The 54,712-nt window shown below is 65.8% G+C and carries 55 protein-coding genes, 1 other RNA gene and 1 pseudogene (1 of these 57 cut by a window edge); 34 read left to right on the top strand and 23 right to left on the bottom strand.

Features of this window, described 5'->3' with window-relative positions:
- From rsmD to AC27VL_RS16645, 6 genes are all read left to right on the top strand, one after another.
- Positions 1-514 carry the 3' portion of a 16S rRNA (guanine(966)-N(2))-methyltransferase RsmD gene (rsmD, locus tag AC27VL_RS16670; protein WP_488767450.1) on the top strand. It extends 65 nt beyond the left edge of the window, so the window shows 514 of its 579 coding nt (coding positions 66-579); its start codon lies off the left edge, out of view; it ends in the stop codon at positions 512-514.
- 26 nt (positions 515-540) lie between these two features.
- Complete coding sequence (gene coaD, locus AC27VL_RS16665) at positions 541-1,050, top strand: pantetheine-phosphate adenylyltransferase (protein ID WP_008267036.1); 510 nt, start codon at positions 541-543, stop codon at positions 1,048-1,050.
- A 78-nt stretch (positions 1,051-1,128) separates the two neighbouring features.
- Complete coding sequence (locus tag AC27VL_RS16660) at positions 1,129-1,620, top strand: hypothetical protein (protein ID WP_089240385.1); 492 nt, start codon at positions 1,129-1,131, stop codon at positions 1,618-1,620.
- 132 nt (positions 1,621-1,752) lie between these two features.
- Positions 1,753-2,034: a YfhL family 4Fe-4S dicluster ferredoxin gene (locus AC27VL_RS16655; protein ID WP_025878828.1), complete on the top strand. Its 282-nt coding sequence runs from the start codon at positions 1,753-1,755 to the stop codon at positions 2,032-2,034.
- Complete coding sequence (ggt, locus tag AC27VL_RS16650) at positions 2,031-3,758, top strand: gamma-glutamyltransferase (protein ID WP_488767447.1); 1,728 nt, start codon at positions 2,031-2,033, stop codon at positions 3,756-3,758. The genes AC27VL_RS16655 and ggt overlap by 4 nt, the downstream gene beginning before the upstream one ends.
- 119 nt (positions 3,759-3,877) lie before the next feature.
- Positions 3,878-4,765, top strand: coding sequence for an MBL fold metallo-hydrolase (locus AC27VL_RS16645; RefSeq protein ID WP_165376858.1), 888 nt, complete (start codon positions 3,878-3,880; stop codon positions 4,763-4,765).
- Positions 4,766-5,087: 322 nt separating this feature from the next.
- Here AC27VL_RS16645 and AC27VL_RS16640 read toward each other — a convergent pair whose 3' ends face one another.
- Both AC27VL_RS16640 and upp read right to left on the bottom strand, forming a co-directional pair.
- Positions 5,088-5,381, bottom strand: a complete 294-nt coding sequence (locus AC27VL_RS16640) for a PsiF family protein (protein WP_488767444.1) — start codon at positions 5,379-5,381, stop codon at positions 5,088-5,090.
- Between the two features lie 118 nt (positions 5,382-5,499).
- Complete coding sequence (gene upp, locus AC27VL_RS16635; RefSeq protein WP_089240393.1) at positions 5,500-6,132, bottom strand: uracil phosphoribosyltransferase; 633 nt, start codon at positions 6,130-6,132, stop codon at positions 5,500-5,502.
- 153 nt (positions 6,133-6,285) lie between these two features.
- On the opposite strand from upp, the gene AC27VL_RS16630 reads away from it, so the two are divergent.
- The 4 genes and pseudogenes from AC27VL_RS16630 to AC27VL_RS16615 all read left to right on the top strand — a co-directional run.
- Positions 6,286-8,838 (top strand): TonB-dependent receptor, encoded by a 2,553-nt coding sequence (locus tag AC27VL_RS16630; protein ID WP_488767442.1) that lies wholly within the window; start codon positions 6,286-6,288, stop codon positions 8,836-8,838.
- Entirely contained in the window at positions 8,838-9,956 is a 1,119-nt protein-coding gene (locus tag AC27VL_RS16625) for a phytase (protein ID WP_488767440.1), read from the top strand. The genes AC27VL_RS16630 and AC27VL_RS16625 overlap by 1 nt, the downstream gene beginning before the upstream one ends.
- A gap of 59 nt (positions 9,957-10,015) precedes the next feature.
- Positions 10,016-11,317 carry a purple acid phosphatase family protein gene (locus AC27VL_RS16620; RefSeq protein ID WP_488767452.1) on the top strand — a complete coding sequence of 434 codons (1,302 nt, stop codon included), beginning with the start codon at positions 10,016-10,018 and terminating at the stop codon, positions 11,315-11,317.
- A gap of 10 nt (positions 11,318-11,327) precedes the next feature.
- Positions 11,328-11,462 (top strand): annotated as a pseudogene (locus AC27VL_RS16615) (inorganic diphosphatase); the annotation flags it as partial.
- A 430-nt stretch (positions 11,463-11,892) separates the two neighbouring features.
- Here AC27VL_RS16615 and AC27VL_RS16610 read toward each other — a convergent pair.
- Positions 11,893-12,015 carry a hypothetical protein gene (locus AC27VL_RS16610; protein WP_279324071.1) on the bottom strand — a complete coding sequence of 41 codons (123 nt, stop codon included), beginning with the start codon at positions 12,013-12,015 and terminating at the stop codon, positions 11,893-11,895.
- A 213-nt stretch (positions 12,016-12,228) separates the two neighbouring features.
- Positions 12,229-12,810: a hypothetical protein gene (locus AC27VL_RS16605; RefSeq protein ID WP_191078096.1), complete on the bottom strand. Its 582-nt coding sequence runs from the start codon at positions 12,808-12,810 to the stop codon at positions 12,229-12,231.
- A 112-nt stretch (positions 12,811-12,922) separates the two neighbouring features.
- Here AC27VL_RS16605 and AC27VL_RS16600 point away from each other — a divergent pair, with 112 nt between their 5' ends.
- The gene (locus AC27VL_RS16600; RefSeq protein WP_488767437.1) at positions 12,923-14,338 is read left to right on the top strand and encodes a cryptochrome/photolyase family protein; all 1,416 of its coding nucleotides are present in this window, start codon (positions 12,923-12,925) and stop codon (positions 14,336-14,338) included.
- Between the two features lie 141 nt (positions 14,339-14,479).
- Positions 14,480-15,175 (top strand): YiaD family glycine zipper/OmpA-like lipoprotein, encoded by a 696-nt coding sequence (locus AC27VL_RS16595; RefSeq protein ID WP_089240401.1) that lies wholly within the window; start codon positions 14,480-14,482, stop codon positions 15,173-15,175.
- A gap of 174 nt (positions 15,176-15,349) precedes the next feature.
- Here the strand turns inward: AC27VL_RS16595 and AC27VL_RS16590 are convergent, their stop codons facing one another.
- Complete coding sequence (locus tag AC27VL_RS16590; protein ID WP_025878839.1) at positions 15,350-16,381, bottom strand: LysR family transcriptional regulator; 1,032 nt, start codon at positions 16,379-16,381, stop codon at positions 15,350-15,352.
- Between the two features lie 147 nt (positions 16,382-16,528).
- Between AC27VL_RS16590 and AC27VL_RS16585 the strand changes: the two genes are divergently transcribed.
- From AC27VL_RS16585 to AC27VL_RS16560, 6 genes are all read left to right on the top strand, one after another.
- Positions 16,529-16,756, top strand: a complete 228-nt coding sequence (locus AC27VL_RS16585) for a hypothetical protein (RefSeq protein WP_100552199.1) — start codon at positions 16,529-16,531, stop codon at positions 16,754-16,756.
- Entirely contained in the window at positions 16,753-17,523 is a 771-nt protein-coding gene (locus AC27VL_RS16580) for an SDR family NAD(P)-dependent oxidoreductase (protein ID WP_100552200.1), read from the top strand. The genes AC27VL_RS16585 and AC27VL_RS16580 overlap by 4 nt, the downstream gene beginning before the upstream one ends.
- Before the next feature lie 91 nt (positions 17,524-17,614).
- On the top strand, positions 17,615-18,838 hold the full coding sequence (locus tag AC27VL_RS16575; RefSeq protein ID WP_488767434.1) for an efflux RND transporter periplasmic adaptor subunit: 1,224 nt from the start codon (positions 17,615-17,617) through the stop codon (positions 18,836-18,838).
- A gap of 112 nt (positions 18,839-18,950) precedes the next feature.
- Positions 18,951-22,121 carry an efflux RND transporter permease subunit gene (locus AC27VL_RS16570; RefSeq protein ID WP_230111406.1) on the top strand — a complete coding sequence of 1,057 codons (3,171 nt, stop codon included), beginning with the start codon at positions 18,951-18,953 and terminating at the stop codon, positions 22,119-22,121.
- Between the two features lie 63 nt (positions 22,122-22,184).
- Entirely contained in the window at positions 22,185-22,922 is a 738-nt protein-coding gene (locus AC27VL_RS16565) for an SDR family oxidoreductase (protein ID WP_089240412.1), read from the top strand.
- The gene (locus tag AC27VL_RS16560) at positions 22,916-24,337 is read left to right on the top strand and encodes an efflux transporter outer membrane subunit (RefSeq protein WP_025878845.1); all 1,422 of its coding nucleotides are present in this window, start codon (positions 22,916-22,918) and stop codon (positions 24,335-24,337) included. The genes AC27VL_RS16565 and AC27VL_RS16560 overlap by 7 nt, the downstream gene beginning before the upstream one ends.
- Before the next feature lie 42 nt (positions 24,338-24,379).
- On the opposite strand, the gene AC27VL_RS16555 is transcribed toward AC27VL_RS16560, so the two are convergent.
- Positions 24,380-24,757, bottom strand: a complete 378-nt coding sequence (locus tag AC27VL_RS16555; RefSeq protein ID WP_100552202.1) for a VOC family protein — start codon at positions 24,755-24,757, stop codon at positions 24,380-24,382.
- A gap of 139 nt (positions 24,758-24,896) precedes the next feature.
- Here AC27VL_RS16555 and AC27VL_RS16550 point away from each other — a divergent pair, with 139 nt between their 5' ends.
- Positions 24,897-25,160: a hypothetical protein gene (locus AC27VL_RS16550; RefSeq protein ID WP_100552203.1), complete on the top strand. Its 264-nt coding sequence runs from the start codon at positions 24,897-24,899 to the stop codon at positions 25,158-25,160.
- Positions 25,161-25,178: 18 nt separating this feature from the next.
- Here AC27VL_RS16550 and AC27VL_RS16545 read toward each other — a convergent pair whose 3' ends face one another.
- The 6 genes from AC27VL_RS16545 to AC27VL_RS16520 form a co-directional block, all read right to left on the bottom strand.
- Positions 25,179-26,033 (bottom strand): endonuclease/exonuclease/phosphatase family protein, encoded by an 855-nt coding sequence (locus tag AC27VL_RS16545; protein WP_100552204.1) that lies wholly within the window; start codon positions 26,031-26,033, stop codon positions 25,179-25,181.
- 145 nt (positions 26,034-26,178) lie between these two features.
- A complete protein-coding gene (locus AC27VL_RS16540) occupies positions 26,179-26,418 on the bottom strand; it encodes a hypothetical protein (RefSeq protein ID WP_223880184.1) in 240 nt (79 codons plus the stop codon).
- 86 nt (positions 26,419-26,504) lie between these two features.
- A complete protein-coding gene (locus tag AC27VL_RS16535) occupies positions 26,505-27,209 on the bottom strand; it encodes a PA1136 family autoinducer-binding transcriptional regulator (RefSeq protein WP_100552206.1) in 705 nt (234 codons plus the stop codon).
- A gap of 5 nt (positions 27,210-27,214) precedes the next feature.
- Entirely contained in the window at positions 27,215-28,087 is an 873-nt protein-coding gene (gene hchA / locus AC27VL_RS16530) for a glyoxalase III HchA (protein WP_488767429.1), read from the bottom strand.
- A gap of 170 nt (positions 28,088-28,257) precedes the next feature.
- On the bottom strand, positions 28,258-28,464 hold the full coding sequence (locus AC27VL_RS16525; RefSeq protein ID WP_100552208.1) for a hypothetical protein: 207 nt from the start codon (positions 28,462-28,464) through the stop codon (positions 28,258-28,260).
- Positions 28,465-28,614: 150 nt separating this feature from the next.
- Positions 28,615-30,621, bottom strand: a complete 2,007-nt coding sequence (locus AC27VL_RS16520; protein ID WP_488767427.1) for an esterase/lipase family protein — start codon at positions 30,619-30,621, stop codon at positions 28,615-28,617.
- 140 nt (positions 30,622-30,761) lie between these two features.
- Here AC27VL_RS16520 and AC27VL_RS16515 point away from each other — a divergent pair, with 140 nt between their 5' ends.
- On the top strand, positions 30,762-31,217 hold the full coding sequence (locus AC27VL_RS16515; protein ID WP_100552210.1) for a methyltransferase family protein: 456 nt from the start codon (positions 30,762-30,764) through the stop codon (positions 31,215-31,217).
- Positions 31,218-31,251: 34 nt separating this feature from the next.
- Here the strand turns inward: AC27VL_RS16515 and AC27VL_RS16510 are convergent, their stop codons facing one another.
- Positions 31,252-31,719 carry a hypothetical protein gene (locus tag AC27VL_RS16510; RefSeq protein ID WP_100552211.1) on the bottom strand — a complete coding sequence of 156 codons (468 nt, stop codon included), beginning with the start codon at positions 31,717-31,719 and terminating at the stop codon, positions 31,252-31,254.
- A 187-nt stretch (positions 31,720-31,906) separates the two neighbouring features.
- Positions 31,907-32,299: a transfer-messenger RNA gene (gene ssrA / locus AC27VL_RS16505) on the bottom strand.
- 600 nt (positions 32,300-32,899) lie between these two features.
- Here ssrA and AC27VL_RS16500 point away from each other — a divergent pair.
- The 3 genes from AC27VL_RS16500 (at position 32,900) to AC27VL_RS16490 (ending at position 34,778) form a co-directional block, all read left to right on the top strand.
- Positions 32,900-33,745: a hypothetical protein gene (locus AC27VL_RS16500; RefSeq protein WP_488767424.1), complete on the top strand. Its 846-nt coding sequence runs from the start codon at positions 32,900-32,902 to the stop codon at positions 33,743-33,745.
- Positions 33,746-33,821: 76 nt separating this feature from the next.
- The gene (locus AC27VL_RS16495) at positions 33,822-34,064 is read left to right on the top strand and encodes a GNAT family N-acetyltransferase (protein ID WP_263407391.1); all 243 of its coding nucleotides are present in this window, start codon (positions 33,822-33,824) and stop codon (positions 34,062-34,064) included.
- Between the two features lie 141 nt (positions 34,065-34,205).
- Entirely contained in the window at positions 34,206-34,778 is a 573-nt protein-coding gene (locus AC27VL_RS16490) for a hypothetical protein (RefSeq protein ID WP_488767422.1), read from the top strand.
- Positions 34,779-34,869: 91 nt separating this feature from the next.
- On the opposite strand, the gene smpB is transcribed toward AC27VL_RS16490, so the two are convergent.
- Positions 34,870-35,373, bottom strand: coding sequence for an SsrA-binding protein SmpB (gene smpB / locus AC27VL_RS16485; protein ID WP_025878861.1), 504 nt, complete (start codon positions 35,371-35,373; stop codon positions 34,870-34,872).
- Positions 35,374-35,430: 57 nt separating this feature from the next.
- Between smpB and AC27VL_RS16480 the strand changes: the two genes are divergently transcribed.
- A complete protein-coding gene (locus tag AC27VL_RS16480) occupies positions 35,431-35,856 on the top strand; it encodes a type II toxin-antitoxin system RatA family toxin (RefSeq protein WP_080149115.1) in 426 nt (141 codons plus the stop codon).
- A gap of 3 nt (positions 35,857-35,859) precedes the next feature.
- On the top strand, positions 35,860-36,117 hold the full coding sequence (locus AC27VL_RS16475; RefSeq protein ID WP_488767420.1) for an RnfH family protein: 258 nt from the start codon (positions 35,860-35,862) through the stop codon (positions 36,115-36,117).
- Between the two features lie 36 nt (positions 36,118-36,153).
- On the opposite strand, the gene AC27VL_RS16470 is transcribed toward AC27VL_RS16475, so the two are convergent.
- Positions 36,154-36,549 (bottom strand): outer membrane protein assembly factor BamE, encoded by a 396-nt coding sequence (locus AC27VL_RS16470; RefSeq protein WP_025878864.1) that lies wholly within the window; start codon positions 36,547-36,549, stop codon positions 36,154-36,156.
- Between the two features lie 103 nt (positions 36,550-36,652).
- Here AC27VL_RS16470 and fur point away from each other — a divergent pair, with 103 nt between their 5' ends.
- Positions 36,653-37,060 (top strand): ferric iron uptake transcriptional regulator, encoded by a 408-nt coding sequence (fur, locus tag AC27VL_RS16465; protein ID WP_100552275.1) that lies wholly within the window; start codon positions 36,653-36,655, stop codon positions 37,058-37,060.
- A 62-nt stretch (positions 37,061-37,122) separates the two neighbouring features.
- Here the strand turns inward: fur and AC27VL_RS16460 are convergent, their stop codons facing one another.
- A complete protein-coding gene (locus AC27VL_RS16460; RefSeq protein WP_488767419.1) occupies positions 37,123-38,385 on the bottom strand; it encodes an SGNH/GDSL hydrolase family protein in 1,263 nt (420 codons plus the stop codon).
- Between the two features lie 97 nt (positions 38,386-38,482).
- Here AC27VL_RS16460 and AC27VL_RS16455 point away from each other — a divergent pair, with 97 nt between their 5' ends.
- Positions 38,483-39,400: a LysR family transcriptional regulator gene (locus tag AC27VL_RS16455; RefSeq protein WP_191078074.1), complete on the top strand. Its 918-nt coding sequence runs from the start codon at positions 38,483-38,485 to the stop codon at positions 39,398-39,400.
- Between the two features lie 104 nt (positions 39,401-39,504).
- On the opposite strand, the gene recN is transcribed toward AC27VL_RS16455, so the two are convergent.
- The gene (gene recN / locus AC27VL_RS16450; RefSeq protein ID WP_100552278.1) at positions 39,505-41,166 is read right to left on the bottom strand and encodes a DNA repair protein RecN; all 1,662 of its coding nucleotides are present in this window, start codon (positions 41,164-41,166) and stop codon (positions 39,505-39,507) included.
- A 115-nt stretch (positions 41,167-41,281) separates the two neighbouring features.
- Here recN and hrcA point away from each other — a divergent pair, with 115 nt between their 5' ends.
- The 4 genes from hrcA to dnaJ all read left to right on the top strand — a co-directional run bounded on the left by hrcA (position 41,282) and on the right by dnaJ (position 46,340).
- Positions 41,282-42,346 (top strand): heat-inducible transcriptional repressor HrcA, encoded by a 1,065-nt coding sequence (gene hrcA, locus AC27VL_RS16445; protein ID WP_089240450.1) that lies wholly within the window; start codon positions 41,282-41,284, stop codon positions 42,344-42,346.
- 63 nt (positions 42,347-42,409) lie between these two features.
- Complete coding sequence (gene grpE / locus AC27VL_RS16440; RefSeq protein WP_089240452.1) at positions 42,410-42,925, top strand: nucleotide exchange factor GrpE; 516 nt, start codon at positions 42,410-42,412, stop codon at positions 42,923-42,925.
- Between the two features lie 201 nt (positions 42,926-43,126).
- Positions 43,127-45,052 (top strand): molecular chaperone DnaK, encoded by a 1,926-nt coding sequence (dnaK, locus tag AC27VL_RS16435; RefSeq protein WP_100552280.1) that lies wholly within the window; start codon positions 43,127-43,129, stop codon positions 45,050-45,052.
- Between the two features lie 154 nt (positions 45,053-45,206).
- Complete coding sequence (gene dnaJ, locus AC27VL_RS16430) at positions 45,207-46,340, top strand: molecular chaperone DnaJ (protein ID WP_488767417.1); 1,134 nt, start codon at positions 45,207-45,209, stop codon at positions 46,338-46,340.
- A gap of 99 nt (positions 46,341-46,439) precedes the next feature.
- On the opposite strand, the gene AC27VL_RS16425 is transcribed toward dnaJ, so the two are convergent.
- Positions 46,440-47,237: an AraC family transcriptional regulator gene (locus tag AC27VL_RS16425; RefSeq protein WP_100552282.1), complete on the bottom strand. Its 798-nt coding sequence runs from the start codon at positions 47,235-47,237 to the stop codon at positions 46,440-46,442.
- 73 nt (positions 47,238-47,310) lie between these two features.
- Here AC27VL_RS16425 and AC27VL_RS16420 point away from each other — a divergent pair, with 73 nt between their 5' ends.
- The 3 genes from AC27VL_RS16420 (at position 47,311) to AC27VL_RS16410 (ending at position 51,117) form a co-directional block, all read left to right on the top strand.
- Positions 47,311-48,510 (top strand): MFS transporter, encoded by a 1,200-nt coding sequence (locus AC27VL_RS16420; protein WP_100552283.1) that lies wholly within the window; start codon positions 47,311-47,313, stop codon positions 48,508-48,510.
- Between the two features lie 577 nt (positions 48,511-49,087).
- Positions 49,088-49,996, top strand: a complete 909-nt coding sequence (pdxY, locus tag AC27VL_RS16415) for a pyridoxal kinase (RefSeq protein ID WP_099820190.1) — start codon at positions 49,088-49,090, stop codon at positions 49,994-49,996.
- Positions 49,993-51,117 carry a prephenate dehydrogenase gene (locus tag AC27VL_RS16410; RefSeq protein ID WP_100552284.1) on the top strand — a complete coding sequence of 375 codons (1,125 nt, stop codon included), beginning with the start codon at positions 49,993-49,995 and terminating at the stop codon, positions 51,115-51,117. Before pdxY ends, AC27VL_RS16410 begins: the two co-directional genes overlap by 4 nt.
- A gap of 166 nt (positions 51,118-51,283) precedes the next feature.
- On the opposite strand, the gene AC27VL_RS16405 is transcribed toward AC27VL_RS16410, so the two are convergent.
- From AC27VL_RS16405 to AC27VL_RS16390, 4 genes are all read right to left on the bottom strand, one after another.
- Positions 51,284-51,478 (bottom strand): hypothetical protein, encoded by a 195-nt coding sequence (locus AC27VL_RS16405; protein WP_088101408.1) that lies wholly within the window; start codon positions 51,476-51,478, stop codon positions 51,284-51,286.
- A gap of 68 nt (positions 51,479-51,546) precedes the next feature.
- Positions 51,547-53,325 (bottom strand): ABC transporter transmembrane domain-containing protein, encoded by a 1,779-nt coding sequence (locus AC27VL_RS16400; protein ID WP_346579471.1) that lies wholly within the window; start codon positions 53,323-53,325, stop codon positions 51,547-51,549.
- Complete coding sequence (locus AC27VL_RS16395) at positions 53,318-53,914, bottom strand: IMPACT family protein (RefSeq protein ID WP_346559364.1); 597 nt, start codon at positions 53,912-53,914, stop codon at positions 53,318-53,320. The genes AC27VL_RS16400 and AC27VL_RS16395 overlap by 8 nt, the downstream gene beginning before the upstream one ends.
- 34 nt (positions 53,915-53,948) lie before the next feature.
- The coding region (locus tag AC27VL_RS16390) for a hypothetical protein (RefSeq protein WP_488767413.1) at positions 53,949-54,712 on the bottom strand (764 nt) is incomplete at its 5' end.

Below are 54,712 nucleotides of genomic sequence, written 5' to 3'. Positions count from 1 at the left end.
GCTGCCGGTGCCGACCCTGCCGGGCCTGCGGCCCAGCAGCGACCGGGTCCGCGAAACCCTGTTCAACTGGCTGATGCCCAAGCTGGGTGGGGCACGCGTACTGGACCTGTTCGCCGGCAGCGGCGCGCTGGGCCTGGAAGCCGTGTCGCGCGGTGCCGCGCATGCCACCCTGGTCGAGCGCGACGCACAGCTGGCGCGCAATCTGACCGCGGCCGTAGCCAAGCTGCAGGCCACCGACCAGATCACGGTCGCCCAGGCCGACGCGCTGCGCTGGCTGCAGGCTGCGCCGGCGCAGCAGGCCGATCTGGTGTTCATCGACCCGCCGTTCGCCGATGGCCTGTGGCAGGACGTGCTGGCCCAGCTGCCGCGGCATCTGGCCACCGATGCCTGGCTGTACCTGGAGTCGCCGGCCAGCCACGCGCCGATGCTGCCCCCGGAATGGCTGCTGCACCGCGATGGCAGCACCCGCGAGGTGCGCTTTGCCCTGTACCGCCGTGCCACTGCTACACTTTGACCTCATCTGAACATCTGCAACCGCCCATGACCGTGGCCAACCGCCGCATCGCCGTCTATCCCGGCACGTTCGACCCCATCACCAATGGTCATATCGACCTGGTGAGCCGGGCCGCGCCGCTGTTTGAAAAGGTCGTGGTGGGCGTTGCGCAGAGCCCCTCGAAGGGACCGGCACTGCCGCTGGAACAGCGCGTGCAGCTGGCGCGTGGCGCCCTGGGCCACCACAGCAACGTCGAGGTCATCGGCTTCGATACGCTGCTGGCCCATTTTGTACGTTCGGTGCAGGGCGGCGTGCTGCTGCGCGGACTGCGCGCGGTGTCCGACTTCGAGTACGAATTCCAGATGGCGAGCATGAACCGCCACCTGATTCCGGAGGTCGAGACCCTGTTCCTGACCCCGGCCGAGCAGCACAGCTTCATCTCGTCCTCGCTGGTCCGCGAGATCGCACGTCTGGGTGGCGATGTGTCCGGCTTCGTGCCGGCCGCCGTGCTCGAGGCGCTGCGCAAGGTCCGCGAAGCGAAGTCGGCGCAGTCGTAAGCCCTGCCCAGCAGTAGATCCTGTAGTACCACGCACCCCATTACGCACACCAACACGCAACATTCCGGGAGGAAACCCATGAACAACACCATGCGCGCGATGCTGATCGCCTCGTTTGCCCTGGCTTTCACCGCCTGCAAGAAGGAAGAAGCCGCTCCGGTCGACGAAGCCAAGCAGGCGCTGGTCGCCCCGGCCAAGGAAGACGACGCAGGCTGGAAGAAGTACCTGCAGGAAGTGGCCATCCAGAACATGGGCAACATCACCAACAGCCCGTTCCTGTACTACCTCTCGCCGGAAACCGACCCGGACTTCCAGGCCAAGTACGAGCGCCAGACCGAAAGCGCGACCCAGGCCGTGGCCCGTGGCGTGCAGCCGGGCAACATGCTGGCCTTCGGTTCGTCGGCCTCGGGCAAGATGGCTGACATGATCCAGGTCGTGTTCAAGGACGTCTCGCCGGATTCCATGAAGGGCGTGCGCGTCGTCTTCATCGGCCAGTCCGCCGACAACGCCCGCGTCCAGGCCGTGGTCCAGCCGACCGGTGCCGAGTACATTTTCGTCGAAGCCAAGTAAGACCGAGCCGAGGCGGTCGTGCTGCGGCACGACCCGGGCGGCGCCCTGCGATGGGCGCCGCTGATGACCTGACCGGCCCGCGCGCCCGCGCAGGCCGGTCCTTGTCCCAAGGCGCGGGCGTGGAGTATCGCCATGTCGCTGAAAATCAATGAGCTCTGCGTCAACTGTGACGTATGCGAGCCGGCCTGCCCGAACCAGGCCATCACGATGGGTGAAACCATCTACGTGATCGACCCCGCCCGCTGTACCGAGTGCGTGGGTCATTTCGACGAACCGCAGTGCGTGGTCGTCTGCCCGGTCGAATGCATCGACCCCGATCCGGACATCGTCGAAACCGAAATCGAGCTGCTGGCCAAGTTGCGCCAACTGCAGCACGATCATCCCGAACTCTATGCGGAGCCCCCATCCGAATGAAGCCGTTCGCCCGCCCCTTGTTGTTGCTCGGCCTGCTGCTGAGTTCCGTCGCCTGGGCTGATGCCCCGGTCCGTGCCGAGCGCCCTGATGGCGCCGCGATCGCCAGCGGCCACGCTTTGGCCACCCAGGCCGGTGTCGACATCCTGGCCCAGGGCGGCAACGCCTTCGATGCGGCGGTGGCGGTTTCCTCCACCCTGGCCGTGGTCGAGCCGATCAGTTCTGGACTGGGCGGCGGCGGCTTCTTCCTGCTGCACGATGCGGCCACCGGCAAGGACGTGATGCTGGACGCGCGCGAGACCGCCCCGGCCGCAGCCACGCCGCAGGCCTTCCTCGACAAGAAGGGCGACCTGGACCGCGATCGTTCGGTCAACGGCCCGTGGTCGGCCGGCATTCCCGGCCTGCCGGCGGCGCTGGTCGAACTGTCGGCCAAGCACGGCAAGCTGCCGCTGGCGGCCTCGCTGCAGCCGGCGATCCGCATCGCGCGTGACGGCTTCCCGGTCTATGAGCGCATGGCCAAGGGCTATGCCTCGCGCCGCGAGGTGATGGAGCGCTACCCCGGTACGCGCGAGGTCTACCTGCGCAATGGCAAGCCGATCGCCACCGGTGACCTGTTCAAGCAGCCGGAGCTGGCGCAGACCCTGGAACGCCTGGCAGCCGGCGGCTTCGATGGCTTCTACAAGGGCCAGACCGGCAAGCTGCTGCTGGCCGGCGTGAAGCAGGCAGGTGGCAAGTGGACCGCCGAAGAACTGGCCGGCTATCGCGTGAAGCAGCGTGCGCCGATCGTCTTCAACTACAACGGCTGGAAGATCACCACCGCGCCGCCGCCGTCCTCCGGTGGCATCGCCCTGGCCAGCATGCTGCAGATCCTGGAAGGCTGGGACATCAAGCAGATGGATGCCGCGCACCGCACCCATCTGGTGGTCGAGTCGATGCGCCGTGCCTACCGTGACCGCACCTTCTTCCTCGGCGATCCGGATTTCGTGCAGATCCCGCAGAAGGTGCTGGCAAGCAAGGATTACGCGCAGGGCCTGCGTGCCACCATCCACCCGGAAAAGGCCACCCCCAGCGACCTGCTGTCGGGCAACCCGACGCCGCTGGAAGATGACGAGACCACCCATTTCTCGATCATCGACCGTGACGGCAACCGTGTCGGCGCCACCCAGACCGTCAACCTGCTGTACGGCTCGGGCCTGATTCCGAAGGGAACGGGTGTGCTGCTGAACAACGAGATGGACGACTTCGCGCTGAAGCCGGGCACGCCAAACGCCTTTGGCGTGATGGGCTACGCCGCCAATGCACCGAAAGCGGGCAAGCGCATGCTCAGCTCGATGACGCCGACGTTCATGGAGAACGACGACAAGGTGATCGTGCTGGGCACGCCTGGTGGCAGCCGCATCATCACCATGGTGCTGCTGGGCATCCTCGGCTACGACGCTGGCCTGGATGCGCAGCAGGTCGCCGCGCTGCCGCGCTACCACCACCAGTGGCTGCCGGACCTGATCGAGGCCGAGAGCAACGCATTCGACGCTGGCACCATCAAGCAGCTGCAGGCGATGGGCCACAAGATCGACCTGCCGGGCGAGGTCGCCGCCGGTGGTCGTGGTTCCAGCCATGTGTGGGGCAACCTGCAGACGGTGGAGTGGGACCGCAAGGCCAACAAGCTGTTTGGCGGCAGCGATCCGCGCAACCCGGTCGGCAGCGCCCAGGTCGTGCCGGCTCCCTGATCCGGCTGTAGCGCCGGGCCATGCCCGGCGGACGCAGACCTGAGAGCCCCGCCTTTACCGGCGGGGTTTTTGTTTTCCCGCTAGCGATTATTTAACGAGCGGCGACCGATAATTGCGCCATGAAACTATGGTCGATCCGCGGTAATACCCAGCGCCTGGATGGCGGTGCGATGTTCGGCAACGCACCGCGTGCATTGTGGGAAAAATGGGCAGCACCGGACGAGCTCAATCGCATCGAGCTGGCCTGTCGTGCGTTGTTGGCGAGCCCGCTTGAGGGGAAGACGGTGCTGTTCGAAACCGGCATCGGCGCGTTTTTCGATCCGCGCATGCGCGAGCGCTATGGCGTGCAGGAAAGCCAGCATGTGCTGATCGATTCACTGCGCGAAGCCGGTTTCGAGCACGAAGACATCGACGTGGTGGTGCTCAGCCATCTGCATTTCGACCATGCTGGCGGCCTGCTGGCCGCGTGGCGCGAAGGCCGTGAACCGGAACTGCTGTTCCCCAATGCGACGTACGTGGTCGGTGCGCAGCATTGGCAGCGCGCGTTGCAGCCGCACCCGCGCGACCGTGCCAGTTTCATTCCGGAACTGCCGGGCCTGCTGCAGGCCAGTGGGCGCCTGGAAGTGGTGGACGGTGAATATTCGAAAGTGCTCGGCCACAGCGTGCGTTTCAGCTACAGCGACGGGCACACGCCGGGGCTGATGCTGGCCGAGATCGTCGGGCAGGGACGCGCAGGCGCAGATGCGCACGGCGGCGTGGTGTTCTGCGCCGATCTGATTCCCGGTCGTTCCTGGGTGCACGTGCCGATCACGATGGGCTACGACCGCAATGCCGAGCTGCTGATCGACGAGAAGCGGCAGTTCCTGGAAGACAAGCTGGCGCGCAACGTGCATCTGTTCTTCACCCATGACCCGCAGGTGGCGCTGGCGCAGGTCGGGCGGGATGAGAAGGGGCGTTTCGTTACGCTGCATGAGCAGGGCGAGCTGAAGGCGCGGGCGTTGGGGTGAGGTTTGCCGGCAGGGCTGCGCCCTGCACCTGCCGAATCAACGGCAACGGCAACGGCAACAGCAACAGCGGGCTATCCGTGGGGTGGCGGGGCGGTGTCGGATTGCGGGGACGCCGCAAGTACGTCCTTGTAGGCTCAGCCGCGCCATCCATGGCGCGGATGCCCCGCAATCCGACACCGCCCCGCCGCTGACAGATTTTCGCGATCTGTCGGGGGTCGGATCCCGTTGCCGGGCAACGGGCTCTGACCCCATTCGACGGACAGATTCCAAATGACGGTCAGTAGATCCACGCCATGCGTGGATGGGCCTTTCTTCGCTGCTTTTACGATGCCTTGAGGCAGCTGCTCATGAAGGTCTTGCGGGCGTCGCCGGCGAGCTTTTTGGTGGCGGCGTCGGCATTGCACTTCTTCATGCGTTCCTGCGGCGTGGTGGGGGCTGCCGGGGCGGCTGCGTGCGAGCTCAGGCACGTGCTTTGCGCGGACTTGTAGGCGTCGCCCTTCAGTCCTTTGTTCTTGGCCGAACAGTCGGCCATGCGCTGCTGCTGCGGGGTGGCTGCGTTGGCGGCAAGCGGGAGGCTGAGCAGCAGGGCGGCGGCGAGCAGGAATGATGCTTTCATGGTGGCTCCAGGGCAGGGCGGGTGCGCGGAGCATTCGCCCGTCGCCGCAAAGCCGGCGTGAAGGTGCCTGGAGCAGGTGGAGCACTTCCTTTCGAAAGCGCTCCGACCCCGGTCGATCTCAGCCCACGCGGGTACCGAAGATGCGGTCGCCGGCATCACCCAGGCCCGGCAGGATGTAGCCCTTTTCGTTGAGCTGCGCGTCGATCGCGGCGGTGTAGATCTCCACGTCCGGGTGCACGGCCTTCACCGCTTCGATGCCCTCCGGTGCGGCAACCAGGAAGATGCCCTTGATCCGGCGGGCACCGGCGCGCTTGAGCATGTCGATGGTAGCGATCAGGGTGCCGCCGGTGGCCAGCATCGGGTCGAGGATCAGCGCATCGCGCTCTTCCAGGCGGCCGGTCAGGCGCTCGAAGTAGGGGACCGGCTGCAGGGTTTCTTCATCGCGCTGCAGGCCGACCACGCTGACGCGGGCGGCCGGGATCAGCGACAGCACGCCGCTGAGCATGCCCAGGCCGGCGCGCAGGATCGGCACCACGGTGATCTTGGCGCCGGCGATGCGCTGCACGGTGACCGGGCCGGACCAGCCCGGCAGGGTGTGCGGCTCGGTTTCCAGGTCGGCGGTGGCCTCGTAGGCCAGCAGCGTGCCAAGTTCGTTGGCCAGTTCGCGGAAATCCTTGGTGCTGAGCGCGGCGTTGCGCATCAGGCCGATCTTGTGCTGCACCAGCGGGTGGCGCACTTCGACGATCTTCATGGGAGGGTCTGGCAGAAGGGGAGAGCCCCATTTTAAGCGGAATGCGCGGTGCTGCCGAGCCGGGTCCGGCAGGCCAGGCTCCACCGGTGTCATGCCCATGAAACCTCGCGGACATACCGTGCTGACCCAATCTTTACACCGTTGGGGATAGCTGTGCAGAAGAAGAACACGTTGGGCCTGGCAATCAGCCTCTCGCTGCTGGTGACGGCCAGCCCGTCGGTACTGGCAGCCGAAACTGCTGCAGCGACCGGCGGCGGCGCTGCGGCGACCGATCTGGACCGCATCGAAGTACGTGCGCAGCTGGAATCGCAGGTGCGCGCGGTTGACCTCAAGCGCAGCAGCGACGCCATCGAAGACGCCGTGTCCTCCGACGCGCTGGGCCAGTACCCGGACAAGAACGTGGCCGAGTCGCTGCAGCGCCTGCCGGGCATCAGCGTGACCCGCGACCAGGGCGAAGGCCGTTTCGTGGTGGTGCGTGGCCTGGATGCCAACCTCAACAGCGTCAGCGTCGACGGCATCGCCATCGGCACCCCGGAAGATTCCAGCCGTGCCGCGCCTCTGGATGTGATTCCGTCCGATTCGACCGAGCGCCTGCGCGTGGTCAAGTCGCCGACCCCGGACATGCCGGGCGACGCCATCGGCGGCGCGATCCTGGTTGAATCGGCCTCGGCCTTCGATCGTGACGGCCGCAGCCTGCGCGGCAAGATCGAAGCCAGCCACCAGCAGCTGTCCGGCGAAACCAGCCCGAAGGCCGCTTTCAACTACAGCGAAGTGTTCAATGACACCTTCGGCGTGGCGCTGGGCGTGAACTACCAGAAGCGCAAGTTCGAATCGGACAACACCGAAGTGGAGTACGACGGCGAAGACGATGCCGCGCCGGGCGACGTCACCGCGATCAACCTGCAGCACCGCAAGTATGAGATCGAGCGCAAGCGCATCGGCGCCAACCTCAACCTGGACTGGCGCCCGAACGACGACAGCAAGTACTACCTGCGTGCGCTTTACAGCCAGTTCGATGATGCCGAAACCCGCCAGCGCGTGATCTTCAATTTCGACGACGCGAAGATGGTCAAGACCGGTACCGACCAGTACCGCCTGGACGGCATGCCGAAGGATTCCATCGACAAGCGCATGCGTTACCGCACCAAGGAAGAGAACACCTTCGCCGCCAGCGTGGGCGGCGAGAACAAGTTGACCAACGCCGTGGTCGATTACAAGCTCGGCTTCACCCGGACCGAAGAGCGGGTGAACGATGAGATGGAGGCGCGCTTCAAGCTCAACGGCAAGGCGTTCAACGGCACGCTGGACCAGAGCAGCCGCCTGCCCAGCTACAGCTTCGACAATCCGCAGTGGCTGGACAACGGCAACTACGCGTTCGATCGCTTCGTGATCTCGCCCAAGCAGGTGAACGACAAGGAGCACAGCGCGCAGGTCAACGTGCGCTTCGACGGCGACAACAGCAGCATCAAGTTCGGCCTGCTGGGGCGCTGGCGCGACCGCGACGTCAACGTCGACGAAAGCGAACTGCGTGTCGGCCCGAAGGTCGCGCTGTCGAGCTGGACCACCGGCTCGCCCGACTACCGTCATGGCACGCTGGGCGATGGCATGGATTCGGATGCCATGCGCGCGTACTGGGCGGCCAACGGCGGCCAGTTCAGTGCCCGTCCTCAGGACGTCGGTGCCAATGCGATGACCTCGCTGGAAGAGGACTACACCGCCAGCGAAGACATCTTCGCCAGCTACGCCATGGGCACCTGGGATGTCGGTGCGCTGCGCATCATCGGCGGCGTGCGCGTGGAGAACACCCGCTTCAAGGCCGAGGGCAACCAGGTCGATGTGGCTGCCAACGGCCGCAGCTACACCGTGACCCCGCGCGTTGCCAACAGCAGCTACACCAACGTGCTGCCGGGCCTGCACCTGCGCTACGACGCGGCCGATGACTGGGTGCTGCGTGCCTCGGCCAACAAGACTGTTTCGCGCCCGTCCTTCGGCGATATCTCGCCGCGCGTCGGCTACAGCCGCGGCGATGAGGAAGTGCGCCTGGGCAACCCGGAGCTGGACCCGTACGAGTCGAAGAACATCGATCTGTCGGTGGAGAAGTACCTCGGCAGCACCGGCATCGTCTCGCTCGGTCTGTTCCACAAATCCATCGACGGTTACATCGTCGAGACGGTACGCACCAACGATCCGGCGTACGGCGGTTTCGACGTGACCCAGCCGATCAACGGCCGCAAGGCGACGGTGCGTGGTGCGGAGCTGAACTGGCAGCAGCAGCTGGCCTTCCTGCCCGCCGGCCTGGACGGCCTGCTGGTGGGCGCCAGCGGCACCTGGCTGGACACCGAATTCGACGCGGGTATCGAGGATCGCGCCGGTGAGGACTTCACCTTGCCGCGCGCCTCCAAGCACGTGTACAGCGCGCACATCGGCTATGAAAAGTACGGTCTCAGCACGCGCCTTGCGGCGGTGTACCGCAGCGAGTACCTGGACACCATCGGCAAGGGCCGTGCATTCGATATCTACGTGGCACCCAACACCCAGCTCGATTTCTCGCTGGACTACAAGTTCAACGCGAACGTGAGCCTGTACTTCGAAGCGCAGAACCTGCTGGACAAGCCGTTGGAGCTGTACCAGGGCACGCGCTCGCGCACCCTGCAGCTGGAGGAGTACGGCCGGACCTACGCCGTAGGCCTGAAGGTGGCGCTGTGATGGTGCGCGGCATGACCCTGATGGCCGCCTCGCTGGCCGCCGTTCTTGCCGCCGGCTGCACGCCGGCAGCGGACAAGGCGCCGACCGTGGCTGCAGCGACTGGCGCTGTGGCACCCGTCGAGCGCAAGGTGGCGACCATCGCCGAGGCGTTCCTGACCCCGATGACCCCAGCCGACAACATCGATTCACCGGCTTCCTGGCAGGCACCGGATGGCAAGACCTGGCTGATCGCCACGGCCAAGGCCACCGACAAGCTGGTGGTCTACGACGGCAGCAATGGCCAGCACCTGCGTGATGTCGGCAGCACCGGCACCGGCCTGGGTCAGTTCGATCGTCCCAATGGCATCGCAGTGACCGATGACCTGCTGTGGATCGTCGAGCGCGACAACCATCGCGTGCAGGTGCTGTCACTGCCGGACTTCGCTCCGTTGGCCACCTTCGGTGCCGACGACCTGCGCAAGCCCTACGGCCTGTGGGTGGACCGCCGCGCCGATGGCTACAGCGTCTACGTCACCGACTCCTGGGACAACGGCGAGGACGCACAGGGCAAGGACATCCTGCCGCCGCTGGCCGAGCTGGACAAGCGCGTGCGCCAGTACCACGTGACCCGTGACGGTACCAAGGTCCAGGCAACGCTGTCGGCCAGCATCGGCGATACCAGCGAAGCCGGCGCGCTGCGCGTGGTCGAATCGATCTGGGGCGATCCGGCCAATGATCGCCTGTTGATCGCCGAAGAGGACGAAAGCTACGCCAGCGAATTCAAGGTCTACACCCTGGCGGGGCGCTTTACCGGCACCACCTTCGGTCGCGACGTGTTCAAGGCGCAGGCCGAGGGCGTGATGCTGCGCACCTGCGGCAAGGACGGCTGGTGGATCACCACCGAGCAGGGCAAGCAGCGCAGCGTGTTCCATCTGTTCGACCGCCATACGCTGAAGCCGGTGGGCGCGTTCCAGGGCAATACCGTGGCCAACACCGATGGCATCTGGATGATGCAGCAGCCGACGCCGCGGTTCCCGCACGGCGCCCTGTACGCGGTGCACGATGACCAGGGCGTGGTGGCCTTCGACTGGGAGAGCATTGCCAAGCAGCTGGCACTGCCGCTGGAGTGCGGTTCGTGAGCGCGCGTTTGACGCGCGTGCTTGCGGTCGGCCTGCTGTTCGCATTGCCATCGCTGGCGATGGCGGCAGCCGAGCCCAACACCCAGGTGCCGTCGGGCAGCCGCTACTACGCAGCCACACCGGTGCCGGACCGCATCGTCGCCTCTCCGTCGGTCGACCCCAGCCACGGTTTCGCGGTGGCCTGGCGCACCGATGGCAGCGTGCAGTCGCCGCTGCTGGAAATCGCACTGGCCGACGATTCGCCGGCCATCGAGGGCATCCGCCAGGTGCGCGCGAAGACCCAGGTGCTGCAGACCGAGAACGGCCTGTCGCTTCATCATCGCGCCGACATTGACGGCCTGCAGCCGGACACCCTGTATGTCTATCGCGTACAGGGCAATGGCAGCTGGAGCGCCTGGAACCAGCTGCGCACCCTGGCCGCCGCCGACCAGCCGCTGACCCTGCTGTATTTCGGTGATACCCAGAACAAGAACGTCAGCCATGTCAGCCGCGTGGTGCGGGCCGCACAGAAGGCTGCACCGGATGCGCGGATCAGCCTGTTCGCTGGTGACCTGGTCAGTGGTGGCGACAACATGGACGACAGCGAATGGGGCGAGTGGTTCGCCGCCACCAGCTGGCTGGCGCAGGAGACGTTGGTGGCGCCGGCGATCGGCAACCACGAGTATTTCGAGGAATTCGAGGACACGCCGAAGGAGCGCCGCGTGCTGGGCCGTCATTGGCCGGTGACCTTCGCCCTGCCGGGCAACGGTGCCAATGCAGCGGCGGGTACCAGCTACTGGTTCGATGCGCAGGGTGTGCGCGTGGCCGTGGTCGATGGCACTTCGGCGCTGGATCTCGGCACCGCCAAGGCGCAGGCGCAGTGGCTGGACAAGGTGCTGGCCGGCAACCGGCAGCCGTGGACGATCGTGCTGCTGCACCAGCCGTTCTATTCACCGCGCGAGGGCCGCGAGAACGCCGCCCTGCGCAAGGTGCTGCTGCCGGTGGTGCGACGCCACAAGGTGGATCTGGTGCTGCAGGGGCATGACCACACCTACGGCCGTCGCGGTGAAGGGCAGGCGGCAACGCCACAGTACGTGGTGACCGTGGCGGGGCCGAAGCAGTACCGGCTGTCGGACGAAGCACGCAGGACGATGGAACCTGTGGGCGAAGACACGCAGCTGTTCCAGGTGTTGCGTATCGACCCGCAGCATCTGCGCTACGAGGCGCGCACGGTCACCGGACGCCTGTACGACGCCTTCGAGCTGAAGCGCGATGACAATGGCGGCAAGCAGCGGGTGGAGCAGCAGGAAGGACGAATTGCACCGCGTGACTGCGCGCGCGCCCAGACCGCCAAGGGTCGCACCGATCGCTGCTGGGAGTGAGGACAGACCGATGAGCACGCGCCCGCGCATGGTTCCGATAGCCGCCATTGCCGTTGCCCTGTTGCTCATGGGCAGCGCGGTGGCTGCAGCAGACTCGGTGCTGCACCCGTTCCTGACCGCACTGCTGAAGCAGGCGCCGCAGGAAAGAGAGACGGGCGGGTGATCAGGGAAGGCATGAAGTAGATCCACGCCACGCGGGGATTGAATCTTCCCGCACACCATCCACGCACGGGGTGGATCTACCGCATCGCGTCCAGGAACAGTTCTGCCTTGTCCGTGCCGCTCAGCAGCGCTGAAGCAGGCGCCGCTGGAAAGAAAGACGGGTGGGTAATCAGGGAAGGCATGAAGTAGATCCACGCCACGCGTGGATTGAATCTTCCCGCACACCATCCACGCACGGGGCGGCTCTACTGCATCGCGTCCAGGAACAGTTCTGCTTCGTCCGTGCCGCCCAGCAGCGCTGAAGCAGGCGCCGCTGGAAAGAAAGACGGGTGGGTGATCAGGGAAGGCATGAAGTAGATCCACGCCACGCGTGGATTGAACCTTCCCGCACACCATCCACGCATGGCGTGGATCTACTGCATCGCGTCCAGGAACAGTTCTGCCTCGTCCGTGCCGCCCAGCAGCGCCGAAGCAGGCACCGCTGGAAAGAGAGACGGGCGGGTGATCAGGGAAGGCATGAAGTAGATCCACGCCATGCGTGGATTGAACCTTCCCGTGCACCATCCACGCATGGCGTGGATCTACTGCATCGCGTCCAAGAACAGTTCTGCCTCGTCCGTGCCGCTCAGCAGCGCTGAAGCAGGCGCCGCTGGAAAGAAAGACGGGTGGGTAATCAGGGAAGGCATGAAGTAGATCCACGCCATGCGTGGATTGAATCTTGCCGTACACCATCCACGCACGGGGCGGCTCTACTGCATCGCGTCCAGGAACAGTTCTGCTTCATCCGTGCCGCCCAGCACTGCAGCGACAGCGCGCAGTGCCGCTTCGCGATGTTCGGGACGGATCCTGCCATCATCGTCATCGCTGTACAGATCCTCATCGGCCTCGAGGTAAACGCTGCCGGCCGCCGCCAGTGCGGCCATCAAGGTCGGTACGTCGGCGACGAACTCGTCGGCGTCCCAGTGGCCCGCGCCATGACGGGCGAACAACACGCGGCCATCGTTGATGTCGAGGATGAGAGGATCGGCGCCACGGTCGGCGATCACCAGCCAGTGCGACGGCCAGTCGCTGATCGGCTCGCCATCGATGCCATTCCAGCGGTAGCCCGCCTGATACGCCCACAGGCGCTGCAACGGCGGCAGCCACACCTCTACGCCCGGTACGGTGATGCCGCTGGGGCCTTTGGCAGGATTGAACACCTCACCGAATGGGCCGACGTGTGCATAGAACCCGGCCAGCATGTCCGGCAACGGGAACGGCCCTTGCCACGCGTCGGCGGATTGCGGTTGCAGGGGGCCGAAGCGGGCAAACGTGGCGCGAAGATCATCCATGACGAGGGCAGGGTGGAAGCAGGAGAGCACGCAGCCTAGCAGAGCCGGTCGCACGCATCGCCTTCACCGCCACTGGCTATCATGGCTGCCCAGCAACAGAGAGGCAGTGCACGTGTCGGTAGCGTTGGTATGGTTCCGTCGGGACCTGCGGTTGCAGGACAATCCGGCGCTGCAGGCGGCGCTGGACGCGGGCCACGATGTGGTGCCGGTCTATATCCACGCCCCGCACGAAGAGGGCGACTGGGCGCCGGGCGCCGCGTCGAACGCGTGGCGCCACCGCTCGCTGGCGGCGCTGGATGCCGACCTGCGTGCACGCGGCTCCTCGCTGGTGCTGCGTGCCGGCGACAGCCTGCCGACCCTGCAGGCGCAGATTGATCAGACCGGCGCCGAGGCGGTGTACTGGAACCGCAAGTACGAACCGGCGACGCAACCGCGCGATGCCGCCGTCAAACGCACGCTGCGCGAGCAGGGCATCGATGCGCAGAGCTGCAACGGCAGCCTGTTGTTCGAGCCCTGGGACATCGCTACCCAGCAAGGGCAGCCCTACAAGGTATTCACTCCGTACTGGCGCAACGTACTCAGTCATTGGCGATTGCCGGCCCTGCAGGAGGCGCCGCGCACGTTGGCCGCACACACGGTTGAAGGCCTGGCGCTGGACGCGTTGCAGCTGGCGCCGCCATTGCAGTGGGATTCCGGTTTCTGGGAGCACTGGCCGCCGGGTGAGGCAGGCGCGCTCGAGGCGCTGTCCGTGTTCGAGGATGGTGCGCTGCGCGGCTATCGTGAGCAGCGCGATCTGCCGGACCGGGTCGGTACTTCGCGGCTGTCGCCGCACCTGCATTTCGGCGAAATCGCCCCGTGGCGCATCGCACACGCGCTGGAGGGCCTGCGCAGCGCTGGCACCGATGCGGACATCGACGGCTACCTGCGCCAGCTCGGCTGGCGTGATTTCGGCTACCACCTGCTGCACCACTTCCCGAAGACGCCCACGGACAATCTCAACCCGCGTTTCGACCGTTTCCCCTGGGCCAACCCCAGTGCCGCCCAGCTGCACGACTGGCAGCGCGGCAACACCGGTGTGCCCATCGTCGATGCTGGCCTGCGCGAGCTCTGGCAGACCGGCTACATGCACAACCGGGTGCGGATGATCGTCGCCAGCTACCTGTGCAAGCACCTGCGTGCGCATTGGCTGCACGGCGCGCACTGGTTCTGGGACACGCTGGTGGATGCGGACCTGGCCAACAACACGATGGGGTGGCAGTGGGTGGCCGGCACCGGCGCCGATGCGGCTCCCTATTTCCGGGTGTTCAATCCAGTCACCCAGGCCGAGAAGTTCGATCCACAGGCGCGCTACATCAGCCGCTGGGTGCCGGAGCTGGCGGAGCTGCCGGTAAAGGCGCGGTTCGCTCCCTGGCAGCACCCGCAGCTGTTGGCCGAACGCGCGCCCGGGTATCCGCGCACGCCGCTGGTGGACCTGGCGGCAGGTCGGGACGCGGCACTCGCTGCTTACCGCCAGTCGGCGGCGGGGTAAAGCGCTGGCTGAGCGGTCCAGACAGCTAGCTGAACACGTCCCTGTCGGCCGATGCGATCATCATGCCGACATCGCGTCCGGCTGTTTATCCTCGTTGCCGCCCGCAAGCCGCCGGCCCGACCGGAAACCAAGGAGAACACCATGATCCGCAACACCACCCGCAACGTCGCACTGGCCCTGATGAGTGCGGCCGTCCTGTCGGCCTGCGCCACCGGCGGCTCCTATGTGCAGAGTGATCCGTACGGCAACCCGACCGAGCAGCAGAACCGCACCGGCCGCAACGCCCTGATCGGTACCGCCATCGGTGTGGCCGCAGGCCTGCTGACCGGCGACAGCGCGACCGAGCGTCGCCAGCATGCGCTGATCGGCGCGGGTATTGGTGCACTCAGCGGCGCCGCCGTGGGTCAGTACCAGGATCGCCAGGAGCGCGCGCTGCGCGAGCGCACCGCCAACACCGGCATCGACGTTGAGCGCCAGGGCGACAACATCATGCTGAACCTGCCGGACGGCATCACCTTCGACTTCGGCAAGTCGGCACTGAAGCCGCAGTTCTACGGTTCGCTCAATGGCGTTGCTGGCACCCTGCGCGATTACAACCAGACCATGATCGAAGTGGTCGGTCACACCGACAGCATCGGCAGCGACGCGGTCAACAACCGCCTGTCCAAGGAGCGCGCTGATTCGGTGGCGCAGTACCTGATCGGCCAGGGCGTGCAGAGCGTGCGCATCGAGACCCTGGGCGCTGGCAAGTCCTATCCGATTGCCGACAACAGCACCGATGCCGGCCGTGCCAAGAACCGCCGCGTCGAGATTCGTGTGATTCCCCTCAAACAATAATGCCTGGCGTTGTTGCTTGAGCCGGTCAGGCCATCGGCCGGAACGAAAATGCCGCCCTCGCAGGCGGCATTTTTGTGGGTGCCGGGCTCGCCCGGCACGCCGATAGCGCGTGTGGAGAGCCGTGCCGACCAAGGTCGGCTACTACCAGGAGATTGCGGGCGGTATTGTTGGGGATTACGCCGCCGACGCAGCCACCTTCTCCAGAATCCGCTTGCCGCTGCTCGCCAGCGCTGCCTCTTCCTGTTCCTGCTGCTGCCGCGCCAGCTTCGCACCGGGGCACTGCGCCAGCATGTAGTTGGCGTCGAAGTTGAGCTTCTCCACCAGGAAATCGACGAACGCGCGCACCTTCGGCGAGACCAGGCGGCCACCGGCGAACACCGCATTGAAATCCACTTCCGGCCCGGTCCAGCCGGCCAGCACGCGGCGCACCATGCCCGACTCGACGAACGGCTTGGCCATCACGTCGCCGGTCAGCAGCAGGCCTTCGCCACACACCAGTGCGCCATTCAACGCAGACATGTCGTTGGCCGTCATCAGCGGCGTTACCGGGAAGTCGCGCAGTTCGCCACCGTTCTCGCCCAGCTGCCAGGTAAAGCGTGGCGAATTGCCCGTGTGGTACGGCTTGCGCATGGCCAGGATGCGGTGGAACTGCAGCTCTTCCGGATGCAGCGGCTCGCCGTAGCGCTCGATGTAGGCCGGGCTGGCGAACACCTGCGTGCGCAGGCTGCCAAGCTTGCGCGCCACCAGGTTGGAATCGGGCAGGGCACCCACGCGCAGGGCGAGATCGGCCTCGCCGGCGATCAGGTCCAGCTTCTCGTTGCCCATGTGCATGTCCAGGCGGATCTCCGGGTACTGCGCATGGAACTGGCCCAGCAGCGGCGCGATCCAGGTGATGCCGATCGAATAGGGCACGGTGAAGCGCAACCAGCCGCGTGGGCCGGACTGCAGCTGGCTGACCGCGCTTTCGGCTTCTTCAAGCTCGCGCGCGATGCGCTGGCAATGCTCGTGATAGATCGAGCCGGCCTCGGTGAGGCCGAGGCGGCGCGTGGTCCGGTGCAGCAGGCGCGCACCGAGGCGCGTTTCCAGTTCCTGCACCTTGCGGCTGACCGTGGTCTTGGGCAGGCCGAGCGATTTGGCAGCCGCGATGAAGCTGCCTTGCTCGACCACTTTGACGAAGATCAGCGTCTCGTTGAGATCGTGGGACATGGTCAGGAATCCTGGACGTCGGGGATGGGGCAATCGTGACAGAACGATTGGACCGGGGACGGGATGATTATTCCCCTTAATCAGGACTAATCAAGTAGGGGTTTGAGGTCTATCGTGGCGCCATTCGCTAATTGGAGCCCGTCCGCCATGAGCCTGCGCAACATTCTTGCCCGCTTCCGGATCGCCGGCCAGAACGCCCTGGACCTGGCGATGACCGTCGAATCCCGCCCTAGTTCCTTGGTACACAAGGACTTTCGTGAGTTTACCGCACCCATGCGTCAGCAGCGTGGCGGTGCCTTGCGCCTTGCTTCGCAGAAGGGTGACCGACTGCGTCGAATCGGGACTATCCCGGATTTGGGAGGAAATGTCCCGTGAATGGGATTCTGACCCCCGAAGTCCTGGTTCTCGGCGGCACCGGTGCCGTCGGCCAGGGTGTGGTCGGCGCCCTGCTGGAGGCCGGCAGCCCCGTGCTGGTGGTCGGTCGCGATCCGCGCCGCCTGGCTGCATTGCACGAGCAGTTCGCCGATGAGCCGGGCCTGCAGACGATGCTGGGTTCGCTGAGCGATGACAGCTCTGCGCGTGTGGTGGCCGAACGCGTGGCGCAGCGTCCGCGTCCGCTTGCGGCAGTGATCGCGGCAATGGGGGGGCCGTACAACCGCGGTCGTGTGGTCGAGCGCGGCGGTGACGCACTGGCGGCGGCATTGCAGGCTGACCTGATGCCGCATGTGCACGCGGTGCGGCATCTGTTGCCGCTGCTGCAGGACAACGTGCACGCCCGTCGCTACGTGATGATCGGCAGCCCGGCCGGGCTGAAGCCCTGGGCCGGTTATGGCGAGACCTCGATCACCACGGCCGCGCTGCGCATGTATGCGCAGGTGGTGCACCAGGAAGCGCAGGCCGTGGGCGTTCGCGCGCAGATGCTGGAAGTGTGCAGCCCGGTATGCACCCCGGCCAACGCCGCCAACGCCTGCATCGAATGGCCCAGTTCGCTGCTGGTCGGTCGCCGCGTGGTGTCCCTGCTCGATGGTTGCCGCGACAACCGCGCGATCGTCCGTTGCGACAGCAGTGATGCCGAACTGCCGCGCGGGCTGCTGCACCTGGAAATACCGCCGCTGTGGCGCGACACCGCAGGCGTTGCTTGACCTCAGCCTTGGTTGAGGTCGCAGGATACGCCGCCAAAAGTTGATAGCAATTCTCAAATAGCTGTACCACCCCTCCGTACGGATGCATGCCATGACTTCCCCCAACACCACTCCACATCGTTTCCGTCATCGCCTGGCGATGGCTGGCGTGTCGATCCTCGCTGCCGCCGTTCTGGCTGCCTGCAGCGGTGGCCATGCCGAAGAAGCTGGCGCACCGCCCCCGCCGCAGGTCTCAGCTGCCCCCGTACTGCTCAAGCAGGTCAGCCAGTGGGACGAATTCAGCGGTCGTGTCGAGGCCGTGCAGAGCGTCGAGCTGCGCCCGCGCGTGTCCGGCTACATCGACAAGGTCAACTACGTTGAAGGCGAAGAAGTGAAGAAGGGCGCCGTCCTGTTCACCATCGATGCCCGCAGCTACCAGGCCGAGTACGATCGCGCCAACGCCGAACTGGCCCGTGCGCGCACCCAGGCGGTGCTTGCCCGCAGTGAGTCCGAGCGTGCCAAGCGCCTGGCCGAGCAGCAGGCGATCTCCACCGAGACGGCTGAACAGCGTCGCGCAGCCGCCGACCAGTCCGGTGCGGCAGTGCAGGCTGCGCAGGCCGCGCTGGATGCAGCCCGCCTCAACCTTGAGTTCACCAAGGTGCGTGCGCCGATCGACGGCCGTGCCGGTCGCGCGATGGTCACCGCCGGCAACCTGGTCACCGCCGGCGACAGTGCCAGCGTGCTGACCACGCTGGTCTCGCTGGATACGGTGTTCGTCTATTTCGATGCCGATGAAAGCACCTTCCTGCGGTACGCGCAGATGGCACGCAAGGGCGAGCGCCCGAGCGAGCGCGACAGCGAGCTGCCGGTGAAGGTCGGTCTGTCCGGTGAAGATGGCTACCCGCACACGGGCAAGGTCGACTTCCTCGACAACCAGGTGACCCGCAGCACCGGCACCATCCGCGTGCGCGCGCTGCTGGACAACGCCGATCGCCAGTTCACCCCGGGCCTGTTCGCCCGCGTGCAGCTGCTCGGCAGCGGCCAGTTCCAGGCCATGCTGATCGACGACAAGGCCGTGCTGACCGACCAGGACCGCAAGTACGTCTACGTGGTCGACAAGGATGGCAAGGCCCAGCGCCGCGACATCCAGCTTGGCCGCACCGCCGAAGGCCTGCGCATTGTCGAGAAGGGTCTGGCCGCCGGTGACAAGGTGATCATCGATGGCGTGCAGAAGGTCTTCATGCCCGGTATGCCGGTGCAGGCGAAGGCGGTGGCGATGCAGCCCACCGCTGCGCCGGCGCCGGGTCGCGATGCAACTGCCGCACTGAACCACTGATCCGCGTCCCCGCTTAGCTGCCGGTGCCAGCGGCAGCCGTCACTGCCTTCGCCAGATTGGCGAGGGGCAGGGCGGCTGTTGCCCGCCGATGGCCTTTTCCAGGAATTCTTCCATGGACTTTTCCCGTTTCTTCATCGACAGGCCGATCTTCGCGGCGGTGCTGTCGATCGTGATCTTCGCCGCCGGCCTGATCTCGATTCCGATGCTGCCCATCGGTGAGTACCCCGAAGTGGTGCCGCCGTCGGTAGTGGTACGCACCGTCTATCCGGGCGCCAACCCCAAGGTGATCGCCGAAACCGTGGCCACCCCGCTGGAGGAGGCCATCAACGGCGTTGAGGGCATGATCTACCTCAAGTCGGTGGCCGGCTCTGACGGCGTGCTGCAGATGACCATCACCTTCCGCCCGGGCACCGACCCGGACGAAGCGGCGGTGAAGGTGCAGAACCGTGTCGCCCAGGCCCAGGCGCGACTGCCCGAGGACGTACGCCGGCAAGGCGTGACCACCCAGAAGCAGTCGCCCACCTTCCTGATGGTGGTGCACCTGACCTCGCCCAACGGCAAGTACGACACCCTGTACCTGCGCAACTACGCCCGCCTGCACGTCAAGGACGCGCTGGCACGTATCCAGGGTGTGGGCGACGCGCAGATATTCGGTGGTGGTGACTACGCCATGCGCGCCTGGCTGGACCCGGACAAGGTTGCCTCGCGCGGCCTGACCGCCAGCGATGTGGTGCGCGCCATGCGCGAGCAGAACGTGCAGGTTTCGGCCGGCCAGCTCGGCGCCGAGCCGATGCCCAACAGCCAGTTCCTGACCCTGATCAACGCCCAGGGCCGCCTGCGCAGCGAGCAGGAGTTCGGCGACATCGTGCTCAAGAGCGGCACCGACGGTGAAGTGGTGCGGTTGTCGGACGTGGCCCGGGTCGAACTGGGTGCCGGTGACTACACGCTGCGCTCGCAGCTGGACGGCAAGAACGCGGTGGGTATCGGTATCTTCCAGGCCCCCGGCGCCAACGCGCTGGAGATCCGCGACGCGGTGATGGCCAGCATGGACGAGATGCAGAAGACCATGCCGGCCGACGTGAAGTACGAGGCGGTGTATGACACCACCATCTTCGTGCGCGACTCGATCAAGGCGGTGGTCTCCACCCTGCTGGAAGCCATCGCGCTGGTGGTGCTGGTGGTGATCCTGTTCCTGCAGACCTGGCGTGCCTCGATCATCCCGCTCATTGCGGTGCCGGTGTCGATCGTCGGCACGTTCGGCGCGCTGTACCTGCTGGGCTTCTCGATCAACACGCTGAGCCTGTTCGGCCTGGTGCTGGCGATCGGCATCGTGGTCGATGACGCGATCGTGGTGGTGGAAAACGTTGAACGCAACATCGAAGAAGGCCTGACCCCGCTGGCCGCTGCGCATCAGGCGATGCGCGAAGTGTCCGGGCCGATCATCGCCATCGCGCTGGTGCTGTGTGCTGTGTTCGTGCCGATGGCGTTCCTGTCGGGCGTCACCGGTCAGTTCTACAAGCAGTTCGCGGTCACCATCGCCATTTCCACGGTGATCTCGGCGATCAACTCGCTGACCCTGTCGCCGGCCCTGGCCGCCCGCCTGCTGAAGCCGCATGGCGCGCCGAAGGATGCCCCGACCCGCATCATCGACCGTCTGTTCGGCTGGGTGTTCCGTCCGTTCAACCGCTTCTTCAAGTCCAGCTCGGAAAAGTACGAGCGCGGCGTGTCGAAGATCCTCGGCCGTCGTGGTGCGGTGTTCGTGGTGTACGCGGTGCTGCTGGTGGGTACCGGCTTCATCTTCAAGCTGGTGCCGCCGGGCTTCATTCCGACCCAGGACAAGCTGTACCTGATCGCGGGTGTGAAGCTGCCGGAAGGGTCGTCGATCGCGCGTACCGATGAAATGCTGCGCAAGGTCGCCAAGATCGCCCAGGAAACCGACGGTGTGGCGCACACCATCTCGTTCCCGGGCCTGAATGCCCTGCAGTTCACCAACACGCCCAACACCGGTGTCGCGTTCATTCCGCTCAAGCCGTTCAGCGAGCGCCATGGCCGCACCGCCGCGCAGATCAATGCGGAGATCAACCAGAAGATCGCCGGCCTGCAGGAAGGGTTTGCCTTCGCCATGATGCCGCCGCCGATCCTTGGCCTCGGTAACGGCAACGGCTACCAGATGTTCATCCAGGACCGTGGCAACCTCGGCTATGGCGCGTTGCAGAACGCGGTGCAGTCGATGCAGGGTGCGGTTGCACAGACCCCGGGCATGGCCTTCCCGATCACCAGCTACCAGGCCAACGTGCCGCAGCTGGATGCCGAGGTGGACCGTGTCAAGGCCAAGGCCCAGGGCGTACAGCTGACCGAGTTGTTCGACACGCTGCAGACCTACCTGGGTTCGGCCTACGTCAACGACTTCAACCAGTTCGGGCGTACCTGGCAGGTGATCGCACAGGCCGATGGCCAGTTCCGTGACAGCGTCGAGGACATCGGCAAGCTGCGCACCCGCAACGATCGTGGCGAGATGGTGCCGATCGGCTCGATGGTTACCGTCAAGGAAACCTACGGTCCGGACCCGGTGCTGCGCTTCAACGGCTACCCGGCCGCTGACCTGGCCGGTGAAGCCGACCCGCGTGTGCTGTCCTCGGCCGAAGCGATGAACAACCTCACCGCCATCGCCGCCAAGGTGCTGCCGGTCGGCATGGCGACCGAATGGACCGACCTGAGCTACCAGCAGGCGACCCAGGGCAAGGCTGCCTTCATCGTGTTCCCGGTGGCGATCATGCTGGCGTTCCTGGTGCTGGCCGCGCTGTACGAAAGCTGGTCGCTGCCGCTGGCGGTGATCCTGATCGTGCCGATGACCCTGCTGTCCGCGCTGTTCGGTGTGTGGATGACCGGCGGCGACAACAACGTGTTCGTGCAGGTCGGCCTGGTGGTGCTGATGGGCCTGGCGTGCAAGAACGCGATCCTGATCGTCGAGTTCGCCAGAGAGCTGGAGATGGGCGGCAAGGGCATCGTCGAAGCGGCACTGGAAGCCTGCCGCCTGCGTCTGCGCCCGATCGTGATGACCTCCATCGCCTTCATCGCCGGCACCGTGCCGCTGGTGCTGTCGCATGGTGCTGGCGCCGAAGTGCGCTCGGTGACCGGTATCACCGTGTTCGCCGGCATGCTGGGCGTGACCCTGTTCGGCCTGTTCCTGACCCCGGTGTTCTACGTGGCACTGCGCAAGTTCGTCACCCGCAATGGTGGTGGCCAGCTGGTGCAGCACGGCGAGCCGACCATCCACCACTGACATGGAAAACAGCGGCGCCGGCAACCACCGGCGCCCGCTTCCCCCTACCAAGGCAATGAATCCATGAACACCCATCAGAACAAGATCGCGCTGGTCACCGGCGCAACCCGCGGCATCGGCCTGGAAACCGTGCGTCAGCTGGCGCAGGCCGGCGTGCATACGCTGCTGGCCGGGCGCAAGCGCGAGACCGCCGTCGAACTGGCGCTGAAGCTGCAGGCCGAGGGCCTGCCGGTGGAGGCACTGCAGCTGGACGTCAACGATGGCGCCAGCATCGCCGAGGCGGTCGAGCAGGTGCGTCAGCGCCATGGCCGTCTGGACATCCTGGTCAACAACGCCGGCATCATGATCGAGAACCCGGCACAGCTGCCGTCGGAACAATCGCTGGACACCTGGCGTCGCACCTTCGACACCAACGTGTACGCGCTGGTGGCAGTGACCCAGGCCTTCCTGCCGCTGATCAAGCAGGCGAAGTCCGGCCGCATCGTCAACGTCTCCAGCATGCTCGGCTCGCAGACGCTGCATGCCGATCCGACCTCGGGCATCTACGACTTCAAGATCCCGGCGTACAACGCGTCCAAGGCCGCAGTGAACAGCTGGACCCTGGCCCTGGCCCATGAGCTTCGCAGCACGCCGATCAAGGTCAACACCGTGCACCCCGGCTACGTGAAAACCGATATGAACGGTGGCAACGGCGAGATCGAAATCGCCGAGGGCGCACGCTCCAGCGTGCAGATGTCGCTGATCGGCGAATCCGGCGCCAGCGGCAGCTTCACCTACCTGGGCGAGGTGCTGCCATGGTGATCCGCACCCTGGCGATGGCCGTCTCCAGCCTGGTGCTGGCGGGCTGTGTCAGCGTCGGCCCCAATTACAAAGCACCGGTGCAGGAGCCCGTCGTCCTGCAGGGCGCGCAGCAGCCGGTGTTCAGCACCACCTCGCCGGTGGCCAGCTGGTGGGCGCAGTTCGATGATCCGGTGCTTGAAGAGCTGGTGCACGGCGCGTTGTCGGACAACCTGGACCTGCGCGTGGCTGTCGCCCGTGTCAGCCAGGCCCGTGCAGTGTTCGTCGAGAGCCGCTTCGACCAGGCGCCACACGTTACCGCTGGCGGCAGCTACGATCGCCGCAAGCAACCCGATCCGCAGCTGGGTGGGCAGCGGGTGTTCAGTGAAAGCTACCAGCTCGGCTTCGATGCGGGCTGGGAGCTGGATCTGTTCGGCCGCAAGCGCCGTGCTGCAGAGGCCGCGCGTGCCGACCTGGACGCCGAGCAGGCCAACCTCGCCGATGCGCAGGTGCTGATCGCTGCCGAAGTGGCACGCAACTACTTCGAGTTGCGTGGGACCCAGAAGCGCATCGCAGTGGCCCAGCGCACCCTGGTCAACCTGCGCGATACGCAGCGGCTGACCGAGGCACGCTGGGAGCTGGGTGCCGGCAGCGAGCTGGACGTGCAGAGCAGCCGCGCACGGTTGAAGGCCATCGAGGCCGACATCCCGCTGCTGGAAGTGGCCGAGACGCAGTCGCGCAACCGGCTCGCCGTCCTGCTTGGGCAGCGCCCGGAAGTGCTGACCGCCATGCTTGCGCCGCACGAAGTGCCGGCGTTTGCCAAGGCATTGCCGCTGGGTGATACCCGCGAACTGCTGCGTCAGCGTGCCGACGTGCGGGTCGCCGAACGTCGCCTGGCTGCCGCCACCGCGCGTGTCGGTGTTGCCACCGCCGATCTGTTCCCACGGCTGTCGCTGTCCGGTTTCGTCGGCTTCCTCGGTGGCGATGCCAGTGGCCTGGTCAACGGCAACAACAAGGCCTGGTCGCTGACTCCGTCGCTGAGCTGGGCGGCATTCGACTTCGGTACGGTCAAGGCACGCCTGCGTGCCAGCAAGGCCGAGGCCGAGGGCGTAGCCGCGCAGTACGAACAGGCCGTGCTGCTGGCGCTGGAAGACACCGAAAACGCGTTGACCCGCTATTCCAAGCAGCAGGCGCGGCTGGCCATTGTGGTCGAGCAGGCGCAGGCGGCGCGACGTGCCGAATCGCTGGCGCAGATCCGCTACCGCGAGGGCTCGGAAGACTTCCTGACCCTGCTTGACGCGCAGCGCACGCAACTGGTGGCCGACGATGCACTGGCGGCCGCCGAATCGGAGGTCAACGTCAGCGTGGTGGGCGTGTACAAGGCACTCGGTGGCTGGGGCCAGTCACCACAGGCGCCGAGCGTGGCCCAGGCGCGCTGATCGGCAGGGGACGGGAGCATCTGCTTCCGTCCCCTTTTTTCGCTATGGCCAGAGGTTGGCCGGGGCATCGTGATCGCGCATGCGTACGATGCAGAAACGATGGCCGGTGGGCGCTTCCATCACCCACCAGCGTTTGACGAAACCGACCCGGCGCGCACCGAGTTTTTCCAGCCGTTCGGCTTCGGCGTCGATGTCGTCGCTTTCGATATCCAGATGCACCCGCGACGGGTGATCGACCCGCTGCACCTCTACGTTCAAGCCTGCCGGCGCACCTGTCAGGTCGGCGTACTCTGCGTCGCCTTCGCCACGGGCGGGCTCAGCCTGCAGGCCCAGCGCTGCGGCCCAGAAGCGGGCGCTGTCTGCGGCAGGCGTGTCCTGGCAATCGATGATGAATCCGGCCAGTCGGCTGCGATGGGTCATGTGCCGTCTCCGCTCACTGAGGGTGCCGGCAGGGTAGCGCGTGCGCCGCCGCGCGCGTTGTCGCGGTCATGACGTTTCTGACTCTGCCGGAACTGCGGCCCACCGTGTAACTAGTGGGGAAACCAAGGGAGGACGGGACATGAGCGAACAGAAGCAATCGACCCAACGGACGCTGCTGGGCGATCCCGGCCTGCCTGGGGCCGGCCTGTCGGTGGCCGTGGTGATGCTGCTGGTACTGGCGGCAATGGCTGCGGTGATCGGCTTCCTGCGCCTGCCCGATTCAATGCTGGGTATTGGCCTTGTCGGCATTGCGGTGTTCCTCGCCGTCGGCGCACGCATCTGCCAGGCGCGCGACCAGCACCAGGCGCTGTACCGCCTGCTGGGCAAGCGACCCCCGCCGTAGCGAGGGTCGCTGCAGTGCTCAGTGCTTCGGCCAGTCCAGTTCAACGACCAGCGGGAAGTGGTCGGAGGGCAGCACGCCGTCGATGCGGCGGTCGTCAGTCAGGAAGCTGCGTGCGTGGAAGCCGCGTACCAGCACCCAGTCCAGCTGCGAAGTCGCCGTGCCGGTGAAGTCGTGGAAGGTCAGGCGCGGACCCTGCGGTGTTTTGACCTGGGGCCGGGTGTCCTGAAGCACGCGAGTGAAGGCCTGGTAGGTGCCGCCGCCGGGCTCGCTGTTGAAATCACCGGTCAGCACCACCGGCAGATCGGAAGGCAGCGCGGCCACGCGCGTGGCGATCAGTTCTGCACCCTTGATCCGTCGCGGTTCGTCCTCGTCGCGGTAGGGCAGGTGGGTGTTCATGAAGTAAAAGCGACGGCCATCATCCAGGCGGCGGAACACTGCCCAGGTGACCATGCGCGGGAACAGGTTGCCCCAGCTGATGCTGCCTGCGACCCCGGGTGTATCGGACAGCCAGAAGTTGCCGGATTCTTCCACCGCCAGCACCTTGCTGTCGTAGAACACGCCCATGTGTTCGTCGCCACTTCCACCGCGCCGGCCTTCGCCGAACCAGCGATAGTCGGGCAGGTGCTCGGCCAGGTAGTTGGCCTGCTCCAGCACCAGTTCCTGGGTGCCGATCACCGCCGGGTGCGCCTGCTGGATCACCTTGACCATGGCATCGCGGCGGTCTTGCCAGCGCTTGCCAGGGTCGGTGTCGGCGGGGGTGCGTACGTTGAAGGACATCACCTTCAACGGGGCGGGCGAGGCTGCCCAGGTGACGGCGGGCAGAGCAAGGACCAGCAGTGCGCAGAGCGCGGATCTGCGGAAACGTGACAGCATCGTGGAATCCCTCCATTCCGTGAAAACGATTTCACGGAGGATGCCACGGAAAGAGAGGGTGGAGGTATGCCGGAGCGGGCGATTTCCGTGCGCCCGCCCCGGCGTGACCGTCGGCTGCAGCAACGTTGCCGTTAGGGTTCGTTGCTCAGATCAGGTAGGGATTGCCGTACTCGTCGATCCAGTATTCAGAAACGAAGACGCTGCCCGTTTCATCGACGAAGGTCACCGTGCAGTGCTGGTGGATGCGGTAGCGCTCCACTTCCACCGGTACGCATTCGGTGGTGCTGCCGGGTGGCGATGGCACACCGGCGACGGCACTTCCGGCCGATGCCATGCTGCCAATCGCCAACATCAATGCGGCCATCGAGGCCAGTTGCAGTTTCATCAGCATCATCCTTGCTTCTGCAATCGCGCACATGCGCCTGGCCTGTTTAGCATGCGACCGCAGCAGCCGGAAGTGTCGCGCCTCGTTCAGTCGCCGATCTCACCGCGCCGGCTGGCCGCGCGCACTGCCTGCGCCGTGGTCGCCACGCCCAGCCGCTGGCGTGCCCTGCGCAGGTGGTTTTCCACCGTGCGTGTGGACAGCCCCAGGGTGGCAGCAATATCGGCCTGGCGACGACCGGCCGCAACCCAGCGCAGGACCTCACGCTCGCGCGCGCTGAGTGTGCCGGCAGGCACAACCGCCGGGGCGACAGAGAGCCGATGCGCCGCACGGAAGGCGGCGGTGCCGATCAGCTCCAGCAGCAACCGTGCCGATGGAGATGCGTCGATCGTGCGCCCGCCCCAGCTGACCGCCCCTTCCAGGCCGGTTGCACCGAACACCGGCACCTGCAGGCCGTGCAGTCCTTCGCCCCGCGGTTGCCGCACGACCCGGTAGCGCTCGCCGCGCACGCCTTGCTGCTTGCTCCAGAAGAAGGGCGCATCGCTGTCCAGCACATGGCGATTGACCGGGCACGCATGCAGGTAGTGCGCCACGTCAGTGCTGGCACCCTCACCGAACCAGTCGCCATCGATCCAGTACAGGCGCTGCGCGCCGCGTTCCAGATCGGTGCCGGTGGCGAACATCAACGTGCGGTCATAGCCCAGTGGCGCGCCGGTGCTGCGCAGCAACGCGCCGATCGCCGCCAACGAAGGTGCGCGTTCCAGCACCAGCAATGACTGCACGGTGGTGTCCATGCCGGTCAGCGCGTTGCCAACGCATCCAGCAGGGTGCGTGCGGCCAGCTTGCCCAGCGCATTGCCCGCCAGCGGGCTGTCGCCGGTCAACAGCAGGCGGTCCTGCATCACGCTGCCATCGATGCCTTCGTTGACGATCTGCACGCCCTGCTGGGCCAGGCGTTCACCGAAGAACCACGGCAGTTGACCAGGCATGTAGCCGATATCCGGTGTCTGCCGGTCCATCGCATCGGGGAACGCGCAGATCCGATGGCCGCGGAACAATGAGCCGCCATCGGCTTCATCCACGCCGGCCGCCAGCAGCGCGGCAGGGCCGTGGCAGAGGGTGATGATGTGGCGCTGATTGTCCATCGCCCACTGCAGGGTGGCCTTCACTGCGCGACTTTCCGGCAGGCCGATCAACGCACCGTGACCACCGGGAATGAACACTGCGGCATAGTCCGAACCGGCGTCGAGCGCGGCCGCTACGTCGTCCAGACGCAGGGGCTGGCGGAAGCGGGGTTCGTAGCGCTCGTACAGGCTGCCGATCTCGCGGTCCTCGCGTGGGAACGCCCACCATTCAAACTTCACCGGGTTGCCCGACAGCGTGGCCACGTCGATTTCGAAACCGGCCTTGTGCAGGTGGTACATCGGCAGCAGCGTCTCCACCGGATGGTTGCCGGTGGAGAACAGATGGCCGTTGGCGGTCGGCAGATAGCGTTCGTCGGCGGCGATCATCAGCACCTTCCAGCGTCCGTCACGACGTGCATCGGGATAGTCCGCGCCGGACAGATCGGTGGTTGCCGAAGTGAACTGGGACAGTGAGTACGGCGACGGGAAAAACGCATCGCGCTCGGCCGGATCGGGGCTGGGCTGGCGGCTGGGCTCTGACGTGTTCATGTGGACCTCCTGCGGAAGAGAGTGGCCAGCTTAGCCAGAGCGATGCGCAGGAACGATGAGGGTTTTCCCTCAATAGGGCCGCCAGTTGGCAGATGCCAGTCCCATCAGCGTGGGACTGGCGGTGCCGATCCGTCGTTTCACCGGGATACTGGATCGACCGGAGTGCGCAGTCAGTAGGGTGTGTTACATCCGCTGGAATTTTTCAGGCACCGGGATAGTGCGCCGTAACACCAGATCTCGCTTTTGCCTTGCGACAGGCAGATCTGGTAACCGCGGTAGCACTCATCGCAGGGGGTCGGCTCGGCCGCGACAGCGTTCAATCCGAACACCAGCGCCACGGCACCGATAGCAACAGACAGCCTGAACATCCTCTTCATGCGTGTTCTCCGTTGTAGCCCGAATGGGCAGCTGCAACGCTACAGACCCCAGTCCGTTCATTCAATGCGGCGTTGCCGCCATGGGGACGAACTCCACTTCCCGCACCCGAAGATGGGCAAGCGCGGGCCACGGTTGCTGGACTTCGTGCACTACTTCGCCGGCAGCGGATGCGCCTCCATGTCCTCATGCAGGATACGGCGAAGCTCGACGATGGCCGGTGTAACTTCCTGCACGCTGTGACCGGACACGATCACCTTTTCCGAGACGGCATTGGGCAGGTGCGAGCTCCAGTACGGGACCAGTCCATCGTCGGTCTTTTCCAGCGGACCTTCAGCCTGGGTACGGGCGATGATCGAGTGGTAACGCACCTTCGGCGATATCGGCAGATCGGCCACGGCCTTGACGAAGGCATCGTCCTTGTCCAGGTTCTGGATGCTGTTCATCTGGTAGCCGTGCTTGTCATCGTTGCGCTCGACCTTGCCGTCGTTTGCCAACGTTGCGACATCCTCCAGCACGGTCAGCGGCAGGCGCACGAAGCGGCCCAGCCAGCGTCCCAGCCGCGTGCCGGCGACATCGGTGCCGCGATGCGGGGTAGCGATGAACACCACCCGTGAAACTTCCGGTTCCGGCTGGAATGTCAGCACCGGCGCGCCCTTCGTGCGCAGCAGTTCGCGCTGCGCCGGGGTCATCTGCGCGGTCGCCAACAGGGTGTCGACCAGATGATCACCAGAGGAGGACACCATCAACCGCGAAATCACCCCACCCATGCTGTGCGCGACCACCACCATGTCGTGCGATGCGAGCGCCTGGCCGCTCGGGTCGTAGTGCTGCAGCGTGGCGTGCAGGATCCGCCGGATCTCATCGTGGCTGAGTGCGATCGGCATGTTGGTCGGGTAATAGAACTGCCAGATCTGGAAATCACCGCGGATCTCATCGTCGCGCATCAGCTCGTTGGCCACGTTGACCCACGCTTCCGGGCTGCTGGCCAGGCCATGGATCATCAGCAACACGCGGCGGTTCGGATCGTACGGCTGCATCATGAACAGATGCGGCTTTTCGATGCCACCCTTGCCACCGAACAACGAACGCAGCGATTGCCGGCTGAAGTTGGAGCGGGCCAGCCACAGCGCATAGCCCGCGGTGAAGTTCGCCGCCAGCGGTACCTGCTCGCCGTGCAGTTCCACCACCGCCACCTGGTAGGGGTCGTGGATCTCCAGTTCCGGTTCGTCGTCGTGCAGCACCTCCCACAGGTTTTTGCCCGAGAAGCGCAGCAGTACGGTCATCGACGGCGACGGCATCTCGCTCCAGTCGCGCTCGGCCGCGGGTGCGGTGCCTGCAGCGGCCGCTGCCAGCCCGGTGCTGGCCGGGTCGGCCATCACTGCCACCAGTTCGGCACCGAAGCCATCGCGGCGATGCACGCTGCGCAGGGTGCCGGTGAAGGACATCGATGCCGCCGGTACCAGTTCGATCGGTTCGCGCGTGTCCGCGGCCGCGCCATCGTCGGCAGGCGCCAGCACGAAGGTCCACCGACCCAACTGGAATCGCCCGTTGTCGTTGCGCACCTGCTTGCTCGAATAGGCCTCGAACAGCAGCACGGCGGATTCCTGCACGGCCAGGTTGTAGTAGTCGCGAACCTGGGTCTGGCGGTCTTCGAAGCCACGCTGGTTGGCGGTGCGTTCGGTGAAGAACAGATACGCATAGGACTGCCGTGCGATCTGCATCCACGCATCCAGGCGCGGTTGCAAGGTCGGGTCGGGCTGGGCAGCCGCGGCCTTGCTGCGCGCCACCGACGCTGACTCGCGCTTCGGCGCCGGCATCGTCATCGCGTACTGCACCCACAGCTCGGCCAGCGACGAGCGCTTGTCCTCCTCGCGGACGACGATGCTGGCCTCCATTTCTTCGATGCACTGCGGGCCCGGCTTGGCGCAGGCGCCTTCGTCCAGGCCTGCCACGCGCAGGGTCTCCATCGTGGCCGCGCTGAGCTTGCCACTGGTGAGGATGTCACCGCGCTTGAGTGCGATGTACTGGCCCGGCGTGACCGTGCCCACCTGCACCGATGGGCCGAACTGGCGCAGCGTCGCGCACCCGCTGAGGGTCAGCAGGGCAATGAGGACGAAGGTGGTGTGGCCGATGAAGCCGATGCCTGTTCTTGCCATGTGGACTCCCTGCGCTGGCGCCACTCTAGCGGCAGGCGTGTCAACGCGGAAGCAGGGCGCAGCTCGGTCATTGCTGGCCGATGTGCGACTCCAGCATCCGCGTGTGACACTGGTTCGGACATCCGATGCCGGGACGGCCGATGCGATTGCTGGAAACCCGTATTCCTCCACCTCTTGTAATGCTGCTGTGCGGTCTGCTCGGTCTCGGCATCAGCCGCTGGCTGCCCGCAACGGAACTGCCCACGCCATGGTGGGCTGCGGTGGCGGTGATGGCCGCGGGTCTAGTGATGAACCTGTTGCCCAAGTTGGCATTCCAGCGTGCGGGTACCACGGTCAATCCGATGCGGCCGGCGTCATCCACGGCTCTGATCACCAGAGGGGTCTATCGCTATACGCGCAACCCCATGTATCTGGGGCAAGCCGCGTTCCTGCTCGGAGGCATGCTGTATCTGCAGAACCTCCTGGCACTCGCAGTGGTGCCGTTGTTTGTCCTGTACATCACGCGCTTTCAGATCCATCCGGAAGAGCGCGTTCTTGGCGAGCGTTTCGGCGCCCAGTACAAAGCGTTCCGGCAGCAGGTCCGGCGCTGGCTGTAGCGCCGGCAGGCGCTTAAGTCGATAGCCGATCCGGTCACGAATGGATCTGGCAGGTCACCGAGGCCGAATAGCCTTCGTAGTCGTCAGCGGCGCCGACATGCAGGGTGTGCCTGGCATCAACCTTCTTGAGGTAGGAGGGCGCTTCGGTCTCGGCCTCCTCGTTGACCGTCGTCACTCCCCAGGATCGGGCCAAACGCTGGTGATCGACACCCTTCAGATACACATGCAGGCTCTTGTAGGGATTGGAAATGCTCACATCCGCGCTGGCCACGGTTCCACCGAACAGCGCCACGGGCTTGTCCTTCGGCTCGAACACGCTACCGGGGTCGCGGCTCAGGCCGGCGGCATGGAATGCCTGGTCCACCTGCGCTTCAGTGAAGTCGGAGCCGGCCTTGCAGGCCAGCAGGGCTTCCAGTGCAGCAGTGCTGGAAGCAGGAGGTGCGGCAACAGCGGCGGTCGATACGGTCACACCCAGCAGCAGGGCGAGTAGCGGCGTGTTCATGGCAGATCCTTCTGGATGTCGTGGACGACGGGAGATATGGCCCTAGTGTGGGGTAGGGCGGGGCTGCCGGCCAAGAGCATGGTGAACTGCAACAATCCCTGCCGTTGTGCTCAAAAACGGACAACAAAAAAGCCAGACCCCAATCGACGGGAGATCTGGCTTTTCGTGCCCCGAAGGGCGGTACAAATGGTGGAGGTGGGCGGAATTGAACCGCCGTCCGAAGGCACTCCATCCCCAGCACTACATGCTTAGCTCACCGTTGAATCTCATCCCCGAGCAGCACGGTGTGCAAAGCGCACCCGGGAACCAGCCTGTTGTGTTCTTGTGCCGGACTGACAGGCAGCCGCCCAGCGCGATTCCATGATAATGACTCTACGCTGCGAGCATGGACACAAGCAGTTTCGAGGCTCCGCCTAAGTCGGCAGAAGGTCACGCACCGCAGTTTTTAGGCTGCGAGGGCGACCGGAGCGTAGTTGTCGTCGTTGGCAACTAGAGTTTTGCAGCTGGATTTACGAGGAAAGCTACCCCCTCGGCATGCGCCAGGCGACTTCACAACCCCCGTCGAAACCAATGCACCCCCGGTTTCTTCAAGTATTGCAAGGCTTTCAGGCCCTTGTTGACCAAGTGTTGACCAAAAGCCCGCCTAACGATCGGAATGATACGGCAATCTTCCTGAACAGTCACGCGCGCGCCGACCTGGCGCCGAGGCCGTTCAGTCGCTGGCAGCGTCCAGCACCAGGCTACTGGGCCTGCCGGACCTTTGAGCCCCTCAGGAGCTGCCCGGCGGCCTATCCGCAGGAGCCGGCCACCTTCAGGCATGACCTCTCGGGTGGCACATGCTGCCTTCGTAAATGCGATTGACAATCAATCGCATTGGGGTTAGAAAATACATGGGCAGGTATGGATTTGCCTCAACTCGAGATCGACTATGCATCTGAAACGGAAAGGCTCCCTCGTAGTTTTTTTAAGCTTAGTTGCGCTGTGGTTCTTCGCAGCGGCAACGGTCGTCCTGGGGAATTTGTTCTGGATTTCCATAGCTATTTCGTTACTTACCACCACGTTAGCCGCTTTCGCCTTCAATGACGTGTCTCGCCCAATCAGGGCCCTCTCGATAGCGGTTTTTGTCGTGGTGCTGCTTGGGGTGGGTTGGCTCCTATTCGGAAACTAAGGAAGGTTTTAAATGCTCAAGAAAGCGATATTCGCTTCAGTTATTTTCTTCGCGTCTACTGGCGCTGCAAGCGCTCAGGCTGTTGCCGCTGCCCAGTGCGAAGGGTGTAGTGATCAGCAGATGCAGGAAGCAGCGAGGGGGGAAATTGACTTCGGACCCGTTTCTGTCTTCAGCCTGTCAACTGGCGACATCAGAAGCTACCTGATCATGCCCAATCTGAAGATGTCGGAAATTGCGACACCTGCGGACCTCGCTGAGTATTACGCTCAGCTGGTTTACCTTTACCAAAGCAACGGGAATTCGCTTGAATTCCGGGTGACGGTCACCCAGCTTTTTGGCGCAGGGCAAATTTCAGCGAGGTCAGCCAGGGTCGCCGCAGCCGCTGCTACCGAGTATCCGCAAAGCGCTTATGAAGCTCTCGCCGATTCTTCGAAGATGAACAGTATCCATGAAATGATGCGTTGGAAATATCCATCGCTCATTGCCGGGGCCAACAGCGTCTATCGAGTATTCAATCCCGTCGCGTGGCTGAACCCGCAGTCTGCGCAGGTCACCGTTCGGTTGGAGTTCCCAGACCAGTCGTCAATGATGATCACGTACAACTACGGCACCAAACTCTGGGAAAAGATGCCGAATACCGCTCGTGACGCGCATAACAATTCAATTCCCGAAGACACGTCTGCATTTGCTGGTGGTGGTGTGAGGGAGTACAACTTTAATGGCGCACCGTCCAGCGATCTTGTAAATTTCCTGTATTGGGCAGACCGGCACGGTATTCATGTGTCCGGTGCTACGCGTAGGGACAGGCTGGCGTGCAGCATCGTCGTCGGCGGCACCACGCGCTGCGTCTCGTTCTGAGTTCTTCGGCTTAATGGAAAGTTGAATAAGTGCCCCGCAGCTTGGACTTGGTTTGCGGGGCACCTCGCTGGGCCTGTTGTTCATCGACCTGTTCTACCTGCCGCCCGCGCAGCGCGGCAACGGCCTGGGGTCGCAGATGCTTGCCGCCGCCGAGGAGGAAGCGCGCAGGCGCGGCTGCCGTTCCGCCGTGCTCTACACCATCAGCTTCCAGGCGCCAGACTTCTACGTGAAGCATGGCTGGACCGTGTTCGGCCAGGTGCCTTGCGATCCGCCGGGCACCAGCCGGGTCTTCCTCAGCAAGGATCTGTCTGTCGCCTGAGCGGCAGGGGCCCAACCGTTACCTCGTCAATCCGCAACATGTTGTAGAGCCTCCGTCATAGCGGATTGCTAACGTCGTTGGCACGAATTTGCGACACACTGGCCACGACCATTCGAGCCAGCACAGAGACGGAGACGGCCGGTGACCGAAGCAATGCAACAGCGCAGCCTGCGTCAGCTGGTTGGCCCGGTAGGGGCCGATTACCAGCGGCGGGCACTGCCGCCCGGCTGGGTCTGGGCGGTGCTGGCGGTGTTGCTGGGTGGAACGTGGGCCACCGAGCTGCCGGCCACGGCTGCAGCTGCGCTGATCGCCAGTGCGGTGGTGGTGCACTGGCCGCGGCGTGGCCGCTTCCACTGGCTGGGCTGGCGCCTGCCGGCCCTGGCGGTACTGGCCGCGCTCCTGTGGGGCCCGGACGTACTTTCGCAGTGGTTCGAACATGGCTTGGCCCTGACCCTGATGTCGCTGGCCAGCCTCAGTATCGGCGTGCACGTGTGGCAGTCGCGGCAGTTGGCGCGGCAGCTGCAGGCGTCCGCCGATGCGCTGGATGATGCCCAGCTGCTGGCCTTGCTGCCCGTTGATGCCGCGCGGCTAGCGCAGCAGTGGCGTGCCGGCGATGATCGCCATGCCCCGGAGCTGTCGGTGGTGATGCACCTGGCGGTGATGCACGCGGCGCTGTCGCCGCGCCTGCGCGGGCAGGGCATGCTGGCGGGCTGATCAGCGTCTTGTAGAGCCGAGCCTGCGCTCGGCTGCTTCTTTGCCGAAGCCGAGCATGGGCTCGGCTCTACACGAAAGCGGGCAGGCGTCCTTATGCGTCGCGGTTGCCGCGACGCATCACCCGCTGCTTCTCGATCGCCCAGTCACGATCCTTGGCGGCATCGCGCTTGTCGTGGGTCTGCTTGCCCTTGGCCAGCGCCACTTCCAGCTTTATCTTGTTCTTGCTCCAGTACATCGCGGTGGGCACGATCGTGTAGCCATCGCGCTCCACCTTGCCGACCAGCTTGTCGATCTCGCTCCGGTGCAGCAGCAGCTTGCGCTCGCGCCGGTCGTTGGCCACCACGTGGGTGGAGGCCTGGATCAGCGGGGTGATCTGCGCACCGATCAGGAAGATCTCGCCATCCTTCACGTAGGCGTAGGCGTCGACGATGTTGCCGCGGCCTGCGCGGATCGACTTCACTTCCCAGCCCTGCAGGGCCAGGCCGGCTTCGAAGCGGTCTTCAATGTGGTACTCGTGACGGGCACGCTTGTTCAACGCGATGGTCTTGTTGGCCGTCGCGCTCTTTGCTTTATCCTTGCCGGTGTTCTTGCTCATTTCCGTATTGTCTCCGATTCGGGCCCGCCCGGTCGATTGCCGAAGCGTCCTGTATTCATGCCTACTATCCGCCGCAGTGCCCTGGTCGAACATTCGGCCGCGCGCATGTTCGATCTGGTCAACGATGTCCAGGCCTATCCGCGCCGTTTCCGCTGGTGCTCCGACGCCCGCATCCTCGAGCAGGGCGAAGACCGGCTGGTCGCTCGCCTTGACCTTGGCCTGGGATCGTTCAGTACCTGGTTCCAGACCGAAAACACCCTGCAACGTCCGCACAGCATCGACATGCAGCTGCGCGAGGGGCCGTTCAAGCAGCTGCACGGCCGCTGGGAGTTCCATGCCCTGGCTGAAGATGCCTGCAAGGTCACCCTCACCCTGGACTTCGAGCCGAGCTCACGCCTGCTGGGTCCGGCGCTGGCGATCGGCTTCCAAGGGTTGGCCGATCGCATGGTCAACGATTTCGTCCGCGTCGCCGACGAGGACTGAAACATGATCGAGGTCGAGGTCGTGCTGGCCTGGCCACAGCAGGTGCTGTCGCGCCGGCTGCAGCTGGAGGAAGGGGCGACCGTGGCTGATGCGGTGGCAGCTGCCGGGCTCGAAGGCAGTGCCGACTGTCCGGCGGCTGCAGTGCATGGCGTACCGGCGCGGCCGCAGCAGCTGCTGCTGGATGGCGATCGTGTCGAGCTGCTGCGTGTCCTGCAGGCCGACCCGAAGGATAACCGCCGGCGACGCGCGCGCGGCGGATGATCCTCAAGACCCGTCCCGAAGGACGGGCAGGGTGGCTCAGCGCCCGCCCTTCTTCTTCTTGTCCTTCGGCAGATTGCGGCCGAACTGGCGCACGGTCTGCTGTGCAAGGGCCTTGTCGTTGGCCGGGAAGTAATCGCCATCCCAACGGGTGACCACGTCATTTTCGAAGTACACGACGAAATTCTTCACGTCGGTACGGCCCAGGCGGTTCACGCGCTCGGTCGAGGTGTAGTCCCAACGCTGGGCGTGGAACGGATCCGGCACCGACGGGGTGCCCAGCAGGGCAGTGACCTGCTGCTTGCTTTGCCCGACCTGCAGTTTGGCAACGGCATCTTCCCGGATCAGGTTGCCCTGGTAGATGGGTTGCTTGTAGATGATGCCGCACCCGGTGGTGGACAAGGCGACGGCGGCGACCAACAGGAGATTGCGCATCGGGACTGGCGGTTGGGGAAATCAATCCGATGATACACTCCCGGCGTGCCACCGCGACCCAATCCGAGGCAGCTGGCGCTAAATCGCCAATGAACGGAGACCTATGGAAACCCACGACCTGCGTAAAGTCGGCCTGAAGGTGACCCATCCGCGGATGCGGATCCTGGCGCTGCTCGAGCAGCGCAATGCCCAGCACCACATGACCGCCGAAGACATCTACCGCCAGCTGCTGGAGCATGGCGACGAGATCGGCCTGGCCACGGTGTACCGGGTGCTGACCCAGTTCGAGGCTGCCGGCCTCGTGCTCAAGCACAATTTCGAAGGCGGCCAGGCCGTCTACGAACTCGACCGCGGCGGCCACCACGACCACATGGTCGACGTGGACAGCGGCAAGATCATCGAGTTCGAAAGCACCGAGATCGAAGAGCTGCAGCGCAAGATCGCCGCAGATCACGGCTACGAGCTGGAAGAGCACTCGCTGGTGCTGTACGTGCGCAAGAAGCGCAAGTAGGCCCCGCAGCCAGCTGATTGCGACGAAACCCCGGGCTTGCCCGGGGTTTTGCTTATGTGGGCTCAGCGCCGCAGTAGATCCACGCCACGCGTGGATGGCCCCATCAGGACCTCCAGATCCACCGCCTCGGCCATCGCCCGGTTCCCCGCATCGCCCGGGTGTAGGTGGTCGCCGGAGTCGTAGGCAGCCGCCATCCGTGAAGGATCGGCCGGATCGCGCAGAGCGGCGTCGAGGTCGATCACCGCATCGAACGGACTATCCGTGCGCAGCCAGGCATTGAGCTGCCGGCGCTGGGCATCCTTGCCAGGGGCGTAGTAGTCGTCCAGCGGGGTGCCGGGCAGGGCACCGGCAAACGGCGTCAGGGTCGCGCCGAGGATACGCAGGCCGCGGGCATGGGCGCGTTCGGCCAGGACGCGGTAGCCGGCCTGCAGCTCGGCCAGGGTCGGCCGCGTCTCGCCGCGGGCGAAGGCCGTACCTGGCCAACTTATGTCGTTGATGCCGATCAGCACGATCACACTGGCGACGCCGGGCTGGTCGAGCACGTCACGCTGGAAGCGCTCCAGCGCCGATTGGCCCATACCATCGCGCAGCAACCTGCCTCCGGAAATGCCGGCATTGACCGCCGCTACGCCCTCCGGCGCCAGCCGCGCGGCGAGGTGATCGGTCCAGCGCTGGTCCTGGTCAAGGCTGGCGGTGGCGCCATCGGTGATCGAATCGCCGATCACCACCACACTGCGCGCGCTGGTCGCCGCCTCCACGTCGATACCCGACAACAGCAGGCGGGCCGTGGTGCTGTTGGCGCCATGCAATGCAGGCAGCCGATGCTGGTCACCCGGCGCAATCCAGCTGGTCTGCCGCCCGTCCCAATGGAAGGTCTGCAGCGGCGTGGGGTCGGGAAGATAGACGCTGACCTGCAAGGCCTGCCGATCAGCCGTGGGAAGGGGGAGCGGATCGCTCAGGCGGTCCTGCCCCGGCGCAATCACGACCCCGGGCTGGCCGTCGAAGCGCAGCGGCTGCGGCGTGTCACCCGTATGTGCAGCCGCGCTGGCAGCGCCGATCCGCAACGGTTGGGTGCCATAGGCATTGCTCAGCCGGACCCGCAGGCGCGCCCCGCCCAGGCTGATGCGAGCGCTCTGCCGGAAGGTCTGGTCCTGCAGTTGGCCAGGGATGAGGGTAGGGAACAGGAAATCAGCGCTCCATACCGGCTGCGGGCTGGCTTGCCAGCTGGCGACCCAGTGCGGCGCGGGTGACGCGGGTGACGCGGCGGCGGCGGCGCCGGACAGGGCAAGCAGGGCGGTGGCGGTCAGTTGGCTCAGACGATTCATCGGAATGACCCGGTGGGAGGGACGGCCATGGTGCGTCCGCGTTCACCTGTGAACTAGACTGCGCATGGATAATCATCTGTGAATCAAATTCATTGCCATGGCACGTACCGACATCAACCGATCCGGCGAACTGGAAGTGTTCGTGCGGGTCATCGAGACCGGCGGCTTTTCCGCTGCCGCCCGCAGCCTGGAGATGACGCCGTCGGCGGTCAGCAAGCTGGTTGCGCGCCTGGAGCAACGGCTGGGTACGCGCCTGCTGCAGCGTTCTACCCGCCAGCTGCAGCTGACCCCGGAGGGCTGTGCGTTCTATGAGCGTGGCCTGCGCGTGCTGGCTGATCTGGAAGAGGCCGAACGCTGCGCCAGCGCCCACGCCGAGCCGCGCGGGCGGCTGCGGGTGAATGCCAACGTGCCGTTCGGCCAGCACTTCCTGCTGCCGCTGCTGCCGGAATTCCTGCAGCGGCACCCGCAGGTGGGGGTGGACCTGACCCTGACCGACGAGGTGATCGATCTGCTGGAGCAGCGCACCGACGTGGCGGTGCGGGCCGGCCCGTTGAAGAGTTCCAGCCTGGTCGCACGCCGGCTGGGGGCGACGCGGATGATGATCGTGGCGGCACCGGCCTATGCGGCACGACATGGATTGCCGGGCAATGTCGACGCGCTGCTGGCGCACAACCGGCTGGATATCGGCCACGCACGGTCGGTGCAGGGCTGGCCGCTGTTGCAGGACGGGCAGGAGCAGCGGGTACTGCCCAGCGGAAATGCGCGCGCCAGCAATGGCGATGCGCTGCGTCAGCTGGTGCTGGGCGGGCTGGGCATGGCCCGGCTGGCGGCGTTCCAGGTGCAGGCCGACCTCGCGGCAGGGCGGTTGTTGCCGGTACTGGAGGACGCCAACCCGGGCGACCTGGAAGAGGTGCACGCCGTGTTCCTGGGGCAGGGCGGCTACCTGCCGCTGCGGGTGCGTGCGTTCCTCGATTTCCTGGTGGAAACGGTGGATCTGGCGCGACCGCTGGGGTGACATGCGCCGCGCTGCCGCGCGGAAGCCGAGCATGGGCTCGGCTCTACACGTCGGTTCCGTTCGAGATTCCTGTAGAGCCGAGCCCACGCTCGGCGCCACCAGCCTCAGGCCTGCAACAGCTTGCGCGCGGCGGCGCGGGCTTCCTTGCTCACTTCCACGCCACCCAGCATGCGCGCCAGCTCTTCCTCGCGCGCCTTGGTGTCCAGCTTCTCCACCGAGCTCTGGGTCATGCCTTCCACCGGTGCCTTGCTGACCCGGTAATGCGCGTGGCCCTTGGAGGCAACCTGCGGCAGGTGGGTCACGCACAGCACCTGACGCTTTTCGCCGAGGGCGCGCAGCTTCTGGCCGACGATGTCAGCCACCGCGCCACCGATGCCGGAGTCGACTTCGTCGAACACCATGGTCGGTACCGCGTCCAGGTCGAGCGCGGCCACCTCGATGGCCAGCGAAATGCGTGACAGCTCGCCGCCGGAAGCGACCTTGCGCAGCGCACGCGGCGGCTGGCCGGCATTGGCCGCCACCAGGAACTCGACGCGCTCGGCACCCTGTGGGTCCGGCTTGCCGTTGTCCTGCGGCTCCAGCTCGATCAGGAACTGGCCGCCGCCCATGCCCAGCTCGGCGATGATGCCGGTGGTGGTGGCCGACAGCTCGGCAGCAGCGGTGCGGCGGCTGGTGGTCAGCACCGCGGCCTCGACACGCCAGGCCGCTGCGGCCTTTTCAATCTCGCCGGCCAGGCGCTGCAGGCGTTCGTCGGCGCCGCGCAGCTGCTCCACTTCGGCATGCATGCGTTCGCGCTGCGCACCCAGCTCATCCATCGGCACGCGGTGCTTGCGTGCCAGATCGTGCAGGCGGCCCAGACGCCGCTCGTTCTCCTCGAACTGGTCCGGATCGGCATCCAGGTCGTCATGTACCCGGTCGAGCAGGGCCAGGGCTTCGTGCAGCTGGATGGAGGCGCTGTCGATCAAGGCATCGACGTCGCCCAGGCGCGGGTCATGTTCGGCCACCCGCGCCAGTTCATGCCGCACCTGCTGCAGCAGATCGAGCGCCGAGTGGCCTTCGTCACCGTTGAGCTGGTCCGTAGCTGTCTGGCAGGCGCTCAACAGGGCGCTGGCATGGGCCTGGCGGCGATGGCTGGCGCCAAGCGCGGTGATCGACTCCGGTTCCAGATCCTCACGGTCCATTTCGCGCAGCTGGTGTTCGAGGAAGCCGATGCGGTCACTCACATCGCCCTGTTGCGACAGTGCCAAGGATTCATCGACCAGCGCCTGCCAGGTGGCGGCAGCGCGGCGTACCTGGCGGCGTTCGCTTTCGTTGCGGGCATAGGCGTCCAGCAGGGCCAACTGCGACGGGCGCGTCAGCAGGGCCTGCTGCTCGTGCTGGCCATGGATCTCCACCAGCAGGCCGGCCAGGTCGGCCAGCTGTGCCAGCGTGACCGGACGGCCGTTGATCCACGAACGTGAGCCGCCGTCGGCGCGGATCACGCGGCGCAGCTGGCATTGGTCTTCATCGTCCAGCTCGTTGCTGGCCAGCCACTGGCGGGCGGCCTGCAGCTGGTCCAGCGCGAACTCGGCCGACAGTTCGGCCCTGGCGGCGCCATGGCGCACCACGCCGCTGTCGGCGCGCAGGCCGGACAGGAAGCCCAGGGCGTCGACCATCAGCGACTTGCCCGCGCCGGTCTCGCCTGAAACCACGGTCATGCCCGGCCCGAACTCCAGTTCGGTGGCGCGGACGACGGCGAAATCCTTGATTGAAAGATGTCTGAGCATGGGTAAGGGGGTGTCTGCAGCCGCGCAACGCTAGCACGCGCGGCGGGGTCGTCCAATGACTTGCCAAGGGGATGCGTCGCCATTATCTAATGTCCCTGTCTCACAGGTTGATTCCATGCACGGTTCTCCCGACCAACTTGCCCCACGCGCGCGGCACCTGCTGCGCACGCTGATCGCGCGCTACATCCAGGACGGCGAACCCGTGGGCTCGCAGACGTTGGCGCGCGTGGCCGGCCTGGAGGTCAGTCCCGCCACCATCCGCAACATCCTCGGTGACCTGGAAGATCTTGGGTTGCTGGCGTCGCCGCATACCTCGGCGGGCCGGATTCCGACCGCGCATGGCTATCGGGTGTTCGTCGACAGCCTGCTGCAGATGCAGCCGCCGGGCGAAGGTGAGCTGGCCCGGCTGCGTCAGGAGCTGGCCGGAGGCGGCAGTACCCAGGCCCTGCTCGGCAGTGCCTCGGAGCTGCTGTCGGCGATGAGTCATTTTGTTGGCGTGGTCAGCGCGCCGCGGCGTGAGCAGTTCGCCTTCCGCCAGATCGATTTCGTGGCGCTGGACGGGCGCCGGGTGCTGGCGATCCTGGTGTTTGCCGACAATGAGGTGCAGAACCGGGTGATCGAGACCCGCCAGGACTTCGCACCGGGGCAGCTGGAGCAGGTGGCCAATTACCTCAATGCCCACTTCGCCGGACTGCCCCTGGCCGAGATCCGTACCCGCCTGCTTCTGGAGCTGCGCGACGCGCGGTCCGAGCTGGAACAGGTGCTGGCGCACAGCATCGAGCTGGCCGAGCAGGCCCTGCAGCCGCCGGCCGACGACATGCTGGTGGCCGGCCAGACCCGTCTGATGGGGGTGCAGGACCTGTCCGACCTGGAGCGCCTGCGCGAACTGTTCGAGCTGTTTTCCAGCAAGCGCGAGATCCTGCAGCTGCTGGAGCGGACCATCCAGGCCCCGGGCGTGCGCATCTTCATCGGCGAAGAAACCGGCGTGGTGCCCCTGCAGGGCGTCTCGCTGGTCACCGCGCCATACACCGCCAATGGCCAGGTACTGGGTGTGCTGGGCGTGATCGGGCCGAAACGGATGGCCTACGACCGCATGATCCCGCTGGTGCAGGCCACCGCCGATGTGCTCGGTGCGGCCTTTTCGCCCGGCGGGCGAAGTCCAGGTGCATCGGACGCTTGAAACGCAGCATCCCGCCCACACTAGGGTGGGTGGAGGCGGAGAGTGACCGCCAGGGACCCAGACATGAATCAAGATCAGCCAGACATCGCCGCCCAGCAGGCCGCCGCCGACGCAGCTGCCGCCGAGGGCGTCAACGAACAGATCGAACAGCTCCGTGCCGAAGTGGAGCAGGTCAAGGCCGAAGCGCTGCGTGAGCGCGCCGACCTCGACAACCAGCGCAAGCGCGTGGCCCGCGATATCGAGCAGGCCCGCAAGTTCGCCAACGAAAAGCTGCTGGGCGAGCTGCTGCCGGTATTCGACAGCCTCGATGCCGGCCTCAAGGCCGCCGGCGACGATGCCCATCCGCTGCGTGAAGGTCTGGAAATGACCTACAAGCAGCTGCTGAAGGTTGCCGCCGACAACGGCCTGGTCCTGCTGGACCCGACCGGCCAGCCGTTCAACCCGGAACACCACCAGGCGATCAGCCAGGTCGCCGCCCCCGGCGCCGCCCCGGGCAGCGTGGTGACCGTGTTCCAGAAGGGTTACCTGCTCAACGAGCGCCTGCTGCGGCCGGCGCTGGTGGTGGTTGCCGCCGATTGACCCCGCGCGCCGGGCCAGGCCTGGCGCGGGTGTCCTCGCCCCGGACGGGGCATCGGCACGACCGACGCTGAACGTGTTGGGCGAGCGGAAACACAGCGTTCGAGGGGTGGCTTGAATGTTCCACGAGCCTCCCCCACATCCCATTCATCCACCGGCCGAACGGCCGGACTGACAAAAACAACATCCTTCAAGGAGTCCCCCATGGGCAAGATCATTGGTATCGACCTCGGCACCACCAACTCGTGCGTGGCGATCATGGACGGCGGCAAGGCCCGCGTCATCGAAAATTCGGAAGGCGATCGCACCACCCCGTCGATCGTCGCCTACACCAAGGACGGCGAAGTCCTGGTCGGTGCCTCGGCCAAGCGCCAGGCCGTGACCAACCCGAAGAACACCTTCTACGCGGTGAAGCGCCTGATCGGCCGCAAGTTCACCGACGCCGAAGTGCAGAAGGACATCGCGCACGTCCCGTACGGCATCCTGGCCCATGACAATGGCGATGCCTGGGTGTCCACCAGCGATGCCAAGAAGATGGCGCCGCAGGAAATCTCGGCCAAGGTGCTGGAGAAGATGAAGAAGACCGCCGAGGACTTCCTTGGTGAGAAGGTCACCGAAGCGGTCATCACCGTGCCGGCCTACTTCAACGACAGCCAGCGCCAGGCGACCAAGGACGCCGGCCGCATCGCTGGTCTGGACGTCAAGCGCATCATCAACGAGCCGACTGCGGCCGCGCTGGCCTATGGCCTGGACAAGGGCGACAACAAGGATCGCAAGATCGTTGTGTACGACCTGGGCGGCGGCACCTTCGACGTTTCGGTGATCGAGATCGCCAACGTCGACGGCGAGAAGCAGTTCGAGGTGCTGGCCACCAACGGCGACACCTTCCTGGGTGGCGAAGACTTCGACAACCGCGTCATCGAGTACCTGGTTGAAGAGTTCAACAAGGACCAGGGCATCGACCTGCGCAAGGATCCGCTGGCCCTGCAGCGCCTGAAGGATGCTGCCGAGCGCGCCAAGATCGAGCTGTCCAGCGCCCAGCAGACCGAAGTGAACCTGCCGTACGTCACCGCTGACGCGTCGGGTCCGAAGCACCTGAACATCAAGCTGACCCGCGCCAAGCTGGAGTCGCTGGTGGAAGAGCTGATCAAGAAGTCGATCGAGCCGTGCCGCGTTGCGTTGAATGACGCCGGCCTGCGTTCGAGCGACATCAGCGAAGTGATCCTGGTCGGTGGCCAGACCCGCATGCCGAAGGTGCAGCAGGCGGTCACCGAGTTCTTCGGCAAGGAGCCGCGCAAGGACGTCAACCCGGACGAAGCCGTGGCACTGGGTGCTGCGATCCAGGGTGGCGTGCTCGGCGGCGACGTCAAGGACGTGCTGCTGCTGGACGTGACCCCGCTGTCGCTGGGCATCGAAACCATGGGCGGTGTGTTCACCAAGATCATCGAGAAGAACACCACCATCCCGACCAAGGCCTCGCAGGTGTTCTCCACCGCCGAGGACAACCAGTCGGCCGTGACCGTGCACGTGCTGCAGGGTGAGCGCGAACAGGCCCGCTTCAACAAGTCGCTGGCCAAGTTCGACCTGTCCGGCATCGAGCCGGCCCCGCGTGGCCTGCCGCAGGTGGAAGTGTCCTTCGACATCGACGCCAACGGCATCCTGCACGTGTCGGCCAAGGACAAGAAGACCAACAAGGAACAGAAGGTCGAGATCAAGGCCGGTTCGGGCCTGTCCGAGGAAGAGATCGCACGCATGGTCGCCGACGCGGAAGCCAACCGCGAAGAAGACAAGAAGTTCCAGGAGCTGGTGCAGGCCCGCAACCAGGCCGACGCCCTGATCCACGGCACCCGCAGCGCGATCACCGAGCACGGCAGCAAGGTCGGCGGCGAAGTGATCGGCAAGGTCGAAGCGGCCCTGGCCGATCTGGAAACCGCGATGAAGGGTGACGACAAGGCACAGATCGAAGCCAAGTCGAAGGCGCTGGAAGAAGCTGGCCAGTCGCTGTTCGCTGCGGCTTCGGCCGACCAGGGCGGTGCAGCCCCGGGTGCCGACGCCGGCAATGCGGGCAAGGCACAGGATGACGTGGTGGACGCCGAGTTCACCGAAGTCAAGGACGACAAGAAGTCCTGATCCGGACCGACGCGGGACGCTGCTTGCCAGCGTCCCGTTGTCGTATCAGGGTCCTGACCGCCCTCTGGCGTGTCGGGGCGCCCGACGCAAGAGCGGACCTGGTTCCGCTCTTCCGCTTTGACGAATCCCGACTTTCCGGAATGCGATCCACGATATGAGCAAGCGCGATTACTACGAAGTGCTGGGCGTTGCCCGCACCGCCACCGACGAAGAACTGAAGAAGTCCTATCGTCGTTGCGCGATGAAATTCCACCCGGACCGCAACCCGGGTGATGCGGCGGCCGAAGCCTCCTTCAAGGAGTGCAAGGAAGCCTACGAAGTACTGTCCGACGGCAACAAGCGCCGCATGTACGACAGCCATGGCCACGCCGCGTTCGAACACGGCATGGGCGGTGGCGGTGGTGGTCCGGGCGGCCCGGACATGAACGACATCTTTGGTGACATCTTCGGCAACATCTTTGGTGGTGCCGGCAGCGGCGGTCCGCGCCAGGCGCGTCGCGGCGCCGACATCGGTTACGTGATGGAGCTGGACCTGGAAGAAGCGGTGCGTGGCGTCGAACGCCGCATCGAGATTCCGACCCTGGCCGAATGCGGCGACTGCGATGGCAGCGGCTCGGAAGACGGCAAGGTCGAGACCTGCAATGTCTGTCATGGCCGCGGCCAGGTGCGCATCCAGCGTGGCATCTTCGCCATGCAGCAGGCCTGCCACAACTGCGGCGGCCGTGGCCAGATCATCGCCAAGCCCTGCAAGACCTGCCACGGCAACGGCCGTGTCGAGGAAGACAAGGTGCTGTCGGTGAAGGTGCCGGCAGGCGTGGATACCGGCGACCGCATCCGCCTGGCGGGTGAGGGCGAGGCTGGCCCTGCGGGGACGCCGCCGGGCGATCTGTACGTGGAAGTGCGCGTGCGTGAGCACCACATCTTCCAGCGCGACGGCGACGACCTGCACTGCGAAGTGCCGATCCGCATTTCGCAGGCCGCGCTGGGTGACACCGTGCGCGTGGCCACCCTCGGTGGCGAAGCGGAAATCCGAATCCCGGCCGAGACCCAGACCGGCAAGCTGTTCCGCCTGCGCGGCAAGGGTGTTCGTTCGGTGCGCAGCCGCAGCGAAGGCGACCTGTACTGCCGCGTGGTGGTGGAGACGCCGGTCAACCTCACCAGCGACCAGCGCAAGCTGCTGGAGCAGTTCGAGGCCACCTTCAACGGCGAGGATGCGCGCAAGCATTCGCCGAAGTCGGCCACCTTCATCGATGGGGTGAAGGGCTTCTGGGATCGGATGACGTCCTGAGCCTTCGACGGACATGTTGAACGACAGCGCCGGGCTCTGCCCGGCGTTTTCGTTTGCGTTGCAGTAGATCCACGCCATGCGTGGATGCCGTTCAACGGCTCAACGGAAAAAGGCGGCCGGCGTCTGACCCAGCTGGCGCTTGAACATGCTGGTGAACGCACTCGGGCTTTCATAGCCCATCGCCAGCGCCACATCGATCACCTTCTCGCCGCGGGCCAGCCGTTCCATCGCGGCCAACAGGCGTGCCTGCTGCCGCCATTGGCCGAAGGTCATGCCCAGTTCGCTGGCGAAGTGGCGCTGGATGGTTTTCACGTCGATCGCCAGCGCCTGCGCCCAGTCCTGCAGAGTAGCCTCGTCGCCGGGATGCTTCTGGATGTGCTGGCAGATCCTGTGCAGGCGCGGGTCGACGGGCTCGGGCAGGTGCAACGGCAGTACGTCCATGCGGTGCAGCTCGTCGAGCATCAGTCGCACTACGCGGCCATCGCGGCTGTCCTCTTCATGCGGTCCGTCGATCAGGCTGGCCGCCTGCAGCAGTTCGCGCAGCAGAGGTGCCACCTGCACGGCGAACGCCTCTGCCGGCAGGTGCGGGGCGAATGCCGGTTCGATGTACAGGCTGCGCATGTGCACGTCGGCGATGCAGTCCACCGCATGTGCCATGCCCGCCGGCATCCAGATGGCGCGAGTGGAGGGCACCACCCAGCGACCGACCTCCGATCGCACCACCATCAGCCCGGACATGGAATAGACCAGCTGGTGTCGACGGTGCTTGTGTGCCGAGACATGGGTGCCGGCGCGGTAGTCGCGTGCGCGGCAGGTTACCGGACGATGTACCGGCACGTCGTTCCACGGCGCGGTTTCGCGGATGGGGCAGGGGGTGTCCTTTTTGCGATAGGCCATGACCAGAACGCGGCAGAAGGGAGCGGATGGCCACCGTAGCATGCACGGCTCGCCCCCATCCTGACCGTGCGCAATGTCGACTCTGGCTTCTCCCGCCGTATCCGCCCGCCCCGTATCGCCAGGAGTGCTGGCGGCGATCTCCAGCTCGCACATGGTCAACGACATGATGCAGTCGCTGATCCTGGCCATCTATCCGGTGATCAAGGGCGGCTTCAACCTCAGCTTTACCCAGATCGGCCTGATCACGCTGACCTACCAGCTCACCGCCTCGATCTTCCAGCCGCTGGTCGGGCTTGCAACCGACCGCCGGCCGGCGCCGTACTCCCTGCCGATCGGCATGGCCTCGACCTTGTGCGGCATGCTGCTGCTTGGCTTTGCGCCCAATTACGCGATGGTGCTGCTGGCCGCCGCACTGGTCGGCATCGGTTCGGCCATCTTCCATCCGGAAGCCTCGCGCATCGCGCGCCTGGCCTCCGGCGGCCGTCATGGCCTGGCGCAGTCGGTGTTCCAGGTAGGGGGCAATTTCGGTACGGCACTGGGGCCGCTGATCGCCGCAGCGGTGATCGTGCCCTACGGCCAGCATTCCGCATCGTGGTTCGCTGGTGCAGCGTTGATCGGCATTGCCCTGCTGACCTACGTCGGCCGCTGGTACTCGCTGCATCTGGGTGCTCCCCGCCCAGCAACGCATGGCGTGATCGCCGCGCGCCATCCACCGCGCACGATCGCCCGGGTGCTGGCCATCCTGCTGGTGCTGATCTTCAGCAAGTACTTTTACATGGCCAGCATCGGCAGCTATTTCACCTTCTACCTGATGCATCATTTCGGCATTCCGGTGGCGCAGGCGCAGCTGCATCTGTTCGCCTTCCTGGTGGCGTCCGCAGCGGGCGGCTTCTTTGGTGGGCCGCTGGGTGATCGTATTGGCCGCAAGCCGATCATCTGGGCCTCGATCCTGGGCGTGGCACCGTTCGCGCTGATGCTGCCGCATGCCGATCTGCTGTGGACCACGATTCTGGCGGTGCTGATCGGCTTCGTGCTGTCTTCCGCGTTCTCGGCCATCGTGGTCTACGCGCAGGAAATGATGCCGCACCGGATCGGCATGGTGTCCGGTCTGTTCTTCGGCTTCGCCTTCGGCATGGGCGGCCTCGGTGCAGCAGTGCTCGGTCTGTTGGCTGACAAGACCAGCATCGAATTCGTCTACCAGCTCACCGCGTTCCTGCCGCTGCTGGGCATCGTGGCGGCATGGCTGCCGCCGTCCAGGCCTGCTGCACACTGAGGGTGTTCTTCTGCAGGGCTGCGCCCTGCACCCGCCGAGGCAACGGCAACGGCAACGGCAACGGCCGAAGCAAAAGCTGGTTTCCTATGAGTTGGCGGGGTGGGTCCGGTTGCGGGGGACGCCGTGAATACGTCCCTGTAGGCTCGGTCGCGCCATCCATGGCGCTCACGCCCCCGCAACCGGACCCACCCCGCCCTCGACAATTGCCCGCTGCTGTTGGTGGGTGTCGACCTTGGTCGACACGTAGATCCACGCTATGCGTGGATGCTCTTCGATTCAGATTTGAGATATTCGATTTCGACAGAGATTCATCCACGCATGGCGTGGATCTACTGCTCGCGGGGAACTGTCGAAGGCGGGGCACTGTGGGTTTGCGGGGTGTGAGCCGCATGGATGCGGCGACCAAGCCTCCATGGACGGATTCACGGCGTCCCCGCAAACCCACAGTGCCCCGCCATCCCCCGGAGTGCCGCTGTTGCTGTTGCTGTTTAGGTTGCCGGCCAGCGGCCGGCACTACCGCTTCGGCGGGTGCAGGGCGCAGCCCTGCCGAAAACCCCCTTGGGCGTAGAATGCGGGCATGAGCGAATCCCTCGACAACCACCTGGTCCACGGCCGCCGCCAGCGGCCCGACGGCCCTTCGCCGATCGATGTCATTTCGGTCCAATCACAACTGGTCTACGGCCATGCCGGCAACAGCGCCGCGCTGCCGCCGATGCGCGCGCTTGGCGTGCGTGTGGCCTCGATCCCGACCACGCTGCTGAGCAATGCGCCGTTCTACGAGACCACCCGTGGCCGTGTGCTGCCCAGCGACTGGTTTGCCGACCTGCTGCTCGGTACGCGCGAACGTGGTCTCCCGCAGCGGGCGAAGATGCTGGTGTCCGGCTACTTCGGCAGCGCCGCCAATGGTGCCGCGTTTGCCGATTGGCTGGACGAGATCCTGCCCGCATGCCCGCAGCTGCGCTACTGCCTGGACCCGGTGATCGGCGATACCCACACCGGTCCCTACGTGGAGCCAGGCCTGGAGGCGATCTTCGCTGAACGCCTGCTGCCGCATGCCTGGCTGGTCACCCCCAATGCCTTCGAACTCGGTCGCCTGACCGGCATGCCCGCGCTGGCCGAAGCCGATGCCATTGCTGCCTCGCGCGCGCTGCTGGCGCGCGGCCCGCAGTGGGTGCTGGCCCACAGCGTCGGCGGCAATCCGGGCGAGCTGGTGACGCTGGCTGTGGGTCGCGAGGAAACCTGGCGCTGGACCTCGCCGCTGCTGCCGGTCGACGTGGCCGGTACCGGCGATGTGCTGATGTCGCTGATGGTGTCCTTCCTGCTGCGCGGTGAGCCGATGCAGATGGCCATCTCGCGCGCCATTGCCGGCACCCATGCGGCGTTGGAGGCGACTCTGGCCCATGGTTTCGAGGAGTTCGACGTGATCGCGGCCGCACCGGCGGCGTTGGCCGACGGGATGCGCTTCCGCGCTGAACGGCTGGCATGAGCGGGCTGCACGAACGCACGCCGCGCACGGTCGGCATCGTCGGCAGTGCCGGCGCCTATGGGCGCTGGCTGACCCGGTTCTTCGAACAGCATATGCAGGTTCAGGTGATCGGCCACGATCCGGCCGATCCGGATTCGCATGCGCCGGAGCAGCTGCTCGAACAGGCCGATGTGCTGGTGTTCTCCGCACCGATCCGGCACACGCCCGCGTTGATTGCCGAATACGCGCGCCTGTCGGCTGGCCGCGAACAGGAACGCTTGTGGCTGGATGTGACCTCGGTGAAGGAAGCGCCAGTGCAGGCGATGCTGGCCTCGCGCGCCGAGGTGGTGGGCCTGCATCCGATGACGGCGCCGCCCAAGGCGCCGACTCTGAAAGGCCGGGTGATGGTTGTCTGCGAGGCGCGTCTGCAGCACTGGCGGCCCTGGGTGGACGCGCTGTGCCTGGCACTGCAGGCAGAGTGTGTGCGGGCCACGCCGCAGCACCATGACCAGATGATGGCGCTGGTGCAGGCGATGGTGCATGCGACCCATCTGGCCCAGGCGGGTGTGCTGCGCGAGTACCAGCCGCAGTTGGGCACGCTGGCAGCAATGTTGCCGTATCGATCAGCTTCGTTCGAACTGGATACGGCGATCATCTCGCGCATCCTGTCGTTGAATCCGGCGATCTACGAAGACATCCAGTTCGGCAATCCCTATGTGGCGCCGATGCTGCAACGCCTGATCGGCCAGCTGCAGACGCTGCAGGCGCAGGTCGGGCAGGGCGACGATGCCGCGCGCGGCGCATTCCGCGAACACCTGCTTGGGGCCAACCGGAGTGCCTTCGGTGATCAGGCGCTGGCTGCGGGAAATTACACCTTCGAGCGCGTCGGCTATCTGCTGGCCGACCTGACCGAGCGCAACGCACTGTCGGTGCATCTGCCTGAAGACCGCGCGGGGTCGTTGCGCGAACTGCTCAACGTGTTCGAGCAGCATGGCATCAGCCTGGCCTCGATCCATTCCTCGCGCACGCCCGCCGGCGAGGTGCATTTCCGCATCGGTTTCGTGGCAGGCAGCGAACCAAGGGCTATTGCGGCGGCCGCCGCCGAGGTGGATGCCAGCGGGATCGGCCGGGTGCTTGCATAGAACATTCATCCACAGGGCGTGTGGATGGCTTCTGCGCAAACATGTGGATAACCGGCTGCAGGCATTGGCGGGCAAGGCTGTCAAGATGGTTGGTCAAAAAATGACCAACCTTTTTTTGACGGAGCCAACGGCTGAGGCGAGCTGGGCTCGGCGCTACAGCGGACCGCTAGATCGACAGCCTGACCTCACCACCGCTGGTGGTGAATTCGCGGCCGTTGCGCACCAGCTGGCGGCCGTCGTCGAGTTCATAACGCGGCGTCGTCTCGGAGCCATGCCCGCTGCCGCTGGCTTCGGGCTTGAACTCGATGATGATGTGGCTTTCACCATTGCTGTCGACAGCAGGGAACTGACGGAACGACATGTTCGACCTCCTTCAGTGGTTCATCGCTACGACGTCAGAGTGAGCCGGCCGGTGTTAGCCGGCCGTCATCAATCGATGAACTGCAGGCGTGCAAGCTCGGCATACAGGCCGCCTTCAGCCAGCAGCTCCGCATGCGTGCCCTCGGCCACGATGCGACCGTGGTCCATCACCACGATGCGGTCGGCCTTCAGCACGGTCGCCAGCCGGTGGGCGATGACCACCGTGGTGCGTCCGGCCATCAATCGTTCCAGTGCCTGCTGCACGCCGTGCTCGCTCTGCGCGTCCAGCGCGCTGGTGGCTTCGTCGAGCAGCAGGATCGGTGCGTCCTTCAGCAAGGCACGGGCGATCGCCACGCGCTGCTGCTGGCCACCGGACAGGCGGGCACCGCGCTCGCCCAGTTCGCTGTCGTAACCCTGCGGCAGTGCACGCAGGAAGGCGTCGGCCTCGGCGGCACGGGCTGCCTCTTCCACTTCGGCGTCGCTGGCCTCCAGCCGGCCATAGCGGATGTTGTCGCGTGCGCTGGCGGCGAACAACGTCGGCTGCTGCGGCACCAGCGCAAGCTGTGCGCGAAGCGCGGCCGGATCGACGTCGCGCACATCGATGCCGTCCACGCAGATGCGCCCGGCGGCCGGATCGTGGAAGCGCAGCAGCATCGACAGCACCGTGCTCTTGCCGGCGCCTGAGGGGCCAACCAGGGCGACGGTTTCACCCGGTCGCACGTGCAGGTTGAAATGGTCCAGTGCGGCCTGGTCCGGTCGCTGCGGGTAGTTGAACACCACGTCGTCGAAGTGGATTTCGCCACGCAGTGGCTGCGGCAGCGCACGCGGCGTGGCCGGCGCACGGATCTCGATGTCTTCCTGCAGCAGCTCGCCGATGCGGCCCATGCCGCCGGACGCGCGCTGCAGTTCATTCCATACTTCGGCCAACGCACCGACCGAACCGCCGCCGATCAGTGCGTACAGCACGAACTGACCCAGCGTGCCGGCGCTGAGGCGCCCGTCGATGACGTCGTGCGCGCCCAGCCACAACACGCCGACAATCGCGCCGAACACCAGCAGGATGGCGCTGGCGGTGACCAGCGACTGCGCGCCGATGCGCCGGCGTGCGGCGCGGATCGCATCGCCCAGCGCATGGTCGAAACGGCCGCGTTCATAAGGTTCGCGCGCATGCGCCTGCACCGTGCGCACCGCGCCCAGCGTTTCGCTGGCCAGGCTGTTGGCATCGGCGATACGATCCTGGCTGCTGCGGGCGACAACGCGCAGTTTGCGCGCGCCGATGATGATCGGCAGCACCGCCAGCGGAATGCCGAGCAGCGACCAGGCGGCCAGCCGTGGGCTGGTGACGAACAGCATCGCCAGGCTGCCGACCACGGTGACGCTGCTGCGCAGCGCCACGGACATGGTCGAGCCGACCACGCTGCGCAGCAGTTCGCTGTCGGCAGTCAGGCGCGACACCAGTTCGCCGCTGCGGCTGCGGTCGTGGAAGCCAGCGCCGAGCTGGATCAGGTGCGCGTAGAGGCGGCTGCGCAGATCCGCCACGACCTTCTCGCCGAGCAACGAAACAAAGTAGAAACGCGCGGCCGTCGCCAGCGCCAGCACCACAGCCACCAGCATCAGCAGCGCAAAGGCACGGTTGATCTGGCCGCCGCTGCTGAAGCCGTGGTCGATCATCTGCTTCACGGCCGGCGGCAGGCTCAGGGTCGCCGCCGAAGAAACGGCCAGGGCCAGCAGCCAGGCGCTGAACAAGCCGCTGTGGCGGCGCACGAACGGCCACAGCGTACGCAGGCTGCCCAGTCGGCGCAGCGGCGGGGTGGCCGGGTCGGAGGCCGGTGCGTCCTTGTCAGTCATCGAGGAGGTCATCTTGGATACGGATACGATCACGGGTGGCGTCGCGCAGGCGGATTTTCAATGCGTCGACCTGGTCGGCGGGCAATTCCACCCGCAATCTCACGCCATTGGCATCGAATTGTTCATCGCGCTTTTCGGCGGCATGGGCGGGCAGGGCCGCGTGCAGTGCGCCCAGATCCTCGAATCCGGCCAGCAGCTGCAGCCGCGCCATCGCGACCAGCGGCAGGCGTGGCGCGGTGCGCAGGCATTCGGCAGCGGCGCCGCCGTACGCGCGGACCAGGCCACCGGCGCCCAGCTTGATGCCGCCGAACCAACGGGTGACCACCACCATCACCCGGTCGAATCCCTGGCCATCAATGGCGGCCAGGATCGGCCGGCCAGCGGTGCCGGCCGGTTCGCCATCGTCGCTGGAGCGATAGTCCTGGCCGTGCCGGTAGGCCCAGCAGTTGTGGGTCGCATCGGCCACGGCCACCTCCTGCAGAAAGGCCAGCGCAGCAGACGCACCCTCGATCGGCGCGGCATGCGCGATGAAGCGGCTGTGCTTGACGTCGAGGGTGTAGCTGACCGGTTGGGCGAGGGTATCGGGCATTCCCTTCATTCTACGGGCTTGCCGCCGACGTGCCTCAGTCGTCCAGCAATGGCCGCACATCCTTTGGCAGTCGCGCCTCGGGATAGGTCTGCAGGTAGCGCTCCAGGCTCGCCCGGGCCAGGTCACGCTGGCCGGCGTCGCGACGCTCGCGGATCTTCTGCAGCCATTGCCGGCGGGGCAGCCCGGCGTCGGCCTGCACTTCGGCCTGCACGGCCTCCGCGCTGAGGCCGGCATCGCTGGCGCGGCGCATGACACCGGGTGCGGTTCTGCCGGCCGCGTCCTGCTTGGACGCAGTGAGCGCGATGCGGTCTTCGGCCGTGGCCTGTGCGGAGGACATTGTTTCCGCCGTCGCCGCAGTGGCCTTGCGCGCCCTCATCGCGGCGGCAGGAGCCGCAGGCGCGGCGGCCGGCGCAGGCGCCGAATAAGCTTCGGGTGCGGGCGGCGCTGCCGCAGGCATCGCAGGCGCGGCAAAGACTGTGTCGGCGGTGGGCGCAGGTGGCGGTGCTGGCGCCATCATCGGGGCAGGCAACTGCCGCGGTGTCACGGGCGCAGGTTTCGGCACGTCTGCGATGGCCGGTGCCGGAGCAGGTGCTGCCTCAGCGGCCGCAGGTGCTGCTGTCGGTGCAGGTGCCGGTTCGGTGGCTGCGACATCGGCGGCCGCGCTGTCGTAGGACATGCCTTCGGCGTTCGCATCGGCGGCCATTTCCTGTGCAGCCGGCGCGGTGGCAACCGCCTCCGCAGGGGCCGACGGCGGCTCTGGACGCATCTGCCAGGCGATGCCCACGGCGAACACCGTCG

Source organism: Stenotrophomonas sp. 14P6.2.3 (assembly GCF_057799055.1).
Note: the sequence above shows the minus strand (reverse complement) of the source record. Positions and strands in the feature narration are given on the sequence as shown.

Excerpts from the sequence above, each read along its gene's own strand:
- AC27VL_RS16645 (WP_165376858.1), top strand. The coding sequence starts at position 3,878 with ATGAAACTATGGTCGATCCGCGGTAATACCCAGCGCCTGGATGGCGGT.
- AC27VL_RS16610 (WP_279324071.1), bottom strand. The coding sequence starts at position 12,015 with ATGGCGTGGATCTACTTCATGCCTTCCCTGATCACCCGCCCGTCTCTC.
- AC27VL_RS16520 (WP_488767427.1), bottom strand. The coding sequence starts at position 30,621 with ATGGCAAGAACAGGCATCGGCTTCATCGGCCACACCACCTTCGTCCTC.
- ggt (WP_488767447.1), top strand. The coding sequence starts at position 2,031 with ATGAAGCCGTTCGCCCGCCCCTTGTTGTTGCTCGGCCTGCTGCTGAGT.
- AC27VL_RS16540 (WP_223880184.1), bottom strand. The coding sequence starts at position 26,418 with ATGAAACTGCAACTGGCCTCGATGGCCGCATTGATGTTGGCGATTGGC.
- dnaK (WP_100552280.1), top strand. The coding sequence starts at position 43,127 with ATGGGCAAGATCATTGGTATCGACCTCGGCACCACCAACTCGTGCGTG.
- AC27VL_RS16640 (WP_488767444.1), bottom strand. The coding sequence starts at position 5,381 with ATGAAAGCATCATTCCTGCTCGCCGCCGCCCTGCTGCTCAGCCTCCCG.
- AC27VL_RS16595 (WP_089240401.1), top strand. The coding sequence starts at position 14,480 with ATGATCCGCAACACCACCCGCAACGTCGCACTGGCCCTGATGAGTGCG.
- AC27VL_RS16515 (WP_100552210.1), top strand. The coding sequence starts at position 30,762 with ATGCGATTGCTGGAAACCCGTATTCCTCCACCTCTTGTAATGCTGCTG.
- AC27VL_RS16575 (WP_488767434.1), top strand. The coding sequence starts at position 17,615 with ATGACTTCCCCCAACACCACTCCACATCGTTTCCGTCATCGCCTGGCG.
- AC27VL_RS16470 (WP_025878864.1), bottom strand. The coding sequence starts at position 36,549 with ATGCGCAATCTCCTGTTGGTCGCCGCCGTCGCCTTGTCCACCACCGGG.
- AC27VL_RS16460 (WP_488767419.1), bottom strand. The coding sequence starts at position 38,385 with ATGAATCGTCTGAGCCAACTGACCGCCACCGCCCTGCTTGCCCTGTCC.
- fur (WP_100552275.1), top strand. The coding sequence starts at position 36,653 with ATGGAAACCCACGACCTGCGTAAAGTCGGCCTGAAGGTGACCCATCCG.
- dnaJ (WP_488767417.1), top strand. The coding sequence starts at position 45,207 with ATGAGCAAGCGCGATTACTACGAAGTGCTGGGCGTTGCCCGCACCGCC.
- hchA (WP_488767429.1), bottom strand. The coding sequence starts at position 28,087 with ATGAACACGTCAGAGCCCAGCCGCCAGCCCAGCCCCGATCCGGCCGAG.
- AC27VL_RS16605 (WP_191078096.1), bottom strand. The coding sequence starts at position 12,810 with ATGGATGATCTTCGCGCCACGTTTGCCCGCTTCGGCCCCCTGCAACCG.
- AC27VL_RS16395 (WP_346559364.1), bottom strand. The coding sequence starts at position 53,914 with ATGCCCGATACCCTCGCCCAACCGGTCAGCTACACCCTCGACGTCAAG.
- AC27VL_RS16625 (WP_488767440.1), top strand. The coding sequence starts at position 8,838 with ATGGTGCGCGGCATGACCCTGATGGCCGCCTCGCTGGCCGCCGTTCTT.
- AC27VL_RS16655 (WP_025878828.1), top strand. The coding sequence starts at position 1,753 with ATGTCGCTGAAAATCAATGAGCTCTGCGTCAACTGTGACGTATGCGAG.
- AC27VL_RS16565 (WP_089240412.1), top strand. The coding sequence starts at position 22,185 with ATGAACACCCATCAGAACAAGATCGCGCTGGTCACCGGCGCAACCCGC.
- AC27VL_RS16525 (WP_100552208.1), bottom strand. The coding sequence starts at position 28,464 with ATGAAGAGGATGTTCAGGCTGTCTGTTGCTATCGGTGCCGTGGCGCTG.
- AC27VL_RS16480 (WP_080149115.1), top strand. The coding sequence starts at position 35,431 with ATGCCTACTATCCGCCGCAGTGCCCTGGTCGAACATTCGGCCGCGCGC.
- AC27VL_RS16560 (WP_025878845.1), top strand. The coding sequence starts at position 22,916 with ATGGTGATCCGCACCCTGGCGATGGCCGTCTCCAGCCTGGTGCTGGCG.
- AC27VL_RS16455 (WP_191078074.1), top strand. The coding sequence starts at position 38,483 with ATGGCACGTACCGACATCAACCGATCCGGCGAACTGGAAGTGTTCGTG.
- AC27VL_RS16400 (WP_346579471.1), bottom strand. The coding sequence starts at position 53,325 with ATGACTGACAAGGACGCACCGGCCTCCGACCCGGCCACCCCGCCGCTG.
- AC27VL_RS16500 (WP_488767424.1), top strand. The coding sequence starts at position 32,900 with ATGCTCAAGAAAGCGATATTCGCTTCAGTTATTTTCTTCGCGTCTACT.
- AC27VL_RS16590 (WP_025878839.1), bottom strand. The coding sequence starts at position 16,381 with ATGTCCCACGATCTCAACGAGACGCTGATCTTCGTCAAAGTGGTCGAG.
- AC27VL_RS16425 (WP_100552282.1), bottom strand. The coding sequence starts at position 47,237 with ATGGCCTATCGCAAAAAGGACACCCCCTGCCCCATCCGCGAAACCGCG.
- AC27VL_RS16535 (WP_100552206.1), bottom strand. The coding sequence starts at position 27,209 with ATGGACACCACCGTGCAGTCATTGCTGGTGCTGGAACGCGCACCTTCG.
- pdxY (WP_099820190.1), top strand. The coding sequence starts at position 49,088 with ATGAGCGAATCCCTCGACAACCACCTGGTCCACGGCCGCCGCCAGCGG.
- AC27VL_RS16545 (WP_100552204.1), bottom strand. The coding sequence starts at position 26,033 with ATGCTGTCACGTTTCCGCAGATCCGCGCTCTGCGCACTGCTGGTCCTT.
- AC27VL_RS16510 (WP_100552211.1), bottom strand. The coding sequence starts at position 31,719 with ATGAACACGCCGCTACTCGCCCTGCTGCTGGGTGTGACCGTATCGACC.
- AC27VL_RS16405 (WP_088101408.1), bottom strand. The coding sequence starts at position 51,478 with ATGTCGTTCCGTCAGTTCCCTGCTGTCGACAGCAATGGTGAAAGCCAC.
- AC27VL_RS16570 (WP_230111406.1), top strand. The coding sequence starts at position 18,951 with ATGGACTTTTCCCGTTTCTTCATCGACAGGCCGATCTTCGCGGCGGTG.
- AC27VL_RS16555 (WP_100552202.1), bottom strand. The coding sequence starts at position 24,757 with ATGACCCATCGCAGCCGACTGGCCGGATTCATCATCGATTGCCAGGAC.
- AC27VL_RS16660 (WP_089240385.1), top strand. The coding sequence starts at position 1,129 with ATGAACAACACCATGCGCGCGATGCTGATCGCCTCGTTTGCCCTGGCT.
- AC27VL_RS16475 (WP_488767420.1), top strand. The coding sequence starts at position 35,860 with ATGATCGAGGTCGAGGTCGTGCTGGCCTGGCCACAGCAGGTGCTGTCG.
- grpE (WP_089240452.1), top strand. The coding sequence starts at position 42,410 with ATGAATCAAGATCAGCCAGACATCGCCGCCCAGCAGGCCGCCGCCGAC.
- AC27VL_RS16585 (WP_100552199.1), top strand. The coding sequence starts at position 16,529 with ATGAGCCTGCGCAACATTCTTGCCCGCTTCCGGATCGCCGGCCAGAAC.
- AC27VL_RS16550 (WP_100552203.1), top strand. The coding sequence starts at position 24,897 with ATGAGCGAACAGAAGCAATCGACCCAACGGACGCTGCTGGGCGATCCC.
- AC27VL_RS16410 (WP_100552284.1), top strand. The coding sequence starts at position 49,993 with ATGAGCGGGCTGCACGAACGCACGCCGCGCACGGTCGGCATCGTCGGC.
- coaD (WP_008267036.1), top strand. The coding sequence starts at position 541 with ATGACCGTGGCCAACCGCCGCATCGCCGTCTATCCCGGCACGTTCGAC.
- upp (WP_089240393.1), bottom strand. The coding sequence starts at position 6,132 with ATGAAGATCGTCGAAGTGCGCCACCCGCTGGTGCAGCACAAGATCGGC.
- hrcA (WP_089240450.1), top strand. The coding sequence starts at position 41,282 with ATGCACGGTTCTCCCGACCAACTTGCCCCACGCGCGCGGCACCTGCTG.
- smpB (WP_025878861.1), bottom strand. The coding sequence starts at position 35,373 with ATGAGCAAGAACACCGGCAAGGATAAAGCAAAGAGCGCGACGGCCAAC.
- recN (WP_100552278.1), bottom strand. The coding sequence starts at position 41,166 with ATGCTCAGACATCTTTCAATCAAGGATTTCGCCGTCGTCCGCGCCACC.
- AC27VL_RS16620 (WP_488767452.1), top strand. The coding sequence starts at position 10,016 with ATGGCGGCAGCCGAGCCCAACACCCAGGTGCCGTCGGGCAGCCGCTAC.
- AC27VL_RS16420 (WP_100552283.1), top strand. The coding sequence starts at position 47,311 with ATGTCGACTCTGGCTTCTCCCGCCGTATCCGCCCGCCCCGTATCGCCA.